The sequence below is a fragment of the Hydrogenophaga palleronii NBRC 102513 genome (genome assembly GCF_001571225.1).
Classification (GTDB): domain Bacteria; phylum Pseudomonadota; class Gammaproteobacteria; order Burkholderiales; family Burkholderiaceae_C; genus Hydrogenophaga; species Hydrogenophaga palleronii.
This window is the reverse complement of sequence record NZ_BCTJ01000016.1, coordinates 1-54,900: the sequence shown is the minus strand read 5'-3', so window position 1 is coordinate 54,900 and position 54,900 is coordinate 1. Positions and strand designations below refer to the sequence as shown.

Here is a 54,900-nt window from a genome sequence, read left to right as displayed (position 1 = left end):
CCCGTCAGCGTGATGCCTTTGTGGCGCGGCCTGCATGGCCTGCGGCGCAAGGTGCCGCAACCCGAAGGCCTGGCGGTGGGCCCCGATGGCGCGATCTACGTGCTGTCCGAGCCCAATCTGTTCTACCGCTTCGAACGGCCAAAGCGACCGCCGGGTTGATCCATCCGGCCATGCGGCAATAAGTCACGCTCACAGGGTTGTAGCAAGCACGTTCCTCTGCATGATGTGCCTTTGATTTCCAACCGCGTGTTCGTGACCCGCCCATGGCAACCCTCATTCCATCGATCGGCAGCACCTCGTTCGACTCCACCGGCGAACGCCGGCTCGCCGAGCGGCTTGAGCAAAAGCTCGATGCCGACTACCTGCTGTGGCACAACGTGCCCATCGGCCCCAAACAGACCCACCCCGACTTTGTGGTGCTGCACCCGCGGCGTGGCTTGTTGATCCTGGAGACCAAGGACTGGCATCTGGACACGGTCAAGGAAGCCACCCGGCAGTACTGGACCATTTTGTCCAACGGCTCACCCAAGGTGCTGATCAACCCGCTGGCGCAGGCGAGGCATTGCGCGATCCAGGTCGTCAACGCCCTGGAGCGTGATCCGCAACTGGTGCAGCCCGGTGGCCCGCACCAGGGCAAGCTCGCGTTTCCATGGGGGCATGGGGTGGTGTTCACGCGGATCACGCGCAAGCAGTTCGAAGCAGCCGGCCTGCACGAGGCCATCGAGCCCCACTACGTGATCTGCAAGGACGAGATGGAAGAGTCGGCCGACCCGGAGGCCTTCCAGCAGCGGCTGTGGAACATGTTCCCGCACAGCTTTGGTGGCGCGATGACGTTGCCGCAGGTTGATCGTGTGCGCTGGATCCTGTTTCCGCAGGTGCGCGTGCCTGTGCAAGGCAGCATCTTCGACGACAACGATGCCGAGGCAGAGTTGCCCGGCATCATGCGCGTGATGGACCTGCAGCAGGAACAGCTTGCGCGCTCGCTGGGCGACGGCCACCGTGTGATCCACGGCGTGGCGGGCTCGGGCAAGACCATGATCCTCGGCTACCGCGCCGAACACCTCGCCAAGGCCCACACACCCACCAGCAAACCCATTCTGGTGCGGTGCTTCAACGTGCCGCTGGCCGCGCAACTGGCCAGCGTGATGGAGGCCAAGGGCCTGTCGCACGCGGTGCATGTGCGCAACTTCCACAAATGGTGCCGCCAGCAGTTGGTGGCCTTCGGGCAGCCCATCCCTTCGCAGGGCCCGGGGATGTTCGACGAGATGGTGGACAACGTGATCCGCGGCGTGGAGCGTTCGCACATCCCCGGCGGCCAGTACCAGGCGGTGCTGATCGACGAAGGCCACGACTTCGCGCCCGAGTGGCTCAAGCTGGTGACGCAGATGGTGGACCCGGCCACCAACAGCCTGCTGCTGCTTTACGACGATGCGCAAAGCATCTACGAACGGGCGCGCGGCAAACACTTCAGCTTCAAGAGCGTGGGCGTGCAGGCGCAGGGCCGCACCACCATCTTGAAGATCAACTACCGCAATACGCGGCAGATCCTGCAGACCGCGAGCCTGATCGCGGCCGATCTGCTGACCGCCGACGACAAGGACGACGACGGCGTGCCGCTGGTCAAACCGGTGAGCTGTGGCCGCGACGGTGAAGCGCCCATGGTCATCCGCCTGCCCAGCCTGCGCGACGAAGCCTTCACCATCGCCGACCACCTTCGCGCGGCCCACCAGCAAGGCCATGCCTGGGGCGACATGGCCATCCTGTGCCGCGACTGGAGCACGATGGACCTCTGCGCCGACGCGCTCGAACAGCGCAGGTTGCCGCACGCGGTGCACAAGAAGGCAGGGACATTCACACCCGGTGCCGATGTGATCCAGATCATGACCATGAAGGTCAGCAAGGGCCTGGAGTTTCCGGTGGTCGCCCTGCCCGGCGCCGGCCACATGCCCGGCGCCGGCGAAGACGAAACCGAAGCCGCGCGCGTGCTCTACGTGGCGGCCACACGCGCCACGCACAAGCTGCTGATCACCCTCAGCGGCGACGGTGGCCTGGGCCAGCGGCTGGTTGAACGGGTGGCGGCCTAGAACGTCACCGTCACCGACCGCGCACTGCGCTTCGCCTCGCCGTGGTACACGGCCTCGATGTTGTTGCCGTCGGGGTCGATGACGAAAGCGGCGTAATAACCCGGGTGGTAACTGCGCTCGCCCGGCGCGCCGTTGTCCTTGCCGCCGGCGGCCAGGGCGGCGGCGTGGAAGGCATCCACCATTGCGCGGTTTTCGGCCTGGAAGGCCAGGTGGTGGCGGCCGGTAAGGTGTCCGGTGGCGGCGGCGCTGTCCAGGCCGGTGACAAACAATTCGTCGGCCCAGAAGTAGTCTGCCTCGGCACCGCCCATCGGCACCTGCAGGGCCTGCAGCACGGCGGTGTAAAAGGTCTGGCTGGCGGCCAGATCGCGAACGACCAACTGCACATGATCGATCAGGCGGCCGCGGTGAATTTCCTGCGTTTCCATGGATGCTCCCTTCGTGTCTTTGGATCCGGACGGCCATGCTAATTCGGTTGGCGGGCGCTCGGCAAGCTGCCCGGCGGGCACTAAACTCATGGCCCCGAACCGTCACACATCAGGAGCAGCCCATGGGCGCACAGTGGAAAGCCAAGCACAAAGACCTCGCCGCCAATGCCAAGGGCCGGCTGTTCGGCAAACTCGCGAAGGACATCATGATCGCCGCGCGCCACGGCGCCGACCCGGCGGCCAATGCCCGCCTGCGGCTGGTGGTGGAGCAGGCGCGCAAGGTCTCCATGCCCAAGGACACACTGGACCGCGCCATCAAGAAAGGCGCCGGGCTGACCGGCGAAACGGTGCACTTCGACCACGTGATCTACGAAGGTTTTGCGCCGCACCGTGTGCCGGTGATGGTCGAGTGCCTGACCGACAACGTGAACCGCGCCGCCTCCGACATGCGCGTGCTGTTCCGCAAGGGCCAGCTCGGCACCTCGGGCTCGGTGTCCTGGGACTTTGACCACGTCGGCCTGATCGAAGCCGAAGCGGCCCGCAAGGACGCCGACGCCGAAGTGGCCGCCATCGAAGCCGGTGCGCAGGACTTTCACCCCGCCGACGAAGACGGCGTGACCGTGTTCCTGACCGACCCGACCGACCTCGATCTGGTCAGCCGCGCCCTGCCCGCCCAGGGTTTCACCGTGCTCTCGTCCAAGCTCGGCTACAAGCCCAAGAACCCCATTGCCCCCGACAGCCTAAGCGCCGAGCAGCTGGAGGAGGTGGAGGCTTTCCTGGCCGCACTCGACGCCAACGAAGACGTGCAGAACGTGTTCGCCGGCCTGGGCGGCTGAGCGCTTCACAAAACCACCCACCGAACTGACGGACAATCCCCGCCATGAGCGAAGAAACCCAAACGTCCCCCTCCCCCGGCCGCCCCGAGCTGCCCGACCACCTCTCGATCGACCCGCGCAGCCTGCACCACGTGGCCGCCGTGTTCGAACACGACATCGGCATCCGTTTCAACGGCAAGGAGCGCTTTGACGTCTCCGAATACTGCATCAGCCAGGGCTGGGTGAAAGTGCCCTCGGGCAAGACGCTGGACCGCAAGGGCAACCCGCTGCTGATCCAGCTCAAGGGCAAGGTCGAAGCCTTCTACAAATAGAGACCACTTGCCCAGAACCTGCGCCGCACAATGCCCTCCAAAGGCCATCATGCGACGCAGATCCCTCCTCCTCTCCCTTCCCGCCCTCCTGCCCGGCCTGCCCCTCATGCTGGGCGGCACCCTGCCGGCCCGCGCGGCCGATCTCGACACCGAAGACCGGGCCGATGGCCCACCCGGCTACAAGGTGTCGCTGGCGCAGATGCAGCAAGGAGTGGGCACGCGCTTTCCACGCCGCTACCCGGTGCAGGGCCTGCTCGATCTGGAGCTGCAAACCCCGCGCCTGCAACTGCTGCCCGAACAGAACCGCCTGCGCGCCGAGATGGCGGTGGTGGCCGCCGGCCCGGCGCTCAACCGCGCCCACCAGGGCAGTTTCGATGTGGATTTCGGCCTGCGTTACGAGCCCAGCGACCGCACGCTGCGCGCCCACCAACTGCGGCTGGCGCGGCTGGCCTTTCCCACGCTGCAGCCACGCGTGAGCGAGATGCTCAACGCCTATGCCCCGCGGCTGGCCGATCAGTCGCTGCGCGAGGTCGTGCTGCACGAGCTGAGCGCACAAGACCTGCGCGCGGTGGACGCCATGGGCATGCAACCGGGCGAGATCACCATCACCGCCACCGGCCTGGTGGTCGGCCTGGTGCCCAAACCGTTCTGACCTTGCCCCGCCACCTCAGCCGCGCGGGTGGTGCTGCGCGACGATGGTCTTGAGGCGCTCGCGCGCCACGTGCGTGTAGATGGTGGTGGTGGAGATGTCGGCGTGGCCGAGCAGCATCTGCACCGCGCGCAGGTCGGCGCCATGGTTCAGCAAATGCGTGGCGAACGCATGGCGCAGCGTGTGCGGCGACAGCGGCGAGGTGATGCCGGCCTGCACCGCGTACTTCTTCACCAGTTGCCAGAACATCGCGCGTGTCATGGCCTCACCGGCGCGCGAGCCACGTGAGGTGACGAACAGGTCTTCGCTCTGCAGGCCGTTGAGGATCTCAACCCGAGCCTGCCCCATGTAACGCTGCAGCCATTGCCCGGCCAGCTGGCCGAACGGCACCAGCCGCTCCTTGTTGCCCTTGCCGGTGATGCGCAGCACGTGTTCGTTCATGCCGACGTGCCAGGTCTTGAGCGTCACCAGCTCGCTCACCCGCAGGCCGCTGGCGTAGATGAGTTCCAGCATACAGCGGTCGCGCAAACCGAGCGGCGTGCCCACGTCGGGCGCATTGAGCAGCGCTTCCACCTGCGCTTCGCTCATGGTCTTGGGCACGCGCAAGGGCTGGCGCGCCGGCGAGAGCCGCAAGGTGGGATCGACGGTGATGAAACGTTCGCGCAGCGCCCAGCGGAAGTAGCGCTTGAACACCGTGAGCCGCCGGTTGGCGGTGGTGGCGCGCGTGCTGGCGTGGCGTTCGCTGAAATACGCGTTGAGGTCGGCCTCGCGGGTTTCGGGCAGCGTCTTGCCGTGTTCGGCCAGCCACTGGCCGAGCAGCACGAGGTCGCGCCGGTAGGCGTCGAGCGTGTTGCGCGAGAGGCCTTCTTCGAGCCAGAGACTGTCGACGAAGGCCCCGGCGAGGCCCTCACTGGCCTCCGCCAGGGACTTCGGATTCATCAGTCGAGCGAGAGTTTCTGCTTGGCGACCACGTCCTTGTAGACGTCGAACTCGGCCTTGATCTGCGCCGTGAACTCCGACGGCGAGTTGCCGACGATCAGCGAGCCCGTGTCTTCGATGCGCTTGCGCACCGCCGGGTCAGCCAGCGCCTGCTTGGACGCGTTGTAGACCTTGTCCACCACGTCCTGCGGCAGGCCCTTGGGACCGATGAGGCCGTAGTACGCCATGCGGTTCACCGGCTCCAGGCCCATTTCCTTGAAGGTGGGCACATCGGGCAGCACGGCCAGGCGCTGCGGCGCGGCCACGGCCAGCGCCACCAGGCGGCCGGCCTTGATGTGCGGCAGTGCCGAAGGCAGGTTGTCAAAAATGATCGGCACCTGGCCGCCAATGGTGTCGTTCAGCGCCGGGCCCGCACCACGGTAGGGAATGTGGGTGATGAAGGTGTTGGTCAGGTTCTTGAACAATTCGGTCTGCAGGTGGCCGATGCCGCCGGTGCCCGAGCTGGCGTAGCTGTACTTGCCGGGGCTCTTCTTGAGTTCGGCGATGAAGGCCTTGAGGTCTTTGGCGGGGAAGCTCGGGTGCACCGCGATCACGTTGGGCGTGGCCGCGATGTTGGTGATGGGCGTGAAGTCGGTGAGCGTGTTGTACGCAATCTTCGGGTTGATCGCCGGGTTGGCAGCGGTGGTGGACACCGTGGCCACACCGATCACATAGCCGTCGGGCGGGGTGCGTGCGAGTTCGGTCGCACCCACCACGCCGCCGCCACCGGCCTTGTTCTCGACCACCACGCTTTGCCCCAGGGACTTGGCGAGCGGCTCGGACATGACGCGCGCAATGATGTCGGTCGTGCCGCCCGGTGCGAACGGAACCTGCAAACGAATCACTTTGTTGGGGTAAGCCTGGGCCCAGGCGGTGCTGCCCACAACCACCGAGGCGGTGGCCAGGCCGATCGCAACCATCTGACGACGAGAAACCATGAAAAGTACTCCTTGGGTGAGAAAACACAGGTGACTTTGCAGTGGGCCAACAAAGGATCGCCGCTGTGGAGCAACGCGCCCGATTCGAGGCAGCCCACCCCATCCGAGAAAGCACTGTAGCGTGCCCTGGCCGGTGTGAACATGGGGTGATCACATACGTATTAACCCGAAAACGGCCGGCAGTGCAGGCTATGCTCTGGGCGTGAATTTCGCCCAACTGCTCTTCCCGGACTTCTCCCTCATCCTCTGCGGCTACCTGGTCTGCCGCTTCACGGCCCTCAACCGCCGGGTGTGGGAACAGGTGGAGAGCCTGGTGTATTACTTCCTGTTCCCGGTGCTGCTGTTTCACTCCATCGTGAAGAGCCCGCTGGACCTCTCGGCCGCCTCCAGCCTGGTCGGCGCGGCGGTGTCGCTGGCGGCATGCGCCATCGCGCTGGCCTACTCGGTGCCGCACTGGCCCTGGCTGGGCAAGCGCATCGACCTGCGCCTGCACGCGGCCAGCGCCCAGGTGGCATTCCGCTTCAACTCCTTCATCCTGCTGGCCCTGGCCGACCGCGTGGCCGGCCCGCAAGGCCTGCTGATGGTGGCGGTGATCATCGGCGTGTGCGTGCCGATCTTCAACATCGGCGCGGTCTGGCCGATGGCGCGGCACGCCAACCGCGGCTTCATGCGCGAGCTGGTGCGCAACCCGCTGATCGTCGCCACCGCCTCCGGCCTGGTGGCCAACCTGCTGGGCTTCGGCATCCCGTACTGGCTGGAGCCCACGGTCAACCGCATCGGCCAGGCCTCGCTGGCACTGGGCCTGATGGCGGCCGGCGCCGGCATGCAGTTCGGCTCCATGGCCACGGCCAAGACGCTGGCGGTGGTGGTGCTCGCGCTCAGGCACGCGGTGGTGCCCGTCATCGCCTTCGGCCTGGCCCGCCTGTTCCGGCTCGACCCGACCCAGACCCTGGTGCTGCTCACCTTCTCGGCCGTGCCCACCGCGTCGAGCTGTTATGTGCTGGCCGCGCGCATGGGCTACAACGGCCCGTATGTGGCCGGGCTGGTCACGCTGTCCACCGTGCTGGGCATGGTGAGCCTGCCGTTTGCACTCGGCGTGCTGGGCAAGATTCCCTGAGGCCGGGCCCCGAGCCACACCTCGGCCATCTGCAGACCGAAAAGAAATACCCCGCGCGCAGGCCTCAGCGCGCCGGACCCAGCACCAGGTCAATGCGCCGCTGCAGGCGCGCAGCCTCGTCCGTGGCCCCCGCCGCCTGCGCACGCTGCCGCTGCAGGGTGAGCCAGGCCGCCAGCGGCCGGCGCCAGCCCTGGGCCGACGCGGTGTCCACCGCCTGCTGCAGCACCGCCGGTGTGGCGCGATCGCTGCGCAGCAGCACACCGGCCGCCACCAGTTTCGACAACGGGTCTTGCAGGCCGGCCAGCGCCGCTTCGGGTGCGCCGCTGCCGCCCAGCAAGGCGCGCTGCGCCTCGGGCAGCAGTGCTGCGTCGGCGGGCTGCGCCGTGCCTGCGAGGTAACGCGCGTAGGCCAGTTCGGCCGGGGCCGCGTCCTGCGCCAGCGCTTCGAACCCGGTGCAGGGCTCAAACACCAGCGACGCGACGCGTGTGGCGCAACGCAGCAGCTCGGCGCGCGCCAGCAGGTCGGCCCGGCCGGTGCTGCCGAGTTCGCGCCGCACGCGGGCGAACTCGGCCGCTTCGATGGCCGAGTCGCCCCGCAGCCAGGCTTCGGTCGCGCGCTCGGCACCGCCCCTGGCGTTCATCTGCCACTCGGGCGCGGGGGGCTTGCTGGCGCAGGCCACCAGCGTCAGAGCGGCAACGAACGAGGCAATACCCTTCCAGAGATGCCGCGGAACCGGCTTTGCCGGGCCGCAGGCATCGCCCCCTTGAGGGGGTGACGGGACCGAAGGGAGCGGCGCGGGGGTGATGGTGTTCACGGTAGTTTGATCTCCGTGTCGCGGGCAAAAGGCCACTTGCGGTTGATGTCGTTGATCATGCTGTCGACCTTGCGCAGGCTGGACTCCACCTCGCCGCGCAGATCACCCAGGTCGCCCGTGGCCTCGCGGGTGTTGCCGGCAATGCCCTGCACCTCGACCAGCACCGCGTCCACCTTCTGCAGGCTGTTGCGCGCCTCGGCCAGCAGGCCGTTGAGCTGCTGCACCGACACCCGCGCATCACCCACCAGGCCGCCCTGCCCCGGGCCCGCGCCCTGGCCGAACACCTGGCGGTCGGCGTTGGCGGCCAGGCTGTCCAGCCGCGTGGCCAGGGCGTCGGCGCGCTGCAGCAGCGCATTGGTGCGCTCGATGGTGAGCACCAGTTTTTTCGCATCGGCGTCGTTGCCCATCAAAACGCCCAGGCCGCCGTGCGGGCCCTTGAGGCGCTCGGCCGTCACCTGCACGCCGCCGAGCGTGCCGGCCACAGCGCCGTCGGCCTTGGTGAGCGCGGCCAGGTTGTCGAGCACCTCGCGCATGCTGGCGGCCAGCTTCGGGATTTCGGCGGCGGTGTCGCCGCGCAACACGGTGCGCTCGGCACCGTCGGGCAGCGGCGGGTCTTCCAGCACGCCGCTGTAGGCGCGGATGCGCGTGCCGCCGACCAGGCCGCGCTCCATGGTGAAGATGCTGGAGGTGCGCAGCCACTTGGCGTCTTTGCGCGGCACGTCGACCAGGATGCGCGCGTTGCCATCGTCGGCCAGCTCGATGCGCGCCACGCGGCCGATGGCAAAACCGGCAAAGGTCATGTCCAGGCCCACCACCACGCCTTCGGAGTCGTCCGAGATCAGCACCAGCCGCTGCGTGGGCTCCAGCACGCCACGCGCGTAGAGGATGTAGGCGGCCGAGCCGAGCACCAGCACGGCCATCAGCATCAGCAGCAGGCCGGCCTTGAACTCCAGGTTCTTCACCGGCGGTGTGTCGGGCGGTGGTGGTGGCGGGTTGGTGGGCGTGGGGTTCATTGTGTGTGTCAGTAATAGTTGCCGACCAGCGACACCACCTCGATGATCAGGACGACCGAGAACAGGCGCGCGAACTCGCTCATGTCGCTGCGCCGGCTGTAGCGGCCCAGGCGATCGGGCTGTGCGGCGGCGGCCAGCGGCACCACCGCCACGGCGAGGCTGAAGAACAGCGTCTTCAGACCAAAGATCAAGGTGACGGCGGGCGTGAACACGCTGCCCACGGCGCGGGTGTAGCCCGGCAAGCCCCAGGGCGAAAAGCCGTACACCGCGAGGTAGGTCAGCACCAGCGCCACCACCGAGCTCAGCGCCGCGAGCAAGGTCACCGAAAACATGCTGCCCAGGGCGCGCGGCAGCAGCTCGTTCACCAGCAGGCCCTGCCGCTCCGGCAGGCTGCCTTCTCGCTGTTGCAGCGCCAGGTGCTTGCGCACCTCCTGCGCGCCGGGCATGGCGTAACGCACGGCCACGAACATGGCGACGTAAAGAGGAATGAGTTCAAGCACCAGAGTGCGCACCAGCACCTCGAGCGCGTACTGCGAGAGGCCGTAGCTGGTGGCGGTGGCGACCACGATGCGGATCAGCACCAGGCTCACCAGCGCCGACAGCACGAGGAACCAGGTGAGCAATGGCGCGGTGGCGCGGTACAGGCTGTTGAGCACGGCCTCGCGGTGCGTGCCGGCGCGGTAACTGGTGGGCGAGAGCGCCAGCACCAGGATCTGTGCGCCGACGAACAGGGTGTGCCACCAGGCGTTCCAGTTCGCCCGCAGGCCCCGGGCCCAACGGCCCAACGTGTCGTGTGTGGCTTGCACCGGGTTCATGCGTCGATGATAGTCCTGGGATCCGGCCCAACGCGGTCTGCCCGTACGCCCCAGGTGACAGCGCTTTGGCAAGCCCAGCGCCAGAATGGTGTCCAGCCCATCTGCCAAGAGGAGACCCGACATGCCCGCTTCCATTCACCCGGTGGTGCGCCGCCAGACCATCGCCGATGCACTGCACCGGACTGCACTGCGCCTGCCGAACAAATCGGCCATCGTCTGTGGCGACACGCATTGGACCTACGCCGAGTTCAACGCGCTGGTGAGCCGGCTCGCCGCGGGCTTGGTGCGCATCGGCGTGGGCCAGGGCGACAAGGTCGCCGTGCTGGCACGCAACTCCCATGGTTTCGCGGCCCTGCGCTTTGCCCTGGCGCGCCTGGGCGCGGTGCTGGTACCGATCAACTTCATGCTCAAGGCCGATGAGGTGGCCTACATCCTGCGCCATGCAGGCGCCCGCACCCTGGCGACCGACAGCGGCCTGGCCGAGCTGGCACGCGCAGCAGCAGCGCTGGACACGCAAGTCGCCCAGACCATCTGGCTGCCCTCGGAAGACCCGAGCGAGCCGGTGGCCGGCATGCACCGCTTCGACGAACTCGCTGCCTGCACCGATGCATTGCCCGACGTGACACTGGGAAGCTTTGACCTGGCGCAGATCGTCTACACCAGCGGCACCGAATCCACGCCCAAGGGCGCCATGCTCACGCACGACGCGGTGCTGTGGCAGTACGTGAGCTGCGTGCTCAATGCAGAAGTCGCCGAGGACGACCAGACCCTGCACGCGCTGCCGCTCTACCACTGCGCGCAGCTCGACGTGTTCTTCGGCCCGGCCATCTACATCGGCAGCAGCAACGTGATCACGTCCAAGCCGGTGCCGGACCACCTGATTGCGCTGATCGAGAAGTACGGCATCACCAGCTTTTTCGCGCCACCCACCGTGTGGATCGCCCTGTTGCGCTCCCCCGCATTCGACGCGGCACGGCTGCGCAGCCTGTCCAAGGGTTACTACGGCGCGTCCATCATGCCGGTGGAGGTGCTCAAGGAACTCGCGGCGCGATTGCCCGCTGTGCGACTGTGGAACCTGTATGGTCAGACCGAGATTGCGCCCTTGGCCACCATGCTCGGCCCGGACGATCAATTGCGCAAACCCGGCTCTTGCGGCAAGGCCGTGCTCAACGTAGAGACCCGGGTGGTGACCGACGACATGCGCGACGTGGCCGTGGGCGAGATCGGCGAAATCGTGCACCGCTCGCCCCATCTGATGTTGGGCTACTTCAACGACCCCGAGCGCACGCGCGCCGCCTTTGAAGGCGACTGGTTCCACAGCGGTGACCTGGCAGTGATCGACGAAGAAGGCTTCATCACCGTGGTCGACCGCAAGAAGGACATGATCAAAACCGGTGGCGAAAACGTGGCCAGCCGCGAGGTGGAGGAAATGGTGTACCGCCTAGCCGCCGTGAGCGAGGTGGCGGTGATCGGCTTGCCCGACCCGAAGTGGGTCGAGGCGGTGACCGCGGTGATCGTGGTCAAGTCCGGCCAGCAACTCACGGAGGCCGAGGTGCTGGCGCACTGCAACCAGCATATGGCCACGTTCAAGGCACCCAAGCGGGTGGTGTTCACCGACAGCCTGCCCAAGAACCCCAGCGGCAAGCTGCTCAAGCGCGAGCTGCGCCAGCGCTACGCGGGCTGACCACCGCCACGTCGAGCGCTGTTCCTCACCCCAGGGTTTCGTGGTGGCCGGCGCTGCCGCGTTTCCAGTAGGCCGAGGCGCGCACGCGCGACTTGTCCAGGCCGTGCTGCCCCACCAGCACCTGGCGCACCGCGGCAATGCTCGCGGCCTCACCACCGGCCCAGGCAAAGCCCTCGCCCGCTGGCAGGGTGAGCGCGGCCACGGCGCGCGCCAGCGCATCGGTGGCGCCGGTCTCGACCCAGTGCAGCTGCACGCTGGCACGGCTGTCGAACGCGCGGCGGTCACCGGCGTCGGCGGTTTCGATCACCACCAGCGCCTGCGCCGTCTCGGGCAACTCCTCAAGGCGACGCGCGATCGCCGGGATGGCGGTCTCGTCACCCACCAGCAGATGCCAGTCGAAAGCCGTGGGCACCACGAAGGAACCGCGCGGCCCGCCCAGGCCGACCTCGTCGCCCACCTGCGCCGACTCGGCCCAGCGCGAGGCGGCGCCATCGCCGTGCAGCATGAACTCGATGTCGAGCACGCGCGCCGCGTTGTCGTACTGGCGCGGCGTGTAGTCGCGCATGGCGGGCTTCTCGGCGCCGGGCGGCAGTGCCAGGCCGTCGGGGCCCGGCTGCGGCAGCACCAGCGGCTGGCCGGGCTGGGCCGGCAGCATGAGCTTGGCGTGGTCGTCGAACGAGGCGCTGACGAAATCGTGCAGCGAGTCGCCCGCGAAACGGATGCGCAGGAAGTTCGCACCGACGCGCTCGATGGCCTGCACCGTGAGGCGGCGCACCTGCAGGGTGTGGCGCACGCGCTCCACGACCAGGGAAGGGGATGTGCTTGTGTTCATGTTGGCATTTAGTTGATAATGACAACCATCATGCCAGGATTGGATGACACTGTCAACAACATGGACAACCCACGAGAATGAAACCAGACAACACCGAGGTGCTGGACCGCCTGCACGCGCTGATGCACGGCCTGCGGCGCCACCTGCAGGAAGCCGTGCGGCAGGACAGCGAAGGCCTGGGCCCGATGGAGGCGCGTTGCCTGGGGTACTTCATGCGCAACGACGGTGGCACGCAGCGCGATCTGGTGCAGCACGCGGGGCGCGACAAGGCGCAGATCGCGCGCATCGTCAAATCCCTGCTCGACCGCGGCCTGCTGGTCAGCAGCCCCGACCCGAACGACGGACGCAGCCAGCGGCTGAGCGTGACGGCCACCGGCCAGGCGCTGCAGCGCCGGATGCAGCAGCACCGCGCGCGTTTCGAGAAGACCCTGACCGCCGGCCTGACGGCATCGGAGCGCAGCAGCCTGCTCGCCCTGCTCGACCGCCTACAGGACAACGTGGGCAGCGACAGCTGAAAAGACCTCAGTGGGCGGCGACGGTGCCCTGCCCCATGGCCCAGGCCACGTGTTCGCGCACCAGCGCGCTGGGGTGATCGGCGCGGGCCTGCAGCGCGCGCCGCAGCTCGTCCTGATTCCCCGTTGCGCTGCGCAGGGCATTGCCGAGCGAGACCGCGATGTTGCGCAGCCAGCGCTCGTGTCCGATGCGCCGGATCGGGCTGCCCTCGGTGCGGAGCAGAAACTGCTCTTCGCTCCAGCCGAACAGCTCCACCAGCGTGGCACCGCTCAGCCCCTCGCGCGCGTCGAAGTCGGCCAGCGGGCTGCGCCGGGCGAACTTGTTCCAGGGGCAGATCAGCTGGCAGTCGTCGCAGCCGTAGATGCGGTTGGCCATCAGCGGGCGCATCTCGTCGGGGATCGGGCCCGCGTGTTCGATGGTGAGGTAACTGATGCAACGGCGTGCGTCGAGCCGCCGTGGCGCGGTGATGGCCTGGGTCGGGCAGACGTCGATGCAGGCGCTGCAGCCGCCGCAGTGTTCGGTGACGGCTTCGGTCGGCGGCAGGTCCAGGTCGGTGTAGATCTCGCCCAGAAAGAACATCGAGCCGGCTTCTCGGTGCAGCAGCAGTGTGTGCTTGCCGCGCCAGCCCTGGCCGCTGCGCTGGGCCAGCTCGGCTTCGAGCACCGGGGCCGAGTCGGTGAACACGCGGTGGCCCAGCGGGCCGACCGCCGCCCGGATGCGCTCGGCCAGCGTCTGCAGGCGGTTGCGCAACACCTTGTGGTAGTCCCGCCCCCGCGCATAGACCGACACGATGGCCTCCCCGGGCCGCTCGAGCCGCTGCAGTTCATGCGCCTGCCAGTCTTCGGGCGTGTCGCGCGGCAGGTAGTCCATGCGCGCGGTGATCACGCTCAGCGTGCCCGGCACCAGCTCGGCCGGGCGCGCGCGCTTCATGCCATGCGCGGCCATGTAGGCCATGTCACCGTGCCATCCAGCCGACAGCCAGGCCTGCAAACCGGGTTCGGCGGCCGACAAATCCACACCGGCGACGCCAATTTGGGAAAATGCGAGCTCCCGGCCCCAGGCCTGTATTTGCGAGACGAGTTGAGCGGCATCAAAAGCGAACTTCATGTGAAGCCGATTGTAGGAAGCACGCTGCTGCCTGTGGACCCGGCGTTCGCCGGCGGCGACCGCTGGCAAGGCCACTGGGCCGGCGAGAAAGACACCGAGGCCTTTGCACGCCGGCTGGCCGCCGCGCCCGCCATCGCCCACGCCACGCTCACCCTGCAGGGCGACCTGGGCGCGGGCAAGACCACGCTGGTGCGCCACCTGCTGCGCGCGCTCGGCGTGCAGGGGCGCATCAAGAGCCCCACGTACGCGGTGGTTGAACCGCACACCGCGGGCGGCCATGCGGCGCTGCCCGCCGGCCAGGCGCTGATGGTGTGGCACTTCGACTTCTACCGCTTCAACGACCCGCGCGAATGGGAAGACGCGGGTTTCCGCGAACTTTTCGCCAGCCCCGGCCTCAAGCTGGTGGAGTGGCCCGAGCGCGCCGGTGATTTTCTGCCGGTGGTTGATCTGCAGATCGACATTCAACCCGACAACATGACACCTCACGCCCCGACCGACGATCTGGAACAGGACAGCCAGCGCACCGTGCAGGCCACGGCGCTCACCGACACCGGCCGCCGGCTGTTGAGGGCGCTCGCATGAGCGGCGGCCTGAACCGCCGCACCCTGCTACGCACCGGCTCGCTGGTGCTGCTGATCGGCGCCCAGCAGATCGCGCGCGGCGCCAGCGTGGTGGCGGTGCGCATCTGGCCAGCCGAGGACTACACGCGCGTGACCATCGAGTCCGACGCCGTGTTGAAGGCGCGCCACGTCTTCGTGCCCGACCCGCCGCGCCTGGCGGTGGACATCGAAGGCATCGACCTGCTGCCCAGCCTGCGCGAGCTGGTGGGCAAGCTCAAGTCGGACGACCCCAACATCGCCGGCATCCGCGCCGCGCAGAACGCACCCACCGTGGTGCGCCTGGTCATCGACCTGAAGAAACCGATCAAGCCGCAGGTGTTCAGCCTGACCCCGGTGGCGGCCTATCAGCACCGCCTGGTGTTCGACCTGTATCCCGCCGACCCGCCCAACCCGGTGGACCAGCTGATCGCCCAGCACATCAAGGAGATGGACGAGGCGAGCGAACGCGCGGCCCGCCTGCTCGGCCTGGAGGCCGACAAGGTCAAGCGCCCGGTGCGCCCCGAAGACGATCCGCTGGGCGCCTTGATCGCCGGCCGCGAGCGGCCTGCCGCACCGGCCGCCGGCCCCAACGCCAGCCCGGGACCGACACCCGCGCCCCCGCCGGCACAGACAGAAGACACACCGCCCGTGGTGGCCGGCGCCACACCCGGCCGCGGCAGCCCCGCCAAACAGCCACCCGCTGGCAAGGGCAAGACCGAGCGCCTGATCATCATCGCGCTCGACCCCGGCCACGGCGGCGAAGACCCGGGCGCCATCGGCCCCGGCGGCACGCAGGAAAAACGTGTGGTGCTGCAGATTGCCCAGAAGCTGCGCGACCGCATCAACGACACACGCGTCAACGGCAACCCCATGCGCGCCTACATGACGCGCGACAAAGACTTTTTCGTGCCCCTGCAGGTGAGGGTGCAGAAAGCCCAACAGGTGCAGGCCGATTTGTTCATCAGCATCCACGCCGATGCTTTCCTGACCCCGAAGCCGCAGGGCGCCAGCGTGTACGCACTGAGCACCCGCGGCGCCAGCAGTGCCGCAGCGCGCTGGATGGCCGACAAGGAAAACGCGGCCGATCTGGTGGGCGGCCTCAACACCCGGACCGCCGACGCCCATGTGCGGCGCGCACTGCTCGACATGAGCACCACGGCCCAGATCAACGACAGCCTCAAGCTGGGCGCGGCCATGCTGGGCCACGTCAAACAGATCGGCAGGCTGCACAAGCCCAACGTGGAACAGGCCAACTTCGCGGTGCTGCGCGCACCCGACATCCCCAGCGTGCTGGTGGAAACCGCCTTCATCAGCAACCCCGACGAAGAGCGGCGCCTGAACGACGCCAAATACCAGGACGACCTGGCCGACGCGCTGGTGCGCGGCATCGTCGCTTACTTCTCGAAGAATCCGCCGCTGGCGCGCAGCCGGCAGATCTGAAGAAGCATTGGCCCTTGTCTGCCACCAGTGAAAGTGCCCGGCGCGCCCCCAGACCAGGCGCTGCCGAGCAGTAACAAAAAAAAGGCCGGGTGACGTCTCCAGAAGGAGACATCCCCGGCCTTCAGTTTTCAAACCCGATCAGTCAGCGCAGGTGTAGGAAGCCGCTTCGCCGGCCGGTCCTTGCACGTATTTCGGGTACGTAGGGTACGAGCACATCGGCAGCGTCTTCGTCACGCCAGCCGTCGTTGCCGTCACCGTCGGCGACAGGCTCGGTGCTTCGTTGGTTTCCACCCACGTCTTCAGCATTTCCAGCCCCTTGAATGCGCTGGGGATGTTCTCCACCGGAATGGTCGCGCCATCGCCATTCACGGCGACGTTCGACCCGCTCAGGCCGTGACCGGTCTGGGGCAGAACCCACAGGCGCGCAAACGCATTCACCACGGGGCGCTTCATCGTGTCGACCACCGCTTGGTAGTAGTCAAGCTGGGCGCCCGTCGAAGCCAGGCTGTCGTTGGTACCGATGGTGACCAGCAGCTTGCCGCCGCGCTTGTAGAACGCGGACAGATCCGGGTTGGCGGAATCCATGTACTCCGAGGTTTGCAGGCGTCGGGCGTTGAGCGCACCGCCTTCCACGTAGTCCAGCGTGTTCGCGTTCAGGTCCTTGAAGAGGAAGCCCTTTGCGCCTGGGCTGCCCAGGTGGCTGAACGGCAAGGCTCCAACTGCTGCGCCCTCTTGCCCTGCGTAACGGCCGTTGTTCAGGATGAAGCCGGGCACCTCGGTTGTGGGCATCCACATACCGAACGACGTGGCACCGTGTGCCAGTGGCGTCGCGAAGTTGTAGGACGAGAACATGAACTTCAAGGTGTCGATCTGCCCGTCCGTGAGGCACGCGCTTGCCGTGTTGTCCGTGGGGTTGGGATCGATGTTGTCGGGGCAGCGCTTGCTGAGCCACGGGTTGCGGCCCGACGGATCGTTCTTCGCGTTGAAGATGGCACGGCACGCCTGGTAGTTGTTGATGATGCCGTCCACCAGTCCATCGAGCTTGTCGCACTGGCGCATGAACTCCGTGCGGATCGCCTCCGCCTTGACGTGCGGCACCCAGTTGGCCAGCGGTTTTTCTTGAATGCGCATCCAGTCCGGCGCCATCGAAAGCGAGGAGAAGCTGAGCACAGGCACCGTCACCACGACCCCGTCGTAGTCGTTCGGGTACCGCTGAGCGACCGTCAGCCCTTCGCGGCCGCCTTGAGAGCCGCCTTGCCAGTAGGTGAAGCGGGGCTTTTCTCCATACATGCGCTGGACCAGCTCCACCGAGGCGTCGCGGGTCTTCTTCATCTGCATGTAAGAGAAGTTCAACATGGACTCTTCATTCAGCGCCCACTGCGCGCCGAAGCCGGAGTGACCCGAGTCGCTGCCCCAGGTCGCGGCCCCCATCCCGAGGATCTCCGGCGATGGAGCGCCCGGAACAGAACCGTTCATGCCACCACCACCGGTGTGCACCGCGCGCAGGCTCCATGACGAGGGCAACGCAACCTTGAATTTGATCGGCGGTGCGCTGGGGTCAACGGGATGAATATCGCCAGTCACCGTGCAGTAGGCTTGGTTGGTACCTGCGGCAGCAGTCCAGGTGGGCGCGTTCAAGGACACGCCGGAGACACGCTCTCCAATCAGGTTGGCGGGAATCGAAGCCCCGAGCTTGGCCGCCGTGCAATCGGCAGCGGTAATTTCTTTGTTGGCCGCCACCGGGGCCAGCAAAGAACCTGGGGCCGCAATGGCCAACGACGGAGGCTCCTGGGTGCCACCGTCACCACCGCCACCACCACATCCCATGATGAGCGCGGCACTGCCCGTCACCGCGAACACTGATCGTCTGAACACTTTCATATTTGTCTCCTGCCGGTTGAATTGAACTGCTCGCCAGCTTCTTGAGCTTCTTGCTGGCGCGGAAACAAAGGTTAAGTTACTTAACTATTAAGAGCATTAGGTACTTACCCGGGTCTGACGCCTTGTGGGAAGCGCACGCTGGCAGCGACAATCGCGGCATGAAAAAAACGAGTCCCGATCTCGCAGGCGAGGTCACCCCTGAAGGCGAGCTGGAAGAAGCACGGCTGCACCACATCGTGGGCTACCAGGTGGCGCAAGCGGCCATTTCCACCATTGCTTCCTTCAACTTCCTGGTGGGAAAAGAACAGAAGCTGCGCCCGGTCGAGTTCACGATCCTGGCGTTGATCAGGGAGAACCCGGACCACACGCTGGCCCGCCTGGCGCAGGCACTCGCCGTGACGGCGCCGAACATCACCACATGGATTGATCGGCTCGAAGAGCGCAAGCTGGTCAAACGGATGCAGAGCAGCACCGACCGCCGTGCGCTGCAGATTCGCCTGACGCCGCTGGGCGCCAAGCTCGTGGCAGAAGCCACCACCCGCCTGATCGAAGGCGAACGCAAGGTCTACAAGAACCTCAGCGATACCGAGTTCGACACCCTCATCGCCTTGCTCCACAAGGTCGCTGGCAGGCGCACCTTCAACTGAAGGCTGGTGGTCTACACCGGGTAGATCAGCGAGTTCAGCACCATCTCGCTGTCGTACACACACAGCCGGCTCTGCAGCTTGAGGCCGGCGTCGGTCTGCACGAAGGTGTCGATGTAGCGGCCCACCTGGTAAACCTCGCTCACGCTGCCCGGCTTGGTGCGGAACACTGCGTAGTTGGCTTCGGCCTGAATGGGATCGTCCACCGTGCCGGCACCCGCGTGTGTCACGCGTGCCGGGCTCACCACGTGGCGCGTGTAGTACGGCCCGTGGTAGATGGTCTGGCTGGTGCCGTAGATGCGGTCGCGCATCATGCCCTGGCTCTCCAGCGCGATCAGTGCCAGCGGCAGCTTGCGGTCGAAGTTCTCGCGCGCCTGCACCTTGTAGCGCGCATCGGCCACGAAACACTCGGGCCATTCATTGAAGCGGCGTTCGTCGAGCGACGCCGCGTAGGCCGCGTTGAAGCGGTCGATGGCGTGGTGCAGCAGCAGGCTCTGCAGGTCGGTATCAATCAAAGCGTTCATGGCGAAACGGGGTCGGAGACAAAGGAGGATGGCCAAGAGGTGCGGCGGCAGCGAGGCATGGGGAGCGTCACTGAATCCCCATCGCTTTCTTCCAGTACGCATACATGGAGCGGATGAGGGTCTCGGTCACCATGTGTTCGGTGGGCGGCTGGCCCACGTCGTCGTCGCGGCCGCCCAGCTCGACCAGCGTGGCGCCCTCATCGCCCCACTGCTTGAAGCCGTCCTGGCTGAACTCGATCACCTCGCCGTCGTCGGCGCTCACGAAACCGGCCGGGCCGAACAGGTTGGCCTGCCGCAAGCGGCGCTGCGTCATCTCCTCGCTGTCGTCGGCGAAGCCGAAGTGCGTCCAGACAAAATCGAACTCACCGGCGCCACGCGGCACGATGTGGCGGGTGCTCAGCGAGTTCACCTGCTGCTGCACGATCAGGCTGGGGAACAGCGTAATCATGGTGACCGTGGGCGTGATCGGCGTGCCGGGGTTGGACGGGTCGTCCACCGTCCACCAGGGCTCGGGCACCACGTCGAGCAGTCGCGTGTCGTTCAGCGCCATGTCGGCCTTGAAGCTGGTCACGCCCTCGGTCACGGTCTTGTTGGCGCCGCCGTCGTTGCGGCGTGAAATCATCACCGCGTGGCGGCCCTTCTCGTCCATCACCATGCGGCTCTTCTGGTCGGCGCGCCACAGGCCGAAGGTGACGAACCAGGTGTGCAGCAGGCCCGGGTGGTACGGGTCCTTGATGTTCTCCATCATCAGCTTCCAGTTGCCCGGAATGCGCTGGCGGTTGTAGCCCAGCAGCTTGAGCTCGCGGCCTTTGAAGATGCGGTCCAGCCAGGGCATGACCTGCGGGCCGATGTATTGCTCGAAAGGCTCGGCCTCTTCGCTGAAGGTGGCAAACACCATGCCGTGCAGCACCGCCACGCGCAGCTTGGTGAGGCCGTTCTTGCTGATGTCGAAGTCGGCCGGCATGCCGCCGTTGACGCACTCACCGTCCTTCACGCCGTCCTTGAACGGCAGGCCGGCGAGATCACCGTTGAGCTTGTAGGTCCACTGGTGGTAGGGGCAGACGAAGCTGCGCGCATTGCCGGTCTGGCCGTCCATGGGTGCCTGGCAAAAACGCACGCCGCGGTGCGCGCAGCGGTTTTCCACCACGCGGATGCCGTGGTCGGTGCCACGGTCCTTGGGCGCCACGCGGTCGCGCACCATGATCACCTGGCGCTCACCCAGCCAGCTCAGGCGGTAGTCACCGGTGTTCGGGATCTCGATCGCCAGGCCGATGTAGCTCCAGTGCGGGCCGTAGAACAGGCGCTCCAGCTCACGCTGGTAAAGGCCGGGGTCGGTGTAGGCCCAGAAGGGCACGCGGCTGGTGCCCGGTTCGCGCCAGCGCGACAGGTCTTGGGGTGCGTTCATGTCTCCTCGCATGCGGGAACGGCCCCGCTGTTTGGAAAATGATACGCCCACTTATCAATTCCCGCGAGAAGCCCGAGTGCGCCGCATGGCATGAGTGGTCACCAGCCCCACCCACACGGGCAGGAAGCAGGCGTGGTGCGGGCGCAGCCCCTGGAGAAGTGGCGGCGCAGCACTCGCTTCGAACCGAGGCTGCGCCAGGGCGCTCAGGCGACGCCGTTGCCCTTGCTGTCGCGGCTGGCCTTCCAGGCGCCGAAGATGGCGATGAGCCCCGGCACGATGATCAGCGCCCAGATGATCATGCTCAGGTTCTCCTGCACCCAGGCCAGGTTGCCAAACAGGTAACCCGCCGTCGTCAGGCCGACCACCCAGATCAGCGCGCCGATCACGTTGTAGGCGGTGAACTTGCCGCGCGTCATCTCGGCCACACCGGCCACGAAAGGCGCGAAGGTGCGGATGAAGGGCATGAAGCGCGCGAGGATGATGGTGATGCCGCCGTACTTCTCGTAGAAGGCGTGCGCCTGGTTGAAGGCGTTGCGGTTGAACAGGCGCGAGTTCTCCCACTGGAACACCTTCGGCCCGAAATAGCGGCCGATGCTGTAGTTCGTCTGGTCGCCCAGGATGGCCGCGATCACCAGCAGCACCATCACCAGCGGCAGGCTCATGAGCCCCGCGCCGCACAGCGCGCCCACCACGAACAGCAGCGAATCGCCCGGCAGGAAGGGCATGACCACGACGCCGGTCTCGGTGAAGATGATCAGGAACAACAAGGCATAGACCCACGCTCCGTAGTTCTGCACGAAGGTCTGCAGGTGCTGGTCCACGTGCAGGATGAAGTCGATGAGGAAGGTAACGATTTCCATAGGAGGGGCATTATCCCTGCCACCTACAATTTGCCGGTGACGAACCTTCCCCCGCTCCCCACCGCCCCCCGCCGCCCCATCCGCGAACTGCCCGACGAGCTGATCAGCCAGATCGCCGCCGGCGAAGTGGTGGAGCGCCCGGCCTCGGTGGTGCGCGAGCTGGTGGACAACGCGCTCGACGCCGGCGCCAGCCAGATCACGCTGCGCCTGCAGGCCGGCGGCGTGCGCCTGATCAGCGTGGAAGACAACGGCTGCGGCATCCACCGCAGCGAGCTGCCCAACGCCCTGAAGCGCCACGCCACCAGCAAGATCGCCAGCCTGTCGGATCTTGAATCGGTCGGCACCATGGGTTTTCGCGGCGAGGCGCTGGCCGCCATCTGCTCGATTGCCGAAGTCTCGCTGCTCACCCGCGTCAACACCGACGACGAACCACACGGCTGGCTGCTCGACGGCCGCAGTGGCGAGCTGCTGCCCACGGCGCGCGCGCACGGCACCACGGTGGAGGTGCGCGAGCTGTTCTTCGCCACACCCGCGCGGCGCAAGTTCCTCAAGACCGATGCCACCGAGCTCGGCCACTGCATCGAGGCGGTGCGCCGCCACGCGCTGGCGCGGCCCGACGTGGGCTTTGCCATCTGGCACGAAGGCAAGCTGGTGGCGCAGTGGCGCGCCGTGGCCGGCGGCGGCCTGGACGCGCTGCGCCAGCGCGTGGCCGACGTGCTGGGTGAAGACTTCGTGCAGCAGGCGGTGGCGGTGGACTGGCCGGTGGATGCCCCGGCCGATGTTGAAGGCCAGCCGCAGCGCCTGCGCGTCTGGGGCTTTGCCGGCGTGCCCGACGCCGCGCGCTCACGCGCCGACTGGCAGTTTGCTTACGTGAACGGGCGCTACGTGCGTGACAAGGTCATCACCCACGCCGCGCGCAGCGCCTACGAAGACGTGCTGCACGGCCACCGCCAGCCGGTCTACGTGCTGTTCGTCTCGCTCGACCCGACGCGGGTCGACGTGAACGTGCACCCGACCAAGATCGAGGTGCGTTTCCGCGACAGCCGCGAGGTGCACCAGGGCGTGCGCCACGCGGTGGAGGCCACGCTGGCTGTGCCGCGCTCGTCGGGCAACGGCAGCGCCGAAGCCGCGCCCGAGTTGCCCGCCGCCCCCCACTCACCGGCCTGGACACCACCCGCACGGCAAACGCCCTTTGCCTTCGCGCCGCGTGAGCCCGAGGTCGGACACCGGGTCAGTGACGTTGGCGCCTTGTGGGGCCAGGGGTCGGGCGGCACGGACCGCACCAGTGCCGCCGGCGCGCCCTTCGCCAACACCTTCGGCGCGGCCGCTCCGTCCTACCGTGCAGACACGCCCAACACCGCCCTTCCCCCCGCAGCCCAGCCGCTGCCCGAAGGCGACTGGCCGCTGGGCCGCGCCATCGCGCAACTGCAGGGCGTCTACATCCTGGCCGAGAACACACACGGCCTGGTGGTGGTGGACATGCACGCGGCACACGAGCGCATCGTCTACGAACGCCTCAAGCAGCAACTGGACGCGCAACAGGTCGCCAGCCAGCCGCTGCTGATCCCGGCCACCTTCGCCGCCACCCCCGACGAGGTGGCCACCGCCGACGACGCCGTCGAGGTGCTGGCCACGCTGGGCCTGGAGATCACCGCGCTCTCGCCCAAAACGCTCGCGGTGCGCGCCGTGCCGACCACGCTGGCGCAGGGCGACCCGGTGGAGCTGGCGCGCAGCGTGCTGGCCGAGCTGGGCCAGCACGAGGCCAGCACCGTGGTGCAACGCGCGCGCAACGAGCTGCTGGCCACCATGGCCTGCCACGGCGCGGTGCGCGCCAACCGGCGCCTCACGCTGGACGAGATGAACGCCCTGCTGCGCCAGATGGAAGTGACCGAGCGCTCCGACCAGTGCAACCACGGCCGTCCGACCTGGCGCCAGATGGGCATGCGCGAGCTGGACGCGCTGTTCCTGCGCGGTCGCTGAGACCCGCACCAAAACAAGGCCACCCAGGCGCCAAGCCTGGAAAAACGCACCGTTTCTGGATGCGATGGGCTGCCTCGCGCGCAAAAACGCGCCATCGGCGGGCGTTTTGTGTCGCGAAATGCGTGTTGCGCATAATGTCATGCACATTTTTGAAGCATGAGACCATGAAATACACCTCCGCCCATCACTTTCTGGAACGCGTCGCACAGCAGAACCCCGGTCAGCCCGAATTCCACCAGGCCGTCTCCGAGGTGATGGAGAGCCTGTGGCCCTTCATCGCCTCCCACCCCAAATACGCCGAACACGGCCTGCTCGACCGCCTGGTCGAACCCGAACGCGTGGTGATGTTCCGCATCTCGTGGGTCAATGACCATGGCGACGTGCAGGTCAACCGCGGCTACCGCATCCAGCAGAGCTCGGCCATCGGTCCCTACAAGGGCGGCATGCGCTTCCACCCCTCGGTAAACCTGTCGATCCTGAAATTCCTGGCTTTCGAGCAGACCTTCAAGAACGCCCTCACCACCCTGCCCATGGGCGGCGGCAAGGGCGGCTCCGACTTCGACCCCAAGGGCAAGAGCCCCGGTGAAGTCATGCGTTTCTGCCAGGCGCTGGTGACAGAGCTGTTCCGCCACGTCGGCAGCGACACCGATGTGCCGGCCGGCGACATCGGTGTGGGCGGGCGTGAGGTCGGCTTCATGGCCGGCATGATGAAAAAGCTCAGCAACCGCGCCGACTGCGTGTTCACCGGCAAGGGCCTGTCCTTCGGTGGCTCGCTGATCCGCCCCGAAGCCACCGGCTACGGCACGGTGTACTTCGCCGAAGAAATGCTCAAGCAGCGCGGCATGAGCTTCCAGGGCATGCGCGTGAGCGTGTCGGGCTCGGGCAACGTGGCGCAGTACGCGGTCGAAAAAGCCATGGCGCTGGGCGCCAAGGTGGTGACGGTGTCCGACTCCAGCGGCACGGTGATCGACGAAGACGGCTTCAGCCCGGCCAAGCTGGCCGAGCTGATGGAGGTGAAGAACCACCTGTACGGCCGCCTGGGCGAGTACGCCGAACGCACCAAGACGCGCTTCGAGGCCGGCAAGAACCCCTGGTCGGTGCCGGTGGACGTGGCCCTGCCCTGCGCCACCCAGAACGAACTGAACGCCGACGACGCCGCCACGCTGATCAAGAACGGCGTGATCTGTGTCGCCGAAGGCGCCAACATGCCGACCACCATGGACGCGGTGCAGAAGTTCGAAGCCGCCGGCGTGCTGTACGCCCCGGGCAAGGCCAGCAACGCAGGTGGTGTCGCCACCTCCGGCCTGGAAATGAGCCAGAACGCGATGCGCCTGTCCTGGCCGCGCGAGGAAGTGGACGCGCGCCTGCACACCATCATGCGCGGCATCCACGAGGCCTGCCTGCAACACGGCCGCCGCGCCGACGGCACGGTGAGCTACGTGGACGGCGCCAACATCGCCGGCTTCGTGAAGGTGGCCGACGCGATGCTGGCGCAGGGCGTCATCTGAGCGGTTCGGGCCGGCTCCAGAGCCAGGCCAGCACGCAGGCCATCGACACCAGGGCCGCCACCACCCACCAGGGTGGCGGCCATGGCAGGTGCAGCAGCAGTGCGGTAGCGGCCAGCGACATGGCCAGCGTCGCGGCCCATTTGGCGCGGCGCGGCAGGCGCCCGGCCTGCCATTGAACCAGCAGCGGCCCGAGCAGCCGGTGGTTCAGCATCCACTGGTGCAGGCGCGGTGAACTGCGCGCCGCCGCCCAGGCGGCGATCAGCACGAACTCGGTGGTCGGCAAACCGGGCAGGAACAGGCCAAGCAGGCCCAGGCCCAGGCTGAGCACGGCCAGCAACATCAAGAGCGCGCGCACCAGCCGGTTCTGCACCAGGCGCGGTGCGGCCGGGGTGGCCGTGGCGGTGGGCTCCGGGGCGGCGCTCATGGCGAAACCTCCAGCGCAGCCTTGCGCAACAACGCAGCACGCCGCCCATAGGCCCGAGCCTCGTCGGCCCGACCCTGGCTGCGGTACAGCGCCTGCAGGTTGTCCAGCAGCGGCAACAACCGAACGTCATGGCTGCCCACGGCTTGTTCGGTGAGCGCGAGCGCGCGCAGGAACTGGGGTTCGGCGAGGTCGAAGCGCCGCTTGCGGTAGACCTGCCCCGCCAGGTGGTTGAGGGCCTGGGCCTGGCCCAGCAGCGCTTCGGCTTGCGCCGGATGCCCTTCATAGATGGCCAGCGCACGCTCGTGCAGCGCCTGCGCGCGCGCCTCCTGGCCGCGTTCGCCCTGCAGCAGGGCCTGCGTGCCCACAAGGCGCGCCGCCTCCAGGCTCTGCGGGCCCTGGTGCCGTTCCACCAGCGCCAGCGCACGCGCCAGCAGCGCTTCGGCGGCGGCGTGTTCCTGCTGCGCCATGTGCGCTTGCGCCAGTTCGTTGAGCGCTTCGGCCAGGAGCGGGTCGTCTGGGTTGTGCGCTTCGCGCACCGCCAGCACCTGCGCCCAGGCCGCACGCGCGGCCTCCGCCTGGCCTTGCGCCTGCAGCGCCCGTGCCTCGCGTGTCAGCTGGTCGGCGTGCTGCGCCTCGCGCCAGCGGTCGAGCGCGGCGCCGGCCCTGGCGCGCAGGGCCAGGCTGGTGCTGTCCGACAGGCCCTGGCTGATCGCCAGGCACCGTTCGTAGTGGGCCACGGCTTCGCCGGCACGCCCTTCCCCGACGGCTCCCTCTGCTTCCAGCGCCTGCGCCAGATTGAAGGCCAGCGACGCGGTGTTCGGGTGGGCACCCAGCGCGGCCTCGCTCAGGCCGAGTGCCTCGCGCAGCAGGCCGATCGATTCCGCGTGTTGTCCCTGCGCCTGGCGCACCAGGGCCAGGGCATTGAGGCTGCTGGCCACGAAGGCCTGGCCGCGCACCGGGTCCGGGCTGCGCCGGGCCAGGGCGAGGGCCTGCCGTGCACTGGTTTCGGCGGCGCTGAAATCACGGGCAGCGTGCTGCTGCAGGGCCTGCTCATAAAGGGTCTGCCAACCGGGCTGGGGCGCCTGGGGCGCGCCGTTGGCCTGGGCCACGCCCGCCCACAGCGCCAGCAGCACGGCCCAGTGTGTGCGGCCAGCGCTCACGCCGGGGTGCCCTGGGCCACGGGCAAGGGGCAGCACGCTTCCACATGGCCCAGCACACGGGCGAACGCGGCCTGTGCGCCCGCGGCTGCGCGCGCGCGGCCGTCAGCGTCCAGCGGCACGGCGTCGAGTTGGGCGACAAAGGCTTTCCAGCTCGGTGCGCGGCCCTCGGGGTGTGGTGCCAGGTGCCGCGCACCCTGGTTTTCGTCGAAGCCGATGCGGGCCGCGAGCTTGAACAGAAAGGCGCCACCGAGGTTGGAGCCTTCTTCGGTGTAGAGCCAGCCGAGTGCGCCGGGCACGTCAACCGCGGCGCCGGGCACGAACGCGGGTGGCGTGTCGTCACCGGATGGCGTGAGGCCGAGATCGGCCAGGTCTTGCGCCACCTGATGGAAGCGGCGCCGCTCGGACAGGCCGGGCAGCAGGCGGTTGAGTTCGGGGTCGGAGAACAGCGCGTCCACATCGCGGTGGAAGCGGTATTGCATCTGCAGGAAGGCGGCGTAGTGCTCGCGGCCGGCAAACGGGTTGAAGGCCATGATGCGCTGGTCCAGCACACCGTGCGTGGGCGCGGTGGCGGCCTTGAGCGCAACGCTCAAAGGAGTGGTGGGTGTGTCAGACATGGGGGACATGGCGCCAGGGCCATCGGTGAAGGCCCGGGCGGCGAACGGTGCCGCCGCCCGGACGGGAAAGGAATGGCCCCGGACGGTGTGGCACCGTCCGGGGTACGCGGTCAGTACACCGCGATGGTGGGGTTGAAATCGAAGGTGAAGTGCGGCTTCTCCTGCACGCCGAAGGACCAGCGCAGGTTGCGGCTCGTGTTCACGATGCTGCCGCTGGTGTCCAGCGTCGGCATGGTGCCGCCGGCCAAGACCAGTTGGAAGGTCACGCTTTCGCCACGCCGGATCACCTGGCCGTTTTGCAGCCCGACAAAGGCGGGTTGCAGCCGGCCTTCGCTGTCGGTCGCGCCCAGGTTTTGAATGGTGTAGTCACCCCCGCCAGCGGTCAGGCGGAAGGTACGCACCACGTAGTGGCCCGACACGTAGTTGTCGAAGTAGGTCTTGAGCAGATCGCGCGAGCTGGTGATGGCGTTGGAGAAGCTCGTGTTGCCGCCGAAGGTGGTGAACGGGAACACCTCCTGCTGTGCCAGGCCCGCCATGTTGCCGGCGCCGGGGTCGGCGTCCTCCAGCACCATGGCCTGCGCGTCGTTGGACCAGGTGTGCTGCCGGTTCATGTGCTCCAGCAGCAGGCTGGGGTAGTTGGCACGGTCAACCGCGTGCAGGTTCAGGGTGTAGGGGCCACCGAAGCCGATACCGTCGCTCACGGCCAGCTGCACCTGGTAGGTACCGGCCACGGTGGGCGCGAGGCCCAGACGGTCGCAGGTCCAGTTGCGCAGGGCCAGGCCTTCGTCGCGCCAGGTCGTGTAGGCGATGACGTCAGGGCCTGGGTAATTGGCGCTGCCCGTGGCGCCGCAGAAGTAGCCCGATGCCGGCATCTGGAAGGCGCTGTTGCTCGGCCCCTGGGTCAGCGTCCACAGGTAGCTCAGGGCGTCTCCGTCGGAGTCGTAGCCGTTGGGGTGCAGTTGGAAGCTGTTCCAGATGTCGTAGTCCGCCGACGCGTAATTTCCCTGGATGCCCTTGGCACCGATCACCAGGGGCTGCTCCGCGGTGTAGGACACCAGGCTCTCCAGGCGCGCCACCGGCGCGTAGTTGCGCGACTTGGCCATCACGATGATCTGGGTCGGCTGGCTCGAGATGCCGTCGCTGCTGACCGCGCCGTGCTCGTCGGTCACCACCAGCTCAAACATGTAGGGGCCGGCCCGGTCGGCGACAAAACTGGCGTTGACGGTGTTGCCGTTGCGCAATTGGGCCGCGCTGCCATCTGGGCGTTCCAGCAGGGTCCACCGGTAGCTCAGGCGGTTGTTGTCGGCATCGGTGCTGTTCTCGCCCGACAGGGTGACGGTCGCGCCCACGCCGACGGTACTGGAGGTGCCCAGCACCTTGGCCACGGCGCGTGGTGGCCGGTTGGCGCCGTTGATCACGGTGTAGACCTGCGTGACCGGGTCGCTCCAGTCCGTGCCGTCAAACACGCGCAGCTGCAGCAGGTAGTCGCCGTAGTGGGTGCCCTTGAAGGAGCCCTGATACGGGTTGTTGAAGTTGGCCACGCGGTCAAACCCGGCAGGGGCCGACAGCATCGTCCATTCGCGGTTGGCGGGGAGGATGACGTCACCATCGGCATCCATCGAATACACGGCGGTGAGGGCCACCACGACGTCGCGCTCGGACTCGAAGGTGGCGTTGAAAGGCCGCGAGATGACCGCCACCGGCTTGGTGTTGGGCGCACCTGCGGGCTTTGTCACCGTGACCTGCAGGCCGGCGGTGGTGCGGGCGGTGCCGTCGTACACCGCGAGGGTGAGGCGGTAGGTGCCGGCGAAGTCGGGCACGAAGAACGCGGAGACCTTGTCGGCGTTCTCGATCACGGCCCGCGAGCCATAAGGCTTGCCAAAGAGCGCGAAGCTCCAGCGGTACTGCAGGGCATCGCCGTCGGCGTCGCTGCTGGCGCTGCCGTCGAGCGTGACGCGGCTGCCACGCACGGCGGTGATGGCCGGGCCGGCATTCGCCACGGGCAAGGCGTTGACCTGGCCGATGTCGATGTTGACCGTGGCCGGCGCGCTGGTTTTGCCGCCGTGCGAAACCACCAGGGTGGCCACGTAGCGCCCCACCTGGTCGGCCGTGAAGCGCGGTTGCGCGCGCAACGCGTCATCGAGCACCGCGGTGCTGCCGGCCGGCCGCTCGGTGAGCACCCACAGGAAACGCAGGCCGCTGGCGTTGCCGCCTTGTGGTGCCAGGCTGCCGCTGCCATCGAGCTGCACGTCCGTGTTCACCAGCTGGCTCACCTGCGGAATGACTACCGCCACCGGGTTCGGGTTGCTCACCACCAGGGCCACCTGAGCCGCCGTGCTGCTGGCGCGGCCGTCGTTCACGACCAGGCCGATGAGGTAGTTGCCCGGCAGGTCGGGCGTGAAGCTGGGGTTGGCTACTGTCGGTGCGGACAGCGCGGCGTTGCTGCCGTCGGGGCGCTGTTCCACGCTCCATTGGTAGCTGATGGCGCCGCCGTTGGGCGAGGTGCTGGCGCTGCCGTCGAGCGTGACGGTCTGGCCGGCTTCCACGTTGGTGGCACTGGCGCTGGCGCGCGCGGTGGGCGTGGGGGTGGTGGGAGCGGAGCTGCCGCCGCCTCCACCGCCGCCGCCGCAGGCGGCCAGGAACAGGGCGGTGCCCAGTCCCAGCAAGAGATGACGTATCGGGTGCTTCATGGTGTGAGCTTCCTTTGCAGATGGGGCCCGCTGGGCGGGCGAAGCGGATGGGGAAAAAAGTGAACAGGGGCGCGGCGGGCCGCATCGGCGGCATGGGCCGCGTGGGCCGCATGTGCGGCGGCGCTCAGAAACGCAGCGTCACGCTCAGGCGGGCACTGCGCCCGGGCGCGGGGACCAGACCCAGGCTGAGGGCGTCGAGGTAGTAGCGGTCGGTGACGTTGTCGATGTTGAAATCGACGCTGAGCTGGTCGTTGACCTTGTAGCTGGCGAACAGATCCCACAGCGAGTACTTGTGCCAGGGCACCGGCGAGGCCGCCCCCTGCGACACCACGCCCTGGTCGTTGTGGGCCGGTGTCGGTGTGCGCTGGCCCATGAAGGTGCCGCGCACGCCCAGCGTGAGCTTGCGTTGCAGCAGGCGCGCGCCCAGGGTGGCGCTGGCGTGCCACTTGGGCGGAATCATGTTGTTCACGTAACTCGCGGCAATGCCGTAGTCGGTGCACTCGGTGCGGCGGTAGCTGCCGAAGTGGCAGGTCTCGATGAAGGTGTAGCGGGTGCCGCTCAGCTCCAGGAAGGCCGGGCCGAGGTCGTACGAGCCCGAGAGTTCAAAGCCGTGGAAGGTCACGCTCTGGATGTTGCGCAAGGAGAAGAACTGGGTGCCCATGCCCTCTTCCCAGGTGTTGGGGAAGGTACGGGTGAGGTAGTCGCGCGTGTGGTTGCGGAACCAGGCGGCCTTGGCGCGGAACTTGTCGCCGCTGCGCCAGAGATCGTCCTTGAGGTAGTTGACACCGATCTCGCGGCTGGTGGCCTGTTCGGGCTTGAGGTGGATGTCCTGCGACGGGCTGACCGAGAAGCCGGACGTGGTTTCGAACAGGCTCGGCATGCGCAGCGCCTCGGCATGGCGCGCATAGAACTGCAGGCCGGCGCGCGGCTCCCACAGCAGGCTGACCATGGGCGCGGTGCCGCTGTTGCGGCTGCTCATCATGAGCGGCTCGCACACGCCGTCGCCATCCGGGTCCACGCAGTAGGCGCTGCCGGGGTCCACGTTGTGAGGCTTGTCGTCGCGCGACTGGAAGCGCGTATGGCGCAGCCCGCCCTGCAGCGTCAGGCTCGGCACGGGCTTCCACTGCACGTCGGTGAAGAGGCTGTATTCGTCGCGTTGCCCGGCGCGACCACCCGCGGAAAAATTGGTCGCCTGGCCGTCACCGCGCACCCGTTCGTTCTGGGCCGACAGGCCGTAGTTCAGCTTGATGTCGCCACCAAGGTCGAAGCGCATGCCGTTGCTCAGATCGAAGCCCCAGCGCTTGTAGTTTTCGCCGCCGATGTCGAAGGCGTTGCTCCAGGTGCCTTCCGAGTAGTTGCGGTTCTCGCTGGTGGTGTCGGTGTGCCAGAGGTTGGCGCGCAGGTCCAGCCGCGTGCTGTCGACGGGGTTCCAGCGGTAGCGGGCGGCATAGGTGTCGGCCAGCACATGGCTGTTGCTGGTCTGGCGCACCTGGCCGAGCCAGAGCAGTTGCGACGGCATCAGCTCGCCGTAGGTGCTTTCGTAGCGGAGGTAGCTCAGCTCCAGCTCCTGGTCGTCGGGCATGTAGAGCTTGGTCTTGAGCAGCACCGACTCGCTGTCGTAGTTGGAGTTGACGATGCGTTCGCCGGCGCGGAAACGCGTCGCGCCCACGACCTTGGGCCGCACCTCGGTGTAGAAGCCGCGGTTCTGCGTGTCGGACAGGTCCAGATACGGCACCGGCCCCTTGGTGCCGGCGTAATAGTTGCCCTGGCTGCGTTTGGCGTAGGCCGCCACCACGTCGGCCTGCTCGAAGCGCTTTGCCACGGCCGCGCTGCCGGCAAAGCTCTTGGGCTTGAGCAGGCCCGGGCGCGACATGCCTTCGTCGGACGCCTGGGCATTGGCGATGTTGAAGGGCCCGGCGCACAGGCTGGCAATGACGCAGTTGATGCGGAACACACCGTCGGTGCCATTGCCGCCGGTGTTGTAGCCCGACGGTGTGCCCGGCGCGGGTGCCGACCCGCTGTTGTTGCCCAGCAGGCTGCCGCGCAGGCGCAGGCCCAGCGTCTGGCCTGGTCGCACGATGTCTTCGGCGTTGATGGTGCGCATGGTCACCAGGCCACCCACCGCACCGGTGCCACCGGCGGCCATGCTCGGGCCTTTTTCGATGTCGATGCCGCCGATCAGGTCGGGGTCCACATAGCTGCGCGAAGACACGCCCGCGTAGCCCCGGTACACCGTGGTCTCCTGCCGCGCGCCGTCCACCAGCACGGGCACCCGGCCCTGCCCCTGCATGCCGCGGATGTTCACGTCCAGCCCGCCGCTGTTGCGGTTCTCGCCGATGAGCACGCCCGGCGTGCCCTGGAAGATGTCGCCCACCGAGGTGCCGCGGAACTGCTCGATGCGGTCGCGTGTGATGTGGCTGCGCGAGCCGGCGCTGCGGTACGGCAAGTCCTTCTGCAGTTCTTCCTCGGACTGGGCGCGCACCTCCACCGTAGGCAGGGCGTTTTCAACCGCGGGCGTACTGGCCCGCTCACCCGCCGTGGCCGCCTGCCCCGGGCGCGAACCGGGCGCCGCCGCGCGGATGCGCCAGGCACCGGGGCCTTCGGTCTGCGCCACCAGCGGGTGCTCGCCCAGCACCGAGGCCAGGCCGCTGGCCACCGTGGCATGGCCCTGGAAACCCGGGCTCTGCAGACCACGCACCAGCACCGCATCGAAAGAGATCAGCACACCGGCCTGGCGCGCAAACTGGTTCAGCGCCGCCTCCAGCCCGCCGGCCTCCACCGCATAGGGGCGCAAGGCTTCGCCGCGTGAGGTGCTCACCGCTTGCGCTGCGGCCGGCGAGGCGAGCGGCAGGGTGGCGCCGACCGCCAGCAACGCGGCAACCAGTGGCAGCACGCGAAACGAGGGGTGGCCCGTGGCGCCCGCGGTGCGGGGCAATGGGGGCTGTGTCATGGCATCGGTCCTTGGGTTGTCGCCCTGCCCTCGGCACCCGCTCGCAGCGGGCTCTCGGCAAGGCCGTGTGTGTGGCTCTTGGGTACAGGACGGACGACGGCGCAAAACCCGCAACGCGGCAGCAAAAAAGTTTTTGAGGCGACGGGAGCGCGCGGCCCGGCGGGGCCGGGCTCGGTCGGTCAGGTGCGGCGCTGCAGCGTGACCCAGTGGTTCGTGCGGCGCTGCACACGCACCGGCAAGGTCTTCTCGACCAGGGCCAGGGTGCGGTCGGTGTCGCTGAGGCTGAAGACACCCGAGATGCGCAGCTGCGCCACCTCGTTGTCGCAGGCCAGCCAGCCCGGGCGGTAGCGGGCGAGCTCGCGGATCAGCTCGCCCAGCGGCATGTCACGTGCCACCAGCAGGCCGTCGGTCCAGGCGTCCTGGTCGGGGTTCAGCGCCGCGACCTCGTGCACACCACTGGCGTCGAAACGTCCACTCTCACCGGCCTGCAAGCGCCGCGGCACGGCGGCTTCGCGCGGCTGCAGCTCGACCGCGTGCTCGAACACCTGCACCTGCGTGCTGGCCTCGTCCAGGCCAACCTGGAAACGGGTGCCCAGCGCGCGCGCCGTGCCGTGCCGGGTCTCCACCCACAACGGTCGGTACACCGAGGCCGCGCCATCGCGGCCGGTGCTCAGGGCCACCCGGCCCTGGCGCAGCACCAGGCGGCGTTCGGCGGCGGTGAAGCGCACGTCCACCGCGCTGCGCGTGTCCAGCCACACCAGGGTGCCGTCGGGCAATTCGATGCGGCGGCGTTCGCCGGCGCCGGTGCTGTGGTCGGCCAGCAGCTGGTCAACCGGCAACAGCGGCCGCACCAGCCAGGCGGTGGCACCGCCGACGAACGCCACGCTCAGCAGGCGCAGGGCGCGGCGGCGCGTCATGTCGCGGCGGGCATCGTCGAGCGCGGTGCGCGCGCGCGGGCCGTCCGGCAGGCCATTGAAGCGGCCTTGTATGCGTTGCAGCCGTTCCCAGGCCATGGCATGCGTGGGTTGCGCGGCGCGCCAGCGCTGGCACGCTTCCCAGTCGGCGGGCTGTGCCTCGCCCGACTGCAGGCGCACCAGCCAGGCGATCGCCTCCTCCACCACGGCGGGCTCGGGCGCCGGCACCGTGGCATGTCCGGGGTGTGCGCTCATGCGGCACCGTCCTGGTAGACGATGCGGTAGCAGTGGCGAAACGCCGTCGCCATGTATTTCTCGACCGAGCTCAGGCTCACGCCGAGCCGCGCGGCCACCTCACGGTAGGTGAGCCCGTCCAGCTGGGCCAGCAGGAAAGCGCTGCGCGCGCGCTGACCGAGGCCGTCGAGCATTTGGTCGATCTGGCTCAGCGCTTCGAGCACGATGGCGCGCTCTTCCGGCGAAGGCGTGACCGGCTCGGGCATCAGCGCCAGGGTGTCCAGGTAGGCGCGCTCCAGCGAGAGGCGCCGGCAGTGGTCGATCAGCACACCACGCGCCACCGTGGCCAGGTAGGCGCGCGGCTCGCGCAGCTCGCCCGGGCTCTGGCCCATCAGCTTGACGAAGGTGTCCTGGGCCAGGTCGGCCGCCTCGTGCAGGTTGTTCACCCGCCGGCGCAGCCACTGCACCAGCCAGCCGTGGTGATCGGTGTACAGCAGGAGCAGGGAGCCGTCGGAATGCGGGGAAGTGGACATGGAAGGGAGCCGGGCCGCGTGCGCGGGGCCGTTCAGAAACGCCTCACGTCAACGCAATTGAGATTCATTCGCATTAAAGGGCGCCATCATGCCACGAATGTGGGCCGTTGCCGTGACCAAGGCCACACGCGCACGGGTTTCGCCCCTATCGGAAGCGGCATGGAACCTGCAGCATGGCGCCACCGCCTGAACTTTTGCCCTGCCAGATGCATCCATCACCGCCATGAAGCGTCTCCTCTTCACCCTGCTCGCCGCGTTCGCCCTGCTGGCCGGATGCGCCACGCTGGACGAGAAGCAACGCTTCTGGATCTTCCAGCCCTCCGACCGCAGCTGGGCCGGTGGTGAGGCCGCCGCCGAAGGCATGGAGGATGTGTGGATCGACTTCCACTCCCCCAAGACCGGCAAACCGGTGCAGCTGCACGGCCTGTGGGCGGAACACGACAACTTCGAACGCCGCAAGGACGCGCCCGTCCTGCTGTACCTGCACGGTGCGCGCTTCAACGTCACCGGCTCGGCCTTCCGCGCCCGCCGCATGGAAGACCTGGGCTTCTCGGTGCTGGCCATCGACTACCGCGGCTTCGGCAAGAGCACCAACGAACTGCCCTCGGAAGCCACCGCCTACGAAGACGCACGCGCCGCCTGGGACTGGCTGGCCGCCAAGTACCCGAACCGCCCGCGCTACATCTTCGGCCACTCGCTGGGCGGTGCCATCGCCATCGAACTCGCCGCTCAAGTGCACGACGAAGCCGGCACCGTGGTCGAAGGCACCTTCACCTCCATCCCCGACGTGGTCAGCACCTTCAAATGGGGCTGGCTGCCGATCTCGTTGCTGATCACGCAGCGCTTCGAAGCCGTCAAGCGCGTGCCCGACATCGGCTCGCCGCTGCTGGTGGTGCACGGCGGCGACGACCGCCTGATCCAGCCCGAGCTGGGCCGCAAGCTGTACGAGGCCGCCAAGGGCCGCAAGGCTTTCGTGCTGGTCGAGGGCGGCTCGCACCACAACACCAACTCGGTTGGCCAGGCGCAATACCGCACCGCGCTGTCGAGCCTGTTCGGGCTGCGCGACGACAGCGTCGCCGAAGCCGTTCTGGCCGACGCCAACCGCGTCCATCCCTAGGCGGCGCCGGCCCGCGCAGCAGGGCTGCCCCGCGCGGGCGTTCTGCTAACCTCGCCCGGATGTCTGCCCCGCCCCCCACGTCTGCCATGTCGCCCAGCCTGATCGTGCTGGTGCTCTCGCTGCTGCTGGGCCTGCAGCCCGTCGCCACCGACCTGTACCTGCCCGCCCTGCCCGCCCTCACCGCGGGCTTCGGCGCGCCGATGTCACAAGCCCAGCTCACGCTCACCGCGCTGCTGCTGTGTTTCGGCCTGTCGCAACTGGTGTGGGGTCCGCTGTCGGACCGCTTCGGGCGGCGCCCGGTGTTGCTGGTCGGCATGGCGGCCTTCGTCGCAGCGGCCATCGGCAGCAGCTTTGCGCCCAACATGGAACAGCTCATCGTCTGGCGCGCGGTGCAGGGTGCGGCCATGGGCGCGGGTGTGATGTGCGCTCGCGCCATCGTGCGCGACCTGTACGCACCCAGCGAGGGCGCTCGGGTGATGTCCAAAGGCCTCACCGGCCTGGGTGTGATCGCCTGCATGGCCTCGCCCATCGGTGGCCTGTTGTCGGGCGTATTCGGCTGGCGCGCCGCCTTGCTGGCGCTGGCCGTGTTCGGCGCGGTCGCACTGGCGGTGGTGGCCTGGCGCTTTGAAGAAAGCCTGCAGCACAAGAACCCGCGCGCGCTCGAACCCGCCACCCTGGTCGGCAACTGGCTGCTGATCGCGCGCCACCCCACCTTCTGGGCCTTCGCCCTGTTGTCCACCACGTCCTACGCGGGCCTGTTCACCTTTCTTGCGGCGTCGTCCTTCGTGTTCATCCGCGTGCTCGGCCTGACCACCACCGCCTATGGCCTGCTGATGTTCAGCATGTCCTTCACCTACATCCTCGGCACCTTCCTGTGCCGCCACCTGCTGCCGCGCCTGGGCCTGCGCCAGACCGTGGCCGTGGCCGGCGCGATGACGCTCACGGCCGGCACCCTCATGGGCGTGCTCGGCCTGATGGGGGTGCAGAGCACCTGGGCGATCCTGGTGCCGTTCTGGCTCTTCATGCTGGCGCACGGGGTGCACCAGCCTTGCGGCCAGAGCGGCGCGGTCGGCCCGTTTCCGCAGGCCGCGGGTGCCGCGTCCGCGTTGAGCGGTTTTCTGTCGATGGCCGCGGCCTTCCTCATGGGTGGCTGGCTGGGCCACAGCATGGCCGGCTTTTCCGACGGCGCGGGCTCGGTGCTGCCGCTCACCAACGGCGTGTGGTTCTGGAGCGTGTTGATCGCCACCGTGGCCTGGACGCTGGTGCAGCGCCACGGCGAAGCACGCAGCAGACCGCAGCGCCTGGCCGGCGCCGATTCGGCGTCGAACCCGTGAGCAGCACACCCAACACCACCGCCCGCTGCATCGCGCTGGCCGGCCCCACGGCAAGTGGCAAGAGCGCGGCCTCGCTGGCGATTGCGCAACGCTGGCCGGTGGAGATCGTCAGCGTCGACTCGGCCCTGGTCTACCGCGGCATGGACATCGGCAGCGCCAAGCCCAGCGTGGCCGAACGCGCCCAGGTGCCGCACCACCTGATCGACATCCTCGACCCGCTGCAGAGCTACAGCGCGGCCGACTTCGTGCGCGACACCACGCGCCTGGTGGGCGAGATCGCCGCGCGCGGCCGCACCGCGCTGCTGGTGGGCGGCACCATGCTGTACTTCAAGGCGCTGCTGGTCGGCCTGGACGACATTCCGCCGGCCGACGCGGCGGTGCGCGAACGGCTGGAGGCGCAGGCGCGCGAACACGGCTGGCCGGCGCTGCACGCCGAACTGGCCCGGGTGGACCCGGTCACCGCCGCCCGCCTGCCACCCGGCGACGCACAACGCATCCAGCGCGCGCTGGAGGTCTACGCGGTGTCGGGCCGGCCGATCTCCAGCTTCCAGACCGGGCGCACCCACAACCCCGACAGCCCGCTTGCGCCCGAGCAGCTGATCTCGCTCGAACCGGCAGACCGCGCCTGGCTGCATGCGCGCATCGCCCAGCGCTTCGACACCATGCTCGCCAGCGGTTTCCTCGACGAGGTGCGCAGCCTGCGCGCGCGTGGTGACCTCTCCACCGACCTGCCGTCGATGCGCTGCGTGGGCTACCGCCAGGCCTGGGACATGTTCGACCGCCACGGCGACACGCTCTCGCCCGAGCAAGTCGCGGAGCTGCGCGACCTCGGCATCTTCGCCACGCGCCAGCTCGGCAAACGCCAGCTCACCTGGCTGCGCTCCATGCCGCAGCGCCGCGTGATCGCCTGTGACGCGCCCGACGCGCTGGACCAGGTGCTGCAGGCGGTGCAGGCGCAACTGGGCCCGCCGCCATGAGCCTGCGCGTCGAAGGCCTGGGCAAACGTTACGGCGACACCGTGGTGTTCAGCGGCGTGAGCCTGCGCGTGGAGCCCGGCGAGTTCGTGGCCATCGTGGGCGAGTCGGGCGTCGGCAAGTCCAGCCTGCTCAACTGCCTGGCCGCACTCGACGACTGGAGCGAGGGCACGATCACGCACAACGGCACCGACCTGAACGGCCTGGACGACACGCAGCGCGCGCACTGGCGGCGCGAACACCTGGGCTTCGTGTTCCAGGCCTTCCACGTGCTGCCGCACCTCGACATCGCGCAGAACGTGGGCCTGCCTTTGCTGCTGCTCGGCCGCCCCGATGCCGCGCGCGTGCAGGCCATGCTGGAGGCGGTGGGCCTGGGTGCGCTCGGTGCGCGCCTGCCGGCCGAGCTGTCTGGCGGGCAGTTGCAGCGGGTGGCGATTGCGCGCGCGCTGGTGCACCGCCCCGGCCTGCTGCTGGCCGACGAGCCCACCGGCAACCTCGACCCGCGCACCGCCGCCCAGGTGATGGACGTGCTGCAGCAGCAGGCGGCCGACAGCGGCGCGGCGCTGGTGCTGGTGACGCACTCGGCCACCGCCGCGGCCCGCGCGCAGCGCGTGCTGCACCTCACGGCGAACGGCCTGCAGGCCGGCCCGGCCGGCTGAGCGCACGGCGCCAGGCCGGTACCCGCCATCTGCACCGAACGCCGGCGCAGGCTCAGGCGCTTGCCGTGTCATCCGGCTTTGAGCGTGCATGCCGCAGCCCGTCGGGGTAAGGTCTGGCATGGCCGCACAAAAAAAGCCGGAAAAACCGGCCAGGAAGCCTCCGTCATGTAACTTGATTACATTAGAATCACCAGCCTCGAAGTAACTAAATTAGAGACATGGCCGCACCCCAACCCACCCAAGCCCCTGCCGCGCCGCTCGATATGGTGATCTTTGGCGGCGCCGGGGACCTCTCGGTCCGCAAGCTGCTGCCCGCGCTCTACATGGCGCACCTGCACCACACGCTGCCCGAATCCACCCGCATCCACGCGCTCGGCCGCCAGGCCTGGGACCGCGCCGCCTTCACCCAGTTCGTCGACGACAAGGTGCGCGGTTTCATCGACCCCAAGGCCCTAGACGACGCCGCCTGGAAGGGCTTCCTGGACCGGCTGGGTTATGTCTGCCTCGACGCCACGCAGGCCAACGACTTCACCGCCCTGGGCCAGGCGCTGCAGCCCGGCTCCGACCGCGTGTATTACCTCGCCACCGCGCCCACGCTGTTCACCGCCATCTGCGGCAACCTGCACGGCGCCGGCCTGATCGACGAACGCTCGCGCGTGGTGCTGGAAAAGCCCCTCGGCCACGACCTCGCCTCGGCGCGCGCCATCAACGACGAGGTGGGGCGTTACTTCACCGAACCACAAACCTTCCGCATCGACCACTACCTGGGCAAGGAAACGGTGCAGAACATGATGGTGCTGCGCTTCGGCAACACCATCTTCGAACCGCTCTGGCGCAGCCCCTACATCAAGAGCGTGCAGATCACGGTGGCCGAAGCGGTCGGCGTGGGCAGCCGTGCCGGTTTCTACGACGGCACCGGCGCCATGCGCGACATGGTGCAGAACCACCTGCTGCAGCTGCTGTGCATCGTGGCGATGGAGCCGCCGGTCTCGCTCGACCCCGACGCGGTGCGCGACGAAAAACTCAAGGTGCTGCGCTCGCTGCGGCCCATGACCGTGGCCGACGTGGCGCGCGACACCGTGCGCGGCCAGTACACCGCCGGCGCGTCCAACGGCGACAAGGCCGTGGGTTACCACCAGGAGGCCAACGTGCCGGCCGACAGCACGACCGAAACCTTCGTCGCCCTGCGTGCCCACATCAACAACTGGCGCTGGGCCAACGTGCCGATCTTCCTGCGCACCGGCAAACGCATGGCCGAGCGGCGCTCGGAAATCGTCATCGAATTCGCCGACGTGCCCTACACCATCTTCCCCGACGCGCCGCGCCAGCCGGTCAACCGCCTGATGATCCGCCTGCAGCCCGAAGAGCATGTGCAGTTGCAGATGATGGCCAAGGAACCCGGCAGCGGCATGCGCCTGCGTCCGGTGAGCCTGGACCTGGATCTCGAATCCGCCTTCAGCGTGCGCCGCGCCGAAGCCTACGAGCGCCTGCTGATGGACGTGATCAAGGGCCGCCTCACGCACTTCATGCGCCGCGACGAACTGGAAGCCGCGTGGAGCTGGGTCGAACCCATCCTCGATGCCTGGGGCAACCTGAACGAGAAGCCCCGCGCCTACACCGCCGGCAGCTGGGGCCCGGCCGCTTCGTCGGCGCTGATGGCGCGCGAAGGTTCGGCCTGGGCCGAGGAGGCCTGAGGCCATGGCACACACCTCCAGCCCGATGCCGCCGAGCCACCCGCAGGTGGTCGCCACCGAACACGCACAAGACCTGGCCCAACGGCTGGCGCAGCACATCGCGCAGCACCTGCGCCAGGCCATCGAGTCGCGGGGCCATGCGGTGCTGGCGGTCTCGGGTGGCAAATCGCCCATTGCCCTGTTCGAGCAGTTGCGTGTGCAGCCGCTGGACTGGGCCCGGGTGAGCGTGCTGCTGGTGGACGAGCGCTGCGTGCCGCACGACCACGCCGACAGCAACACCCGGCTGGTGCGCTCGCACTTGCTGCAGGACGCCGCGCAAGCAGCGAGTTTCGTGGCGTTTTTTGACCAGGTGCCGCCAGCCCCCGATGACGACGCGCTGCAACGGCTCGCCGACCAGGCCAACCAGCGCCTCGCGGCCCACCCCTGGCCGATCGACGTGGCGGTGCTCGGCATGGGCGAAGACGGCCACACCGCCTCCATCTTCCCCGGTGCCACGGGCCTGCAACGTGCGCTCAGCGCGTCCGGCCCTATCACCTGGCTGCGGCCGGGCGCGGCGTCCAACGCGCCGCACGCACGCCTCACCCTCACCCTGCCCGCGCTGCTGGCGTCGCGCGAACTCGCGTTGTCGATCGCGGGCGCCACCAAACTCGCCGTGTACCAGCAGGCCAGCCGCAGCGCCGACGAAAGCCTGCCGGTCTCGCTGGTGCTGAACCAGCACCAGACGCCGGTGAGCGTCTGGCTGGCATGAGCCGCGCCACCCGCGCTGGCCTGCCGCCGATGCCGCCCCGGGCGGCCACCCCCGCGCACCGGCCCCACCGGTGTCGCGGTGCTCTCTCAAAAAGGACAGCCCCATGAACCCACACCACCCGCTCCACCCCACCCTGGACCAGGTCACGCGCCGCATCACCGAGCGCAGCGCCGCCACCCGCGCGACCTACCTCGCGGCGATGGACCAGCAGCACAAGACCGGCACGCAGCGCAGCGGCATGGGCTGCGCCAACATGGCCCACACCACGGCCGCGCTGCCGCTGGCCGACAAGCTCAAGATCCACGCCGAGCGCGCGCCGCACATCGGCATCGTCACCGCCTACAACGACATGCTGTCGGCGCACCAGCCTTACGAAACCTACCCGCAGCAGATCCGCGAACACGCGCACCACTTCGGTGCCACCGCGCAGGTGGCCGGTGGTGTGCCCGCCATGTGCGACGGCGTCACCCAGGGCGCGGCCGGCATGGAGCTGTCGCTGTTCTCGCGCGACGTGATCGCACTCTCCACTGCGGTGGCGCTCTCGCACAACGTGTTCGACGCCGCGCTCATGCTCGGCATCTGCGACAAGATCGTGCCCGGCCTGTTCATGGGCGCGCTGCAGTTCGGCCACCTGAGCACGGTGTTCGTGCCCGCCGGCCCCATGACCTCGGGCCTGTCGAACGACGCCAAGGCCAAGGTGCGCCAGCAGTACGCACAAGGCCTGGTGGGGCGCGACGCCTTGCTGGAATCGGAAGCCCAGGCCTACCACAGCCCCGGCACCTGCACCTTCTACGGCACCGCCAACAGCAACCAGATGCTGATGGAGATCATGGGCCTGCACCTGCCCGGCGCCTCCTTCGTCAACCCCGGCACACCGCTGCGCGATGCGCTCACGCAGGCGGCGGTGCAGCGCGCGGTGAGCAACACCGGGCGCACCGGTGAGGCGGTCATCACCCTGGCCGACATCGTGACCGAGAAGACCCTGGTCAACGGCATCGTCGGCCTGCTCGCCACCGGCGGCTCCACCAACCACACGCTGCACCTGGTGGCGATGGCGCGTGCGGCCGGCGTGCTGATCGACTGGGACGACTTCGCCGAGCTCTCGCACGTGGTGCCGCTGCTGGCCCGCGTCTACCCCAACGGCAACGCCGATGTGAACCACTTCCACGCCGCCGGCGGCATGGGCTACCTCATGCGCGAGCTAGTGCAAGCCGGCCTGCTGCACGCAGACGTGAAGACCGTGATGGGCAGCGGCCTGCACGCCTACACCCAGGAGCCCTGGCTGGACGACGGCAAGCTGGCCTGGCGCCCCTTGCCCGACGCCAGCGGCGACCTCGCCGTGGTGCGCCCGGTGGCCGAACCCTTCAGCGCCGACGGTGGCCTGCGCCTGCTGCAGGGCAACCTGGGCCGCAGCGTGGTCAAGGTCTCGGCGGTCAAGCCGGAGCACCGCTTCGTGCGCGCCCAGGCGGTGGTGGTGAGCGACCAGCAAGACCTGCTGAGCCTGTTCAACGAAGGCAAGCTCGAACGCGACCTGGTCGCCGTCGTGCGTTACCAGGGCCCACGCGCCAACGGCATGCCCGAACTGCACAAACTCACGCCACCGCTCGCCGTGCTGCAGGACAAAGGCTTCAAGGTGGCGCTGGTGACCGACGGCCGCATGTCCGGCGCCTCGGGCAAGGTGCCGGCCGCCATCCACCTGAGCCCCGAAGCCCTGGCCGACGGCCCGATTGCCCGGGTGCGCGATGGCGACTGGATCACGCTCGACTGCGAAGCCGGCCGGCTCGACCTCGAAGTCGATGCCGAGACCCTGGCCCAGCGCAGCGTGCAACACCCCGACCTGAGCGCCAACGGCCACGGCAGCGGGCGCGAACTGTTCGGCCTGTTCCGCCAGAATGCCGGAGCGGCCGAATGGGGCGCCTCACCCTTGTTCACGCCACTGCCGGTGGAACGCCCACAAGCCATCGTCGAAACCCAGCCCGCCTGAAGCCTGAAACATGACCTCCAACACCACCTGCTTCACCCGTCCCGCGTTCACCTCCCGCGTCGTGCCCGTGATCGTGCTCGGCGACGCGGCCCATGCCGTGCCGCTGGCCCATGCGCTGCTCGAAGGCGGCATCGACGTCATGGAGATCACCCTGCGCTCCGACGTCGCGCTGCAGGCCATCGAAGCGGTGGCCCGCGCCGTGCCCGAGATGCACCTGGGCGCCGGCACCGTCACCCGGGCGGCAGAGGTCCGGCTGGTGATCGATGCCGGCGCCACGTTCGCGCTCTCACCCGGCTGCACCGACGCGCTGGTGGACGCGGTGCGCAGCGCCCACCTGCCCTTCATCCCTGGCGTGATGACCCCCAGCGAAGTGATGCGCGCACGCGACCACGGCTTCACGCTCATGAAGCTGTTCCCCGCCACCCAGGCCGGCGGCATCGGCATGCTCAAGGCGCTCGGCGCACCGCTGCCCGACGCGCGCTTCTGCCCCACCGGCGGCGTGAGCCCCGACAACCTGCGTGACTTCCTCGCTCTGCCCAACGTGGCCATGGTGGGGGGCTCCTGGCTGACGCCGGCCGACGCCCTGGCCCAGGGCGACTGGGCCAGAATCACACAACTGGCGCGCACCGCCACCGCGCTCACCACCGCCAACGCCTGATTCCTTTTTCAAGTTCCTTTCGAGACGTTCGCCTCTGCCCCATGAAACTGCCCACCACCCTGCCCGCCTGGTCCCAGCTTCAAGCCCTGGCCGACGCCCCGCAGCCGCACCTGCGGGACGTGCTGTCGGCCGGAGACCACAACGCCCGCGCCGAAGCCATGACCGTGCGCGCGGCCGGCATCACGCTCGACGCCAGCCGGCAACGCACCTCGCCCGCCATCCAGCAGGCCCTGCTGGCGCTGGCCGAACAGTCGGACCTGGCGGCGCAGCGCGACGCCATGTTCCGCGGTGAACACATCAACCACACCGAAGACCGCCCGGTGCTGCACGTGGCGCTGCGCGGCGACCCGCTGCACACCGGCCCCTGGGGGGCGGACGTGCAGAAGGCGGTGCAGCAGGAGTTGGTGCGCATCTGCGACTTTGCCGAGGCCTTGCGCGCCGGCAGCGTGCGCGGCCACAGCGGCGAGGCCATCACCGACGTGGTGAACATCGGCATCGGCGGCTCCGACCTCGGCCCGCGCATGGCGGCCGACGCGCTGGCACACCTCACGCACCCCGGCGTGCGCGTGCACTACGTGTCGAACCCCGACGCCTGGGCGCTGTGGAGCGTGCTGCGCGGGCTCGACGCGCAACGCACCCTGTTCATCGTCTCCAGCAAGACCTTCACCACCCAGGAAACCCTGACCAACGCCGCCAGCGCACAACGCTGGCTGACCGACCACGGCGTGCCGGCCGACGCGCTGGCGCAGCACCTGGTGGCCATCACCGCCAGCCCGGCGCAGGCCGCCAAGCTGGGTTATCCACCCGAGCGCACCTTCCTGTTCTGGGACTGGGTGGGTGGGCGTTACTCGGTCTGGTCGGCACTCGGCCTGCCGCTGGCGATTGCCATCGGCACCGAACACTTCCGAGCCTTCCTGGCCGGCGCGCGCGAGATGGACGAGCACTTCGCCACCACGCTGCTGGCGCAGAACCTGCCGGTGCAACTGGCGCTCAACGGCATCTGGAACCGCAACTTCCTGCACCTGCCCAGCCACCTGATCGTGCCCTACGCCTCGCGCCTGGTGCGCTTCACGCCTTTCGTGCAGCAGATGGACATGGAGTCCAACGGCAAACAGACACACAACGACGGCACGCCCGTCAGCATCGACACCGGCCCCATCGTCTGGGGCGGCCTGGGCATCGACGGCCAGCACGCCTACTTCCAGTTGATCCACCAGGGCAAACACACGGTGCCGGTGGATTTCATCGGCGTGCAGAACGAAGACACACCGCTGCCGCTGGCGGCCACGCACCACGAGGTGGTCAACCTCAACCTGCGCGCCCAGGCCGAGGCCATGGCGCGCGGCCGCTCGCTGGCCGACACCGAGGCCGTGCTGCAGCAAGGCGGCCTGGGTGCCGCCGAGGCACGCGCCATGGCACCGCACCGCAGCTTCGAGGGCAACATCCCGAGCCACATCCTCTGGCTCGACCGCCTCGACCCGATGCGCCTGGGCGCGCTGATCGCGCTCTACGAACACAAGGTGTTCACCCAGGCCGCCATCTGGCGCATCAACGCCTTCGACCAGTGGGGCGTGGAGCTGGGCAAGACCATGGCCAAGGCGATGGAGACGCAGGCGGCGCGCTGAAGTCTGGCGGCCTGCGCCGCCCCGGGTCCCGGGCGGCGCAGCAACCCCGTACGGGGATGGGGTATAAACCGATCTGCTCACCGAGGCACCTGTGCTCTCACAGGTTCACGAGACAACGGAGGCATCCTGACAGCATGCAACGCGTCAAAACCTTTCTCAGCAGTCTGACGTCCATCCTCACGCCGAACTCGGAGGCCCATCCGACGGCGCAGGATCCGCAGGCCATGGTTTTGATCCAGAAGTCCATGCTGCGCCTGCTCGGCGTGCGGGGTGCCGAACTCAACCCCCAGCTCGAAAGCCGCATCCGCTACGCCGCCAGCATCGAAGCGCTGTGGTTCCTGCGCGCCGACCTGGCGCAGGCGCTGTGCCTGCAGCGCGACGAGGCCAGCGCCCTGGCCGCCGTCAGCGACCTCACGCCCCTGTTCGAGGGCAATGTGTCCAAGGCCCAGCTGCAGTCCTTCCAGCGCAGCCAGCGGCGCGGTTGAAGAGCCGCGCACTGTGCTCGTTCAGGCCAGGCCGCCGTTGGCGCGCAGCACCTGGCCATTCACCCAGCCACCCGACGGGCCGACCAGGAAGGCCACCACCGAAGCGATGTCTTCGGGCTGACCAAGCCGTTGCAGCGGAGGCATGTTGGCCATGGCCTGGACCTGCTCGTCAGTCTTCCCCTCAAAAAACAACGCGGTGGTCACCGGCCCCGGTGCCACGGCATTCACCGTGATCTGGCGACCACGCAACTCCTTGGCAAACACCTGCGTGAGCGACTCCACCGCCGCCTTGGAGGCGATATAGACGCTGTAACCCGGCAGGTTCATCGCTACCGTGCTGCTGGAGAAGTTGACGATACGCCCGCCGTCGTTCAAGCGCGTGGCGGCCTCGCGCAAGGTGTTGAAGGTGCCCCGCACGTTGATGTTGAAGGTGCGCTCGTACAACTCGTCGCTGGTCTGCGCCAGCGGCACAGTCTTGAGCACACCGGCGTTGTTCACCAGCACGTCGAGTCGGCCCAGTTCCTGTTCGACACGGTGAAACATGGCGCGCACCTCGTCGGCACGCGAAACATCTGCGCGCACCGCCAGCGCACGTGCACCGGTGGCTTGCAGTTCCGCCACCAGGGCCTCGGCCTCGGTGGCGCTGGCGCTGTAGTTGACGGCCACGGCACAACCCTCGGCCGCCAGGCGTCGCGCCAGGACGGCACCGATACCTCGCGAGGCACCGGTGACGAGGGCGATGCGAGAAGTGACGGTGGGCTGGTCGGTTGTTTTGGATGGGGCAGTCATGATCAAACTCCTGAGTGGCGAAAGGATGGGTTGTCGAATGCAACGCATCATGGATCGTTGTCAGAAAAAGATCATTCCCCATTTTTCAGCAACATAATTCGGTTCAAGCCAACAATCAAAGCCGTGCCATGGACCGTTTCCAGGAAATGCAGGTGTTCGTGCGCATCGCCGAGCGTGGCAGCTTCACGCAAGCGGCGGATGACCTGCAACTTCCGCGTGCGACCGTGAGCAATCTGATCCGGCGGCTGGAAGCGCGCCTGGGCGTGCGCCTGCTGGAGCGCACCACCCGCAGTGTGCGGCTCACGCCCGATGGCGAGGCCTATCGGCTGCGCTGCAACGCCTTGTTGGCCGACCTCGAAGAAGCCGACGGCCTGTTTCGCCAGGCCGAGCCCAGCGGCCTGCTGCGGGTGAATCTGCAAGGCACGCTGGCGCGGCGGTTTGTCGTGCCGGCATTGCCAGACTTTCTCACGCGTTATCCCAAGCTGGCCCTGCAGGTCGGCGAAGACGACCGGCTGGTGGACCTGGTGCGCGAAGGCGTGGACTGCGTGCTGCGCGCGGGTCAGTTGCGCGACTCGTCTCTGGTGGCGCGCCGCGTGGCACAACTGCGGCAGGTGACCTGCGCCAGCCCGGGCTACCTGGCGCGGTTCGGACAGCCGCGCTCACTGGCCGACCTGGCCAGCCACCGCGCAGTGAACTACGTCTCCAGCGCCACCGGCCAGCCCCTGCCGCTGGAGTTCACGCTCAACGGCGAGGTGACCGAACTGAACCTGCCGGGCAGCATCTCGGTGACGGGGGCAGACTTGTACGCCGGTGCCGCACTGGCCGGCCTTGGCCTGGTGCAGGTACCGCTTTACCGCATCGCGGAGGAACTCGCCTCCGGCCAGTTGCATGAGCTGTTGCCCGACGCACCGCCGCCGCCCCTGCCGGTGTCGGTGCTATACCCGCAGAACCGTCAGCTGTCGGGGCGGGTGCGGGTGTTCACCCAATGGCTGGGCGAGTTGTTCGAGGGCGTCGCCCCAGACTGGTGCCTGCGTTAGCATCGCCCGACACCCTGCCACTTCTCTCCCCACGACAGCGAGGTCTTCCCCAGCATGAAACCCCAGGTGCAGTTCCGGCTGCGCATCAAGCGCGGCGACGTCATTGCCATCGGTCCGGGCAAGGTCGGCCTGCTGGAAACGATTGCGCGCACAGGCTCGATTTCGGCCGCGGGCCGCGAACTCGGCATGTCCTACCGGCGCGCCTGGCTGCTGGTGGACGAGATCAACCGTTGCCTGACCTCACCCGCGGTGCTCACCGCATCGGGTGGCGCCAGGGGCGGTGGCACCTCGCTCACCGCCACGGGTGAGGAACTGGTGCGGCGCTACCGCGCGGTGGAAGACATCGCCCTGGCCGCCGCAGCGGCCGAGCTGCAACGCCTGAACCGGCTGGTGGCGCCCTGAGGCCCGCGGCGCTCAGGCCGCTGCATCGGGCTGGCCGCGCCGCAGCGCAAAACCCAGGTCTTGCGCATCTTCTTCGCTGAGCAGAAAACACAGGCTCACGTTTTCCGACAACACCAGGGTGAGCGAACGGGATGTGCTGCCCTGCACCGGCTCCACCATCCACTCACACACCTGCACCGCGTTGCGCAGCTCGGGCAGGTGGCTCAGCGCAGCGCTCACCGGCACCTCGTGCGACACCATGTGCACCGGCAAGGCGGTGGACGCGGGCTGCACGGGCGAAACCGGATCGGCGTTGGAAGGGTCGGTCATGGTGTGGGCTGACAAGGAAAGGCCGCCTTGCATGGCGGCCTTTCGTTATGCTCCGCAGTATATGACCAAAAACATGCCCGGCAAGCCATGCGGTGACACGCGCCCGCAGGCCCCGTATGCTCGGCCTGACGTCAACGGAGAGCACCATGATCGGCATTGACTGGACGAACTTCACGCCCTGGAGCGCACTGGCCGGTGGCATCCTGATCGGGCTGGCCGCGGCGGCCTTCATTCTCATGAACGGCCGCGTGCTCGGCATCAGCGGCATCCTCGGCGGCCTGCTGCCACCCAAAGCGGGTGACGCGGGCTGGCGCGTCGCCTTCCTGCTCGGGGTGTTCAGCGCACCGCTGCTCTACCGCTGGCTGGCGCCCGAAGGCCTCACGCCGGCGCCGCGCATCGACGCCGGCTTGGGCCTGCTGGTGCTGGCCGGCCTGCTGGTGGGCCTGGGCACGCGCTACGGTTCGGGCTGCACGAGCGGCCACGGGGTGTGCGGGCTGTCGCGCCTGTCGCCGCGTTCGCTGGTGGCCACGCTCTGCTTCATGGCGACCGGTTTCGTGGTCGTCTACGTCGTTCGGCACCTGCTCTGAGGAGACCCGTCATGCAACGCGTCATCGAATTTCTCGTCGGCCTGCTGTTCGGCCTGGGCCTGCTGTTGTCGGGCATGGCCGATCCGGCCAAGGTGCTGGGGTTTCTCGACCTGTTCGGCGCCTGGGACCCCTCACTGGCGCTGGTGATGGCCGGCGCCATCGCGGTCGGCCTCTTCGCCTTTGCGCTGGCGAAGCGGCGCAGCACCAGCTTCTTCGGCGATGCCATGCACCTGCCCAAGGCCACGCAGATCGACCGCCGCCTGGTGGTGGGCAGCCTGGTGTTCGGTGCCGGCTGGGGGCTGGCGGGTTTCTGCCCGGGCCCGGCCCTGGTGTCCATGGCCTCGGGCGAGTTCAAGGCCGCGGTGTTCGTCGCGGCCATGCTGGTGGGCATGCTGCTGCATGGCTGGGCCGAGCGTGCCCAGCTCAGACCAGCGCGTTAGATCTGCACGTCAGGACTGCACGTCAGGACGGTGCAGCTTCGCAGGCCTCGGCCATGGCACGGCATGCCGTGGTGAGCACCGCGTCGGCTTCGGGCACCAGGTTGAACCAGCGGATGAAGCCGTGCGCCATGCCCTCGGCCCGCGTGAGGCTGACCGGCACGCCGGCCTCAAGCAGGCGCTGCGCATAGTCTTCGCCCTCGTCGCGCAGCACGTCGTATTCGGCGGTGGTGATCCAGGCCGGCGGCAAGCCACCCAGGCGGGCATCACGCAGGGGCGCCACGCGCGGGTCGCTGTGCTCTTCCGGCGACGCGTAGTGCGCCATGAACCACACCATGTCCCTGGCCAGCAACGGCAGGCCTTCGGCAAAGTCGCGGTAACTCTGGCGCTGCACGTCGGTGTCGGTGACCGGATAAAAAAGGCACTGCATCGCCACCTGCACGGCTGGCTGCAAGGCCTTCAGGGCGACGGTCACGAGGTTGGCGCCGGCGCTGTCGCCTGCCACCACCACGGGCACGTGCTTGTCCACCAGTTCATGGACATGGGCAGTCGCCCAGACGATGCTGTCCTCGACGTCGTGCAGGCCGGCGGGAAAACGGTGTTCCGGCGCGAGGCGGTAGTCCACCGACAGCACGGCGCAACCCGAGCGGTCCACCAGCGCACGGGCGAGCAGGTCGTAGTCGTCCAGCGATCCACCGACCCAGCCCCCGCCGTGCACGTAGACGATGAGCCCACGCTCCTGCCGTCCTGAAATGCCGCGGTAGAGCCGGGCCGGCACACCTTGCGAGCGCGACGGGATGCGCAGCTCGCGCACCTCGCCCACCTCGGGGCCGCGGCCCAATGCGGCCCGCCCGCTGGCCATGAGCTGGCGAAGATCGTCTGGCGATCCTGCCGACAGCGCGGGTTTGCCGACGGCGCGCGCGGCGGCCATCATGTCCACGATCAATGGATGCAGTGGCAATGTGGCCTCCCTGGATGCGAACCGTGGTTCCGGCCGCTCACTTCGCGGCGCGAGCCTTGGCCACGGCGGCCTGCGTTTCCTTCCACAGGTCTTCGCCCACGTGGCTGGCAATGCTGGCGTTCACCGCGCTGAGTTTTTCGCGCATGCGGTTGGCCTCGGCGGGTGCAAGCTGGTTGATCTGCATGCCCTTGCTCTTGAGTTCGGCCAGCGCCCGGTCGGCTTCCGCGCGCGTGTCCTGGCGCTCGAAATCGCGGCTCTTGCGGGCGGCGTCCAGCAGCACCTTGTGCTCGTCCTTGCTGAGACCGTCCCAGTACTTCTTGCTCACCAGCACGATCCACGGGCTGTAGACGTGGTTGGTGACGGTGAGGTACTTCTGCACCTCGTAGAAACGGCTCGACAGGATGGTGTTGTAGGGGTTCTCCTGCCCATCCACCGTCTTGGTTTCCAGCGCGGTGAAGAGCTCCGAGAACGGCAGCGGCACGGCATTGGCGCCGAGCGTCTTGAAGCTCTCGATGAACACGTTGTTCTGCATCACGCGCAGCTTGATGCCGTCGATGTCTTCCAGCCGGTTGATCGCGCGCCGGTTGTTGGTGAGGTTGCGAAAACCGTTCTCCCAATACACCAGGCCGACCAGGCCCTTCTCCTGCAGCTTGTCCATCACCTTCTGGCCCACCGGGCCGTCGAGCACCACGTCGGCTTCCTTCGCGTTGTCGAACAGGAAGGGCGTGTCCCAGATGGCCATTTCCTTGGTGATGCCCACCAGGGTTGCGGTGGAGCCCACCATCATTTCCTGCGCGCCACCGATCAGCGCCTGTTGCATCTGCACGTCCGAGCCGAGCGCCGCGTTGCCGATGGTGCGGACCTTCATCTTCCCGCCCGAGGCCTTCTCCACCTCCTCGGCGAACAGCTTGCTGGCGCGGCCCGAGTTGGACGCTTCGGTCAGGCCGTAGCCATAACGGATCAGGCGCGGCTTGATGTCCTGCGCCCAGCTGGCAAGCGGTGCGGCGAGGGTGATCGCGGCGGCGGCGGCGATCAGGGTGCGACGGGCAAGGGTCATGGTTGTCTCCATTGTTCAGGTTGGATGGAAAGGGATGAAGGTCAGCGCATCCAGGCCACGGGCGCGGTGACGATCTGCGGGAACACGACGAAAAGGCCGAGAACGAGGAGGTATGCGATCAGGAACGGGTTCACGCCCCGGATCACCTGGTGCATGGGCAGGCGGCCCACGCCGGCCACCACGTTGAGCACGGTGCCCACGGGCGGGGTGATCAGGCCGATGGCGCCGTTGAGCACGAACATGAGACCGAAGTAAACCGGGTCGATGCCGGCCTTGACGGCAATCGGCAGCATCACCGGCGCAATGATCAGGATGGTGGGCGTGAGGTCGAGCGCGGTGCCGATGAGCACCAGCGCGAACATCATGGCCACCATCAGCAGGCGCGGGTGTTCGATCAGCGGGCCCAGCCAGCCGGTGAGCGTTGACGGCAGGTCGGCCAGCGTGATCATGTAGCTGGCCACGGCGGCGCCGGCGCACAGGAACATCACCACCGACGTGGTGCTGGCCGCACGCACCAGCGTGCCGTACAGCTCGACCAGGCGCATCTCGCGGTGCACGAAGAGCGCGATCACCAGCGCATAACAGGCGGCCACCACGGCGGCTTCGGTTGGCGTGAACACGCCGCTCTTCATGCCGCCGATGATGATCACCGGCATGAGCAGCGCCCACACGGCGCGGGCCGTCAGACGCAGGCGCTCGGCCATGGGCACCGACGGGCTGCGTTGCAGCGTCATCTTGCGCAGCACGATGCGCCATGTCACCACCAGCGCCACGCCCATGATCAGCCCGGGCACGATGCCGGACACGAACAGGGCCGAGATCGAGGTGTTGGTGGTAACGCCGTAGATCACGAAGGCCATCGACGGCGGGATGATCGGCCCGATCACGCTGCCGGCGGCGATCAGGCCCGCCGAGGTGGTCATCGGGTAACCGTGCTTGCGCATCATGGGCAGCAGGATGGCGGACATCGCGGCGGCATCGGCCAGCGCCGAACCCGACATGGCCGAGAGCAGCACCGCCGCGCCGATGGTCACGTAACCCAGCCCGCCGTGCACGTGGCCCACCCAGGCCTGCGCCATGTCGATGATGCGTCTGCTGATCCCGCCCGAGTTCATGAGCTCGCCGGCCAGGATGAAGAAAGGCACGGCCAGGAAGGGGAAGCCGTCGATGCCGGCCACCATGTTCTGGGCCAGCAACTGCGTGTCCCAGAAATCCATCACCCAGGCCATGGCGGCCCCGGTCAGCAGCAGCGCGAACGCCATGTTCATGCCCACGCCCATGAGCAGCACCATGCCGCCCAGGAAGACCACAAAGGCCAATGCTTCAACGCTCATGCTGTTACTCCATGTCTGCCGAATGGCCCAGGTCGAGCGGCGTGCGCCGCACGATCTCGACCAGCACCATGAACCCGATGGCCACCGCGCACAGCAATGCCGGCAAGGGCAGCAGCGCCACGGGATAACCCAGCACGACGGAATGGCTGTCCAGACCGACCACCACCTGCTGCCAGGCGCCGCGGCCGAGCAGCACGCAGGCCAGCAGCACCAGCAGGCGGACCAGCAAGGTCACGGCGGCGAAGGCGCGAGGGCGGCCACGCAACATGCCCACCAGGCTGGTGAACGCCATGTGCTGGCCCGCCGGGTAGGCGGCGGTGGCCCCCAGGAACACCATCCACACGAACAGCAGGCGCGACAGCTCCTCGGTGGCATTGAGGCCGCTGTTGAAGCCATACCGCAGCACCACGTTGCCGAACACGCACAGCACCATGGCGGCCAGGCACAGCGCCAGCAGCACCTCGGCCCCGCGCCGGAAGAAGCGGTTGACGTTCATGGCAATACCTCCACACCACCCACCCAGCGCGTGACCTCGGCGCACAGCGTGGCCAGATCGCGTGTGGCATCGAGGCGCAACACGCCGGGCTCGCCGCTCGGGTCCTCCAGCGCTTCGAACTGGCTCGCCACCAGGCTCACCGGAAACAGGTGCGCCGGCCGCGCCGCCACGCGTTCGCGCGCCTGCGCCTGCGTGAGTTCCAGAAACACGAAACGCAGGCCGGGCACGGCAGCGCGCAAGCGGTCGCGGTAACGCTGCTTGAGCGCCGAGCAGGTCAGCAGCACGCCATCCGCGTGGGCCTGCAGTTGTTCGGCCAGGGTGTTGAGCCAGGCCGTGCGGTCGTCGTCGCTCAGGGGGATGCCGCCGCGCATCTTGGCGACGTTGCCGGCGGAGTGGAAATCGTCTCCCTCCAGCAGGGGCACGCCCAGCGTCCGGGCGCACAACTGGCCCAGGCTGGACTTGCCGCAACCCGCCACGCCCATGACGACGATGCAGGTGTGATCAGACGGTGCATTCATTGGGTAGCGCTATCCGAAGAGGGTAAAAAAACGGACTGTGCCACCAACCGGGCCAGCCCCATCTTCATCGGGAAGGGCTTGTGCACGCAGGCGGGACGATTCAGGGTAAATTCGGGTGTCCAAGGCGTTGGACAGCGCTATCCTACTGCCATCCATACGGCAAAAACCACCGGGAAAACCCTTGGAATCGACCGAACGCAAGCGCCGCCACAGCGGGCGCATCACCCTGAGCGATGTGGCGCGTGCCGCCGACGTCAGCCCCATTACCGCCTCGCGCGCCCTGCGTGGCGAGCGCAGCGTGGCCGCCGAACTGGTGGAACGCGTCAAGCTCGCGGCCGACCAGCTGGGCTACGTGCCCGACCCCGCCGCACGCGCCCTCGCCTCCCAGCGCAGCACGCAGGTGCCGGTGCTGGTGCCACTGCTGTCCAACGCACTCTTCGTCGACGTGCTCGAAGCCGTGCACCGCACCCTGTTGCCGCACGGTTACCAGACGCTGATCGGCGTCACGCACTACGAGCCGCGCGAAGAGGAACAACTGCTGCGCAGCTACCTGGCGCACCGGCCGGCGGGCCTGCTGCTCACCGGCTTCGACCGCACCGAGACCGCGCGCCAGCTCATCGCCGGCAGCGGCGTGCCCTGCGTGCACCTGATGGAGCTGACGCAGGCGCCCGGGGTCTACTGCGTGGGCTTCTCGCAGATCGAGGCCGGGCACGCGATCACCGAGCATCTGGTGAAAGGCGGCCACAAACACATCGCCTTTGTCGCGGCGCAGCTCGACCCGCGCACCATGCAGCGCGCCGAAGGGTACCGGCGCTGCCTGCGCCAGCACGGCCTGTACGACGCGAAGCTCGAACTGCTGAGCTCGCAGCCCTCTTCCATGCAACTCGGCGGCGAACTGCTGGAAGACCTGTTGCGCACCCGGCCCGAAGTGGACGCGGTGTTCTTCTGCAACGACGACCTGGCACAAGGCGGCCTGCTGTGCGCCCTGCGCCTGAAGATCGACGTGCCCGGGCGGATTGCGGTGGCCGGCTTCAACGACCTCTCCGGCAGCGACCAGATGGTGCCGCCGCTGACCACCGTGCGCACACCGCGCCGCGCGATTGGCGAAGCCAGCGCGCAGATGCTGCTGAGCCTGATGCGCGGCAACACGCCGGCACAACACTCGGTAGACCTGGGCTTCGAGCCGGTCATCCGTGGGAGTAGTTGAGACTCCCCCCTG

Annotated in this window: 54 protein-coding genes (1 of these 54 only partly in view); 28 read left to right on the top strand and 26 right to left on the bottom strand. The window is 68.2% G+C overall.

The window, feature by feature from the left end:
* Nucleotides 1-159: the 3' portion of an SdiA-regulated domain-containing protein gene (locus tag HPA01S_RS12845; protein ID WP_245638647.1), read on the top strand. It extends 759 nt beyond the left edge of the window; only the last 159 of its 918 coding nucleotides appear in the window; the start codon falls outside the window, past its left edge; its stop codon occupies nucleotides 157-159.
* A gap of 104 nt (nucleotides 160-263) precedes the next feature.
* Nucleotides 264-2,084 (top strand): DEAD/DEAH box helicase, encoded by a 1,821-nt coding sequence (locus HPA01S_RS12840; protein ID WP_066270550.1) that lies wholly within the window; start codon nucleotides 264-266, stop codon nucleotides 2,082-2,084.
* On the opposite strand, the gene HPA01S_RS12835 is transcribed toward HPA01S_RS12840, so the two are convergent.
* The gene (locus HPA01S_RS12835; protein ID WP_066270549.1) at nucleotides 2,081-2,509 is read right to left on the bottom strand and encodes a VOC family protein; all 429 of its coding nucleotides are present in this window, start codon (nucleotides 2,507-2,509) and stop codon (nucleotides 2,081-2,083) included. The genes HPA01S_RS12840 and HPA01S_RS12835 overlap by 4 nt on opposite strands.
* Nucleotides 2,510-2,631: 122 nt before the next feature.
* Between HPA01S_RS12835 and HPA01S_RS12830 the strand changes: the two genes are divergently transcribed.
* Genes HPA01S_RS12830 through HPA01S_RS12820 form a run of 3 tightly spaced genes read left to right on the top strand, consistent with a single transcriptional unit; the run spans nucleotide 2,632 to nucleotide 4,308 of the window.
* Nucleotides 2,632-3,345, top strand: a complete 714-nt coding sequence (locus HPA01S_RS12830; protein WP_066270547.1) for a YebC/PmpR family DNA-binding transcriptional regulator — start codon at nucleotides 2,632-2,634, stop codon at nucleotides 3,343-3,345.
* Nucleotides 3,346-3,389: 44 nt separating this feature from the next.
* Complete coding sequence (locus HPA01S_RS12825; protein WP_066270542.1) at nucleotides 3,390-3,656, top strand: DUF3297 family protein; 267 nt, start codon at nucleotides 3,390-3,392, stop codon at nucleotides 3,654-3,656.
* A 49-nt stretch (nucleotides 3,657-3,705) separates the two neighbouring features.
* Entirely contained in the window at nucleotides 3,706-4,308 is a 603-nt protein-coding gene (locus tag HPA01S_RS12820; RefSeq protein ID WP_066270539.1) for a hypothetical protein, read from the top strand.
* Between the two features lie 15 nt (nucleotides 4,309-4,323).
* On the opposite strand, the gene xerD is transcribed toward HPA01S_RS12820, so the two are convergent.
* Nucleotides 4,324-5,244, bottom strand: a complete 921-nt coding sequence (gene xerD, locus HPA01S_RS12815; protein ID WP_066270538.1) for a site-specific tyrosine recombinase XerD — start codon at nucleotides 5,242-5,244, stop codon at nucleotides 4,324-4,326.
* Nucleotides 5,244-6,203 carry a tripartite tricarboxylate transporter substrate binding protein BugE gene (locus HPA01S_RS12810; RefSeq protein ID WP_157085007.1) on the bottom strand — a complete coding sequence of 320 codons (960 nt, stop codon included), beginning with the start codon at nucleotides 6,201-6,203 and terminating at the stop codon, nucleotides 5,244-5,246. The genes xerD and HPA01S_RS12810 overlap by 1 nt, the downstream gene beginning before the upstream one ends.
* Nucleotides 6,204-6,423: 220 nt before the next feature.
* On the opposite strand from HPA01S_RS12810, the gene HPA01S_RS12805 reads away from it, so the two are divergent.
* Nucleotides 6,424-7,338 carry an AEC family transporter gene (locus HPA01S_RS12805; RefSeq protein WP_066270536.1) on the top strand — a complete coding sequence of 305 codons (915 nt, stop codon included), beginning with the start codon at nucleotides 6,424-6,426 and terminating at the stop codon, nucleotides 7,336-7,338.
* A 64-nt stretch (nucleotides 7,339-7,402) separates the two neighbouring features.
* Here HPA01S_RS12805 and HPA01S_RS12800 read toward each other — a convergent pair whose 3' ends face one another.
* From HPA01S_RS12800 to HPA01S_RS12790, 3 genes are all read right to left on the bottom strand, one after another.
* The gene (locus tag HPA01S_RS12800; RefSeq protein ID WP_245638642.1) at nucleotides 7,403-7,978 is read right to left on the bottom strand and encodes a hypothetical protein; all 576 of its coding nucleotides are present in this window, start codon (nucleotides 7,976-7,978) and stop codon (nucleotides 7,403-7,405) included.
* 170 nt (nucleotides 7,979-8,148) lie between these two features.
* Nucleotides 8,149-9,165: an MlaD family protein gene (locus HPA01S_RS12795; protein ID WP_066270534.1), complete on the bottom strand. Its 1,017-nt coding sequence runs from the start codon at nucleotides 9,163-9,165 to the stop codon at nucleotides 8,149-8,151.
* 8 nt (nucleotides 9,166-9,173) lie between these two features.
* Nucleotides 9,174-9,980, bottom strand: coding sequence for an ABC transporter permease (locus HPA01S_RS12790; protein ID WP_066270532.1), 807 nt, complete (start codon nucleotides 9,978-9,980; stop codon nucleotides 9,174-9,176).
* Between the two features lie 121 nt (nucleotides 9,981-10,101).
* Here HPA01S_RS12790 and HPA01S_RS12785 point away from each other — a divergent pair, with 121 nt between their 5' ends.
* A complete protein-coding gene (locus HPA01S_RS12785) occupies nucleotides 10,102-11,664 on the top strand; it encodes an acyl-CoA synthetase (protein ID WP_066270530.1) in 1,563 nt (520 codons plus the stop codon).
* Nucleotides 11,665-11,689: 25 nt separating this feature from the next.
* Here HPA01S_RS12785 and HPA01S_RS12780 read toward each other — a convergent pair whose 3' ends face one another.
* Nucleotides 11,690-12,496, bottom strand: coding sequence for a siderophore-interacting protein (locus HPA01S_RS12780; protein WP_066270527.1), 807 nt, complete (start codon nucleotides 12,494-12,496; stop codon nucleotides 11,690-11,692).
* A 77-nt stretch (nucleotides 12,497-12,573) separates the two neighbouring features.
* Here HPA01S_RS12780 and HPA01S_RS12775 point away from each other — a divergent pair, with 77 nt between their 5' ends.
* Entirely contained in the window at nucleotides 12,574-13,011 is a 438-nt protein-coding gene (locus tag HPA01S_RS12775; RefSeq protein WP_066270525.1) for a MarR family winged helix-turn-helix transcriptional regulator, read from the top strand.
* Between the two features lie 7 nt (nucleotides 13,012-13,018).
* On the opposite strand, the gene queG is transcribed toward HPA01S_RS12775, so the two are convergent.
* Nucleotides 13,019-14,116 carry a tRNA epoxyqueuosine(34) reductase QueG gene (gene queG / locus HPA01S_RS12770; protein ID WP_066270644.1) on the bottom strand — a complete coding sequence of 366 codons (1,098 nt, stop codon included), beginning with the start codon at nucleotides 14,114-14,116 and terminating at the stop codon, nucleotides 13,019-13,021.
* Between queG and tsaE the strand changes: the two genes are divergently transcribed.
* Both tsaE and HPA01S_RS12760 read left to right on the top strand, forming a co-directional pair.
* A complete protein-coding gene (tsaE, locus tag HPA01S_RS23465; protein ID WP_370670992.1) occupies nucleotides 14,117-14,698 on the top strand; it encodes a tRNA (adenosine(37)-N6)-threonylcarbamoyltransferase complex ATPase subunit type 1 TsaE in 582 nt (193 codons plus the stop codon).
* Entirely contained in the window at nucleotides 14,695-16,155 is a 1,461-nt protein-coding gene (locus HPA01S_RS12760) for an N-acetylmuramoyl-L-alanine amidase (RefSeq protein ID WP_066270520.1), read from the top strand. Before tsaE ends, HPA01S_RS12760 begins: the two co-directional genes overlap by 4 nt.
* 138 nt (nucleotides 16,156-16,293) lie before the next feature.
* Here HPA01S_RS12760 and HPA01S_RS12755 read toward each other — a convergent pair whose 3' ends face one another.
* Nucleotides 16,294-18,036: a tannase/feruloyl esterase family alpha/beta hydrolase gene (locus tag HPA01S_RS12755; RefSeq protein WP_066270517.1), complete on the bottom strand. Its 1,743-nt coding sequence runs from the start codon at nucleotides 18,034-18,036 to the stop codon at nucleotides 16,294-16,296.
* A gap of 158 nt (nucleotides 18,037-18,194) precedes the next feature.
* Here HPA01S_RS12755 and HPA01S_RS12750 point away from each other — a divergent pair, with 158 nt between their 5' ends.
* Nucleotides 18,195-18,683 (top strand): MarR family winged helix-turn-helix transcriptional regulator, encoded by a 489-nt coding sequence (locus tag HPA01S_RS12750; protein WP_157085000.1) that lies wholly within the window; start codon nucleotides 18,195-18,197, stop codon nucleotides 18,681-18,683.
* 11 nt (nucleotides 18,684-18,694) lie between these two features.
* Here the strand turns inward: HPA01S_RS12750 and HPA01S_RS12745 are convergent, their stop codons facing one another.
* From HPA01S_RS12745 to HPA01S_RS23110, 3 genes are all read right to left on the bottom strand, one after another.
* A complete protein-coding gene (locus HPA01S_RS12745; RefSeq protein ID WP_066270511.1) occupies nucleotides 18,695-19,204 on the bottom strand; it encodes an aromatic-ring-hydroxylating dioxygenase subunit beta in 510 nt (169 codons plus the stop codon).
* 67 nt (nucleotides 19,205-19,271) lie between these two features.
* Nucleotides 19,272-20,609, bottom strand: a complete 1,338-nt coding sequence (locus HPA01S_RS12740; protein WP_066270509.1) for an aromatic ring-hydroxylating dioxygenase subunit alpha — start codon at nucleotides 20,607-20,609, stop codon at nucleotides 19,272-19,274.
* Between the two features lie 203 nt (nucleotides 20,610-20,812).
* Nucleotides 20,813-21,469, bottom strand: a complete 657-nt coding sequence (locus HPA01S_RS23110; protein WP_066270508.1) for a DedA family protein — start codon at nucleotides 21,467-21,469, stop codon at nucleotides 20,813-20,815.
* Nucleotides 21,470-21,505: 36 nt separating this feature from the next.
* On the opposite strand from HPA01S_RS23110, the gene mutL reads away from it, so the two are divergent.
* Together mutL and gdhA are read left to right on the top strand one after the other, a co-directional pair.
* Nucleotides 21,506-23,449: a DNA mismatch repair endonuclease MutL gene (gene mutL, locus HPA01S_RS12730; protein WP_066270641.1), complete on the top strand. Its 1,944-nt coding sequence runs from the start codon at nucleotides 21,506-21,508 to the stop codon at nucleotides 23,447-23,449.
* A gap of 164 nt (nucleotides 23,450-23,613) precedes the next feature.
* Nucleotides 23,614-24,957 (top strand): NADP-specific glutamate dehydrogenase, encoded by a 1,344-nt coding sequence (gdhA, locus tag HPA01S_RS12725; RefSeq protein WP_066270507.1) that lies wholly within the window; start codon nucleotides 23,614-23,616, stop codon nucleotides 24,955-24,957.
* Here the strand turns inward: gdhA and HPA01S_RS12720 are convergent.
* The 7 genes from HPA01S_RS12720 to HPA01S_RS12690 all read right to left on the bottom strand — a co-directional run bounded on the left by HPA01S_RS12720 (nucleotide 24,950) and on the right by HPA01S_RS12690 (nucleotide 34,476).
* Complete coding sequence (locus tag HPA01S_RS12720) at nucleotides 24,950-25,381, bottom strand: YbaN family protein (protein WP_066270506.1); 432 nt, start codon at nucleotides 25,379-25,381, stop codon at nucleotides 24,950-24,952. The two genes, gdhA and HPA01S_RS12720, sit on opposite strands and share 8 nt — an antisense overlap.
* Nucleotides 25,378-26,541, bottom strand: coding sequence for a tetratricopeptide repeat protein (locus HPA01S_RS12715; RefSeq protein ID WP_066270504.1), 1,164 nt, complete (start codon nucleotides 26,539-26,541; stop codon nucleotides 25,378-25,380). Before HPA01S_RS12715 ends, HPA01S_RS12720 begins: the two co-directional genes overlap by 4 nt.
* Nucleotides 26,538-27,155, bottom strand: coding sequence for a biliverdin-producing heme oxygenase (locus HPA01S_RS12710; protein ID WP_066270502.1), 618 nt, complete (start codon nucleotides 27,153-27,155; stop codon nucleotides 26,538-26,540). Before HPA01S_RS12710 ends, HPA01S_RS12715 begins: the two co-directional genes overlap by 4 nt.
* A gap of 110 nt (nucleotides 27,156-27,265) precedes the next feature.
* A complete protein-coding gene (locus HPA01S_RS12705; protein ID WP_157084998.1) occupies nucleotides 27,266-29,845 on the bottom strand; it encodes a PKD domain-containing protein in 2,580 nt (859 codons plus the stop codon).
* A gap of 124 nt (nucleotides 29,846-29,969) precedes the next feature.
* Nucleotides 29,970-32,795 carry a TonB-dependent receptor gene (locus HPA01S_RS12700; protein ID WP_084360656.1) on the bottom strand — a complete coding sequence of 942 codons (2,826 nt, stop codon included), beginning with the start codon at nucleotides 32,793-32,795 and terminating at the stop codon, nucleotides 29,970-29,972.
* A gap of 179 nt (nucleotides 32,796-32,974) precedes the next feature.
* Complete coding sequence (locus HPA01S_RS12695; RefSeq protein WP_066270500.1) at nucleotides 32,975-33,964, bottom strand: FecR domain-containing protein; 990 nt, start codon at nucleotides 33,962-33,964, stop codon at nucleotides 32,975-32,977.
* Entirely contained in the window at nucleotides 33,961-34,476 is a 516-nt protein-coding gene (locus tag HPA01S_RS12690; RefSeq protein WP_066270499.1) for a sigma-70 family RNA polymerase sigma factor, read from the bottom strand. Before HPA01S_RS12690 ends, HPA01S_RS12695 begins: the two co-directional genes overlap by 4 nt.
* A gap of 223 nt (nucleotides 34,477-34,699) precedes the next feature.
* Here HPA01S_RS12690 and HPA01S_RS12685 point away from each other — a divergent pair, with 223 nt between their 5' ends.
* The 10 genes from HPA01S_RS12685 (at nucleotide 34,700) to HPA01S_RS12640 (ending at nucleotide 45,754) form a co-directional block, all read left to right on the top strand.
* A complete protein-coding gene (locus HPA01S_RS12685) occupies nucleotides 34,700-35,593 on the top strand; it encodes an alpha/beta hydrolase (RefSeq protein ID WP_066270497.1) in 894 nt (297 codons plus the stop codon).
* A 59-nt stretch (nucleotides 35,594-35,652) separates the two neighbouring features.
* Nucleotides 35,653-36,927: a Bcr/CflA family efflux MFS transporter gene (locus HPA01S_RS12680; RefSeq protein ID WP_066270495.1), complete on the top strand. Its 1,275-nt coding sequence runs from the start codon at nucleotides 35,653-35,655 to the stop codon at nucleotides 36,925-36,927.
* On the top strand, nucleotides 36,924-37,904 hold the full coding sequence (gene miaA / locus HPA01S_RS12675) for a tRNA (adenosine(37)-N6)-dimethylallyltransferase MiaA (protein WP_066270493.1): 981 nt from the start codon (nucleotides 36,924-36,926) through the stop codon (nucleotides 37,902-37,904). Before HPA01S_RS12680 ends, miaA begins: the two co-directional genes overlap by 4 nt.
* A complete protein-coding gene (locus HPA01S_RS12670; protein WP_066270492.1) occupies nucleotides 37,901-38,560 on the top strand; it encodes an ABC transporter ATP-binding protein in 660 nt (219 codons plus the stop codon). Before miaA ends, HPA01S_RS12670 begins: the two co-directional genes overlap by 4 nt.
* Before the next feature lie 218 nt (nucleotides 38,561-38,778).
* Entirely contained in the window at nucleotides 38,779-40,254 is a 1,476-nt protein-coding gene (gene zwf, locus HPA01S_RS12665) for a glucose-6-phosphate dehydrogenase (protein WP_066270490.1), read from the top strand.
* 4 nt (nucleotides 40,255-40,258) lie between these two features.
* Nucleotides 40,259-41,002: a 6-phosphogluconolactonase gene (pgl, locus tag HPA01S_RS12660; protein ID WP_218005348.1), complete on the top strand. Its 744-nt coding sequence runs from the start codon at nucleotides 40,259-40,261 to the stop codon at nucleotides 41,000-41,002.
* 103 nt (nucleotides 41,003-41,105) lie between these two features.
* A complete protein-coding gene (gene edd / locus HPA01S_RS12655) occupies nucleotides 41,106-42,986 on the top strand; it encodes a phosphogluconate dehydratase (protein WP_066270488.1) in 1,881 nt (626 codons plus the stop codon).
* Nucleotides 42,987-42,996: 10 nt separating this feature from the next.
* Nucleotides 42,997-43,644: a bifunctional 4-hydroxy-2-oxoglutarate aldolase/2-dehydro-3-deoxy-phosphogluconate aldolase gene (gene eda, locus HPA01S_RS12650; protein WP_066270487.1), complete on the top strand. Its 648-nt coding sequence runs from the start codon at nucleotides 42,997-42,999 to the stop codon at nucleotides 43,642-43,644.
* A 41-nt stretch (nucleotides 43,645-43,685) separates the two neighbouring features.
* On the top strand, nucleotides 43,686-45,269 hold the full coding sequence (gene pgi, locus HPA01S_RS12645) for a glucose-6-phosphate isomerase (protein ID WP_245638641.1): 1,584 nt from the start codon (nucleotides 43,686-43,688) through the stop codon (nucleotides 45,267-45,269).
* Nucleotides 45,270-45,403: 134 nt separating this feature from the next.
* On the top strand, nucleotides 45,404-45,754 hold the full coding sequence (locus HPA01S_RS12640) for a hypothetical protein (protein WP_066270485.1): 351 nt from the start codon (nucleotides 45,404-45,406) through the stop codon (nucleotides 45,752-45,754).
* A gap of 21 nt (nucleotides 45,755-45,775) precedes the next feature.
* Here HPA01S_RS12640 and HPA01S_RS12635 read toward each other — a convergent pair whose 3' ends face one another.
* Nucleotides 45,776-46,543 carry an SDR family oxidoreductase gene (locus HPA01S_RS12635; RefSeq protein WP_066270482.1) on the bottom strand — a complete coding sequence of 256 codons (768 nt, stop codon included), beginning with the start codon at nucleotides 46,541-46,543 and terminating at the stop codon, nucleotides 45,776-45,778.
* Nucleotides 46,544-46,671: 128 nt separating this feature from the next.
* Between HPA01S_RS12635 and HPA01S_RS12630 the strand changes: the two genes are divergently transcribed.
* Nucleotides 46,672-47,580, top strand: a complete 909-nt coding sequence (locus tag HPA01S_RS12630) for a LysR family transcriptional regulator (RefSeq protein ID WP_066270480.1) — start codon at nucleotides 46,672-46,674, stop codon at nucleotides 47,578-47,580.
* 54 nt (nucleotides 47,581-47,634) lie between these two features.
* Nucleotides 47,635-47,982, top strand: coding sequence for a winged helix-turn-helix domain-containing protein (locus HPA01S_RS12625; RefSeq protein WP_066270478.1), 348 nt, complete (start codon nucleotides 47,635-47,637; stop codon nucleotides 47,980-47,982).
* Nucleotides 47,983-47,994: 12 nt separating this feature from the next.
* Here HPA01S_RS12625 and HPA01S_RS12620 read toward each other — a convergent pair whose 3' ends face one another.
* Nucleotides 47,995-48,291, bottom strand: a complete 297-nt coding sequence (locus tag HPA01S_RS12620) for a hypothetical protein (protein ID WP_066270475.1) — start codon at nucleotides 48,289-48,291, stop codon at nucleotides 47,995-47,997.
* Between the two features lie 149 nt (nucleotides 48,292-48,440).
* Between HPA01S_RS12620 and HPA01S_RS12615 the strand changes: the two genes are divergently transcribed.
* Nucleotides 48,441-48,878 (top strand): YeeE/YedE family protein, encoded by a 438-nt coding sequence (locus tag HPA01S_RS12615; RefSeq protein WP_066270634.1) that lies wholly within the window; start codon nucleotides 48,441-48,443, stop codon nucleotides 48,876-48,878.
* Nucleotides 48,879-48,889: 11 nt separating this feature from the next.
* A complete protein-coding gene (locus tag HPA01S_RS12610; protein WP_066270473.1) occupies nucleotides 48,890-49,318 on the top strand; it encodes a YeeE/YedE family protein in 429 nt (142 codons plus the stop codon).
* A gap of 22 nt (nucleotides 49,319-49,340) precedes the next feature.
* Here the strand turns inward: HPA01S_RS12610 and HPA01S_RS12605 are convergent, their stop codons facing one another.
* From HPA01S_RS12605 to HPA01S_RS12585, 5 genes are read right to left on the bottom strand one after another with little or no spacing between them, the layout of a single operon-like run.
* Nucleotides 49,341-50,276: an alpha/beta hydrolase gene (locus tag HPA01S_RS12605; protein ID WP_157084997.1), complete on the bottom strand. Its 936-nt coding sequence runs from the start codon at nucleotides 50,274-50,276 to the stop codon at nucleotides 49,341-49,343.
* 37 nt (nucleotides 50,277-50,313) lie between these two features.
* Nucleotides 50,314-51,333: a TRAP transporter substrate-binding protein gene (locus HPA01S_RS12600; protein WP_066270469.1), complete on the bottom strand. Its 1,020-nt coding sequence runs from the start codon at nucleotides 51,331-51,333 to the stop codon at nucleotides 50,314-50,316.
* A gap of 41 nt (nucleotides 51,334-51,374) precedes the next feature.
* On the bottom strand, nucleotides 51,375-52,667 hold the full coding sequence (locus HPA01S_RS12595) for a TRAP transporter large permease (RefSeq protein WP_066270466.1): 1,293 nt from the start codon (nucleotides 52,665-52,667) through the stop codon (nucleotides 51,375-51,377).
* A 4-nt stretch (nucleotides 52,668-52,671) separates the two neighbouring features.
* The gene (locus HPA01S_RS12590) at nucleotides 52,672-53,163 is read right to left on the bottom strand and encodes a TRAP transporter small permease (RefSeq protein WP_066270465.1); all 492 of its coding nucleotides are present in this window, start codon (nucleotides 53,161-53,163) and stop codon (nucleotides 52,672-52,674) included.
* Entirely contained in the window at nucleotides 53,160-53,681 is a 522-nt protein-coding gene (locus HPA01S_RS12585) for a gluconokinase (protein WP_066270464.1), read from the bottom strand. The genes HPA01S_RS12590 and HPA01S_RS12585 overlap by 4 nt, the downstream gene beginning before the upstream one ends.
* Before the next feature lie 181 nt (nucleotides 53,682-53,862).
* On the opposite strand from HPA01S_RS12585, the gene gntR reads away from it, so the two are divergent.
* The gene (gntR, locus tag HPA01S_RS12580; RefSeq protein ID WP_066270463.1) at nucleotides 53,863-54,888 is read left to right on the top strand and encodes an HTH-type transcriptional regulator GntR; all 1,026 of its coding nucleotides are present in this window, start codon (nucleotides 53,863-53,865) and stop codon (nucleotides 54,886-54,888) included.
* The last annotated feature ends 12 nt before the right edge of the window (nucleotides 54,889-54,900 follow it).

Excerpts from the sequence above, each read along its gene's own strand:
- HPA01S_RS12690 (WP_066270499.1), bottom strand. The coding sequence starts at position 34,476 with ATGTCCACTTCCCCGCATTCCGACGGCTCCCTGCTCCTGCTGTACACC.
- zwf (WP_066270490.1), top strand. The coding sequence starts at position 38,779 with ATGGCCGCACCCCAACCCACCCAAGCCCCTGCCGCGCCGCTCGATATG.
- gdhA (WP_066270507.1), top strand. The coding sequence starts at position 23,614 with ATGAAATACACCTCCGCCCATCACTTTCTGGAACGCGTCGCACAGCAG.
- queG (WP_066270644.1), bottom strand. The coding sequence starts at position 14,116 with ATGAAGTTCGCTTTTGATGCCGCTCAACTCGTCTCGCAAATACAGGCC.
- HPA01S_RS12635 (WP_066270482.1), bottom strand. The coding sequence starts at position 46,543 with ATGACTGCCCCATCCAAAACAACCGACCAGCCCACCGTCACTTCTCGC.
- HPA01S_RS12825 (WP_066270542.1), top strand. The coding sequence starts at position 3,390 with ATGAGCGAAGAAACCCAAACGTCCCCCTCCCCCGGCCGCCCCGAGCTG.
- HPA01S_RS12590 (WP_066270465.1), bottom strand. The coding sequence starts at position 53,163 with ATGAACGTCAACCGCTTCTTCCGGCGCGGGGCCGAGGTGCTGCTGGCG.
- edd (WP_066270488.1), top strand. The coding sequence starts at position 41,106 with ATGAACCCACACCACCCGCTCCACCCCACCCTGGACCAGGTCACGCGC.
- HPA01S_RS12720 (WP_066270506.1), bottom strand. The coding sequence starts at position 25,381 with ATGAGCGCCGCCCCGGAGCCCACCGCCACGGCCACCCCGGCCGCACCG.
- HPA01S_RS12755 (WP_066270517.1), bottom strand. The coding sequence starts at position 18,036 with ATGAAAGTGTTCAGACGATCAGTGTTCGCGGTGACGGGCAGTGCCGCG.
- HPA01S_RS12630 (WP_066270480.1), top strand. The coding sequence starts at position 46,672 with ATGGACCGTTTCCAGGAAATGCAGGTGTTCGTGCGCATCGCCGAGCGT.
- HPA01S_RS12610 (WP_066270473.1), top strand. The coding sequence starts at position 48,890 with ATGCAACGCGTCATCGAATTTCTCGTCGGCCTGCTGTTCGGCCTGGGC.
- eda (WP_066270487.1), top strand. The coding sequence starts at position 42,997 with ATGACCTCCAACACCACCTGCTTCACCCGTCCCGCGTTCACCTCCCGC.
- HPA01S_RS12800 (WP_245638642.1), bottom strand. The coding sequence starts at position 7,978 with ATGAACGCCAGGGGCGGTGCCGAGCGCGCGACCGAAGCCTGGCTGCGG.
- HPA01S_RS12625 (WP_066270478.1), top strand. The coding sequence starts at position 47,635 with ATGAAACCCCAGGTGCAGTTCCGGCTGCGCATCAAGCGCGGCGACGTC.
- HPA01S_RS12840 (WP_066270550.1), top strand. The coding sequence starts at position 264 with ATGGCAACCCTCATTCCATCGATCGGCAGCACCTCGTTCGACTCCACC.
- HPA01S_RS12740 (WP_066270509.1), bottom strand. The coding sequence starts at position 20,609 with ATGAACGCACCCCAAGACCTGTCGCGCTGGCGCGAACCGGGCACCAGC.
- HPA01S_RS12695 (WP_066270500.1), bottom strand. The coding sequence starts at position 33,964 with ATGAGCGCACACCCCGGACATGCCACGGTGCCGGCGCCCGAGCCCGCC.
- HPA01S_RS12585 (WP_066270464.1), bottom strand. The coding sequence starts at position 53,681 with ATGAATGCACCGTCTGATCACACCTGCATCGTCGTCATGGGCGTGGCG.
- HPA01S_RS12750 (WP_157085000.1), top strand. The coding sequence starts at position 18,195 with ATGAAAAAAACGAGTCCCGATCTCGCAGGCGAGGTCACCCCTGAAGGC.
- HPA01S_RS12620 (WP_066270475.1), bottom strand. The coding sequence starts at position 48,291 with ATGACCGACCCTTCCAACGCCGATCCGGTTTCGCCCGTGCAGCCCGCG.
- HPA01S_RS12810 (WP_157085007.1), bottom strand. The coding sequence starts at position 6,203 with ATGGTTGCGATCGGCCTGGCCACCGCCTCGGTGGTTGTGGGCAGCACC.
- HPA01S_RS12640 (WP_066270485.1), top strand. The coding sequence starts at position 45,404 with ATGCAACGCGTCAAAACCTTTCTCAGCAGTCTGACGTCCATCCTCACG.
- HPA01S_RS12775 (WP_066270525.1), top strand. The coding sequence starts at position 12,574 with ATGAAACCAGACAACACCGAGGTGCTGGACCGCCTGCACGCGCTGATG.
- HPA01S_RS12795 (WP_066270534.1), bottom strand. The coding sequence starts at position 9,165 with ATGAACCCCACGCCCACCAACCCGCCACCACCACCGCCCGACACACCG.
- HPA01S_RS12680 (WP_066270495.1), top strand. The coding sequence starts at position 35,653 with ATGTCTGCCCCGCCCCCCACGTCTGCCATGTCGCCCAGCCTGATCGTG.
- pgi (WP_245638641.1), top strand. The coding sequence starts at position 43,686 with ATGAAACTGCCCACCACCCTGCCCGCCTGGTCCCAGCTTCAAGCCCTG.
- HPA01S_RS12760 (WP_066270520.1), top strand. The coding sequence starts at position 14,695 with ATGAGCGGCGGCCTGAACCGCCGCACCCTGCTACGCACCGGCTCGCTG.
- HPA01S_RS12830 (WP_066270547.1), top strand. The coding sequence starts at position 2,632 with ATGGGCGCACAGTGGAAAGCCAAGCACAAAGACCTCGCCGCCAATGCC.
- HPA01S_RS12820 (WP_066270539.1), top strand. The coding sequence starts at position 3,706 with ATGCGACGCAGATCCCTCCTCCTCTCCCTTCCCGCCCTCCTGCCCGGC.
- HPA01S_RS12835 (WP_066270549.1), bottom strand. The coding sequence starts at position 2,509 with ATGGAAACGCAGGAAATTCACCGCGGCCGCCTGATCGATCATGTGCAG.
- HPA01S_RS12780 (WP_066270527.1), bottom strand. The coding sequence starts at position 12,496 with ATGAACACAAGCACATCCCCTTCCCTGGTCGTGGAGCGCGTGCGCCAC.
- HPA01S_RS12745 (WP_066270511.1), bottom strand. The coding sequence starts at position 19,204 with ATGAACGCTTTGATTGATACCGACCTGCAGAGCCTGCTGCTGCACCAC.
- xerD (WP_066270538.1), bottom strand. The coding sequence starts at position 5,244 with ATGAATCCGAAGTCCCTGGCGGAGGCCAGTGAGGGCCTCGCCGGGGCC.
- HPA01S_RS12685 (WP_066270497.1), top strand. The coding sequence starts at position 34,700 with ATGAAGCGTCTCCTCTTCACCCTGCTCGCCGCGTTCGCCCTGCTGGCC.
- HPA01S_RS12700 (WP_084360656.1), bottom strand. The coding sequence starts at position 32,795 with ATGACACAGCCCCCATTGCCCCGCACCGCGGGCGCCACGGGCCACCCC.
- HPA01S_RS12600 (WP_066270469.1), bottom strand. The coding sequence starts at position 51,333 with ATGACCCTTGCCCGTCGCACCCTGATCGCCGCCGCCGCCGCGATCACC.
- pgl (WP_218005348.1), top strand. The coding sequence starts at position 40,259 with ATGGCACACACCTCCAGCCCGATGCCGCCGAGCCACCCGCAGGTGGTC.
- HPA01S_RS12595 (WP_066270466.1), bottom strand. The coding sequence starts at position 52,667 with ATGAGCGTTGAAGCATTGGCCTTTGTGGTCTTCCTGGGCGGCATGGTG.
- HPA01S_RS12710 (WP_066270502.1), bottom strand. The coding sequence starts at position 27,155 with ATGTCTGACACACCCACCACTCCTTTGAGCGTTGCGCTCAAGGCCGCC.
- HPA01S_RS23110 (WP_066270508.1), bottom strand. The coding sequence starts at position 21,469 with ATGGAAATCGTTACCTTCCTCATCGACTTCATCCTGCACGTGGACCAG.
- HPA01S_RS12785 (WP_066270530.1), top strand. The coding sequence starts at position 10,102 with ATGCCCGCTTCCATTCACCCGGTGGTGCGCCGCCAGACCATCGCCGAT.
- HPA01S_RS12705 (WP_157084998.1), bottom strand. The coding sequence starts at position 29,845 with ATGAAGCACCCGATACGTCATCTCTTGCTGGGACTGGGCACCGCCCTG.
- HPA01S_RS12670 (WP_066270492.1), top strand. The coding sequence starts at position 37,901 with ATGAGCCTGCGCGTCGAAGGCCTGGGCAAACGTTACGGCGACACCGTG.
- HPA01S_RS12790 (WP_066270532.1), bottom strand. The coding sequence starts at position 9,980 with ATGAACCCGGTGCAAGCCACACACGACACGTTGGGCCGTTGGGCCCGG.